The 50,242-nt window shown below is 64.9% G+C and carries 31 protein-coding genes (1 of these 31 running past the window's edge); 9 read left to right on the top strand and 22 right to left on the bottom strand.

Features of this window, described 5'->3' with window-relative positions; genetic code table 11:
* Window positions 1–317 precede the first annotated feature (317 nt).
* From FHP91_RS19510 to FHP91_RS19475, 8 genes are all read right to left on the bottom strand, one after another.
* A complete protein-coding gene (locus FHP91_RS19510) occupies window positions 318–794 on the bottom strand; it encodes a hypothetical protein (protein ID WP_144311170.1) in 477 nt (158 codons plus the stop codon).
* An 89-nt stretch (window positions 795–883) separates the two neighbouring features.
* Window positions 884–1,312: a hypothetical protein gene (locus FHP91_RS19505; protein WP_144311169.1), complete on the bottom strand. Its 429-nt coding sequence runs from the start codon at window positions 1,310–1,312 to the stop codon at window positions 884–886.
* Between the two features lie 57 nt (window positions 1,313–1,369).
* Window positions 1,370–2,296 carry a hypothetical protein gene (locus FHP91_RS19500; protein WP_144311168.1) on the bottom strand — a complete coding sequence of 309 codons (927 nt, stop codon included), beginning with the start codon at window positions 2,294–2,296 and terminating at the stop codon, window positions 1,370–1,372.
* A 96-nt stretch (window positions 2,297–2,392) separates the two neighbouring features.
* Complete coding sequence (locus tag FHP91_RS19495; protein WP_222105261.1) at window positions 2,393–3,250, bottom strand: hypothetical protein; 858 nt, start codon at window positions 3,248–3,250, stop codon at window positions 2,393–2,395.
* 443 nt (window positions 3,251–3,693) lie between these two features.
* Entirely contained in the window at window positions 3,694–5,373 is a 1,680-nt protein-coding gene (locus FHP91_RS19490; protein WP_186301647.1) for a ShlB/FhaC/HecB family hemolysin secretion/activation protein, read from the bottom strand.
* A 17-nt stretch (window positions 5,374–5,390) separates the two neighbouring features.
* On the bottom strand, window positions 5,391–19,946 hold the full coding sequence (locus tag FHP91_RS19485; RefSeq protein ID WP_186301646.1) for a leukotoxin LktA family filamentous adhesin: 14,556 nt from the start codon (window positions 19,944–19,946) through the stop codon (window positions 5,391–5,393).
* A gap of 492 nt (window positions 19,947–20,438) precedes the next feature.
* On the bottom strand, window positions 20,439–21,512 hold the full coding sequence (locus FHP91_RS19480) for a calcium/sodium antiporter (protein ID WP_144311165.1): 1,074 nt from the start codon (window positions 21,510–21,512) through the stop codon (window positions 20,439–20,441).
* 75 nt (window positions 21,513–21,587) lie between these two features.
* Window positions 21,588–22,700 carry a branched-chain amino acid ABC transporter substrate-binding protein gene (locus tag FHP91_RS19475; RefSeq protein WP_144311164.1) on the bottom strand — a complete coding sequence of 371 codons (1,113 nt, stop codon included), beginning with the start codon at window positions 22,698–22,700 and terminating at the stop codon, window positions 21,588–21,590.
* A 179-nt stretch (window positions 22,701–22,879) separates the two neighbouring features.
* Between FHP91_RS19475 and bamE the strand changes: the two genes are divergently transcribed.
* Both bamE and FHP91_RS19465 read left to right on the top strand, forming a co-directional pair.
* Window positions 22,880–23,368 carry an outer membrane protein assembly factor BamE domain-containing protein gene (gene bamE / locus FHP91_RS19470; RefSeq protein ID WP_144311163.1) on the top strand — a complete coding sequence of 163 codons (489 nt, stop codon included), beginning with the start codon at window positions 22,880–22,882 and terminating at the stop codon, window positions 23,366–23,368.
* Between the two features lie 2 nt (window positions 23,369–23,370).
* Window positions 23,371–23,922, top strand: coding sequence for a hypothetical protein (locus tag FHP91_RS19465; protein ID WP_144311162.1), 552 nt, complete (start codon window positions 23,371–23,373; stop codon window positions 23,920–23,922).
* A 160-nt stretch (window positions 23,923–24,082) separates the two neighbouring features.
* Here the strand turns inward: FHP91_RS19465 and FHP91_RS19460 are convergent, their stop codons facing one another.
* Entirely contained in the window at window positions 24,083–27,118 is a 3,036-nt protein-coding gene (locus tag FHP91_RS19460) for a PAS domain S-box protein (RefSeq protein WP_144311161.1), read from the bottom strand.
* Window positions 27,105–28,202 carry a response regulator gene (locus tag FHP91_RS19455; RefSeq protein ID WP_144311160.1) on the bottom strand — a complete coding sequence of 366 codons (1,098 nt, stop codon included), beginning with the start codon at window positions 28,200–28,202 and terminating at the stop codon, window positions 27,105–27,107. Before FHP91_RS19455 ends, FHP91_RS19460 begins: the two co-directional genes overlap by 14 nt.
* Window positions 28,203–28,530: 328 nt before the next feature.
* Here FHP91_RS19455 and FHP91_RS19450 point away from each other — a divergent pair, with 328 nt between their 5' ends.
* The 4 genes from FHP91_RS19450 to FHP91_RS19435 all read left to right on the top strand — a co-directional run bounded on the left by FHP91_RS19450 (window position 28,531) and on the right by FHP91_RS19435 (window position 34,959).
* Entirely contained in the window at window positions 28,531–29,481 is a 951-nt protein-coding gene (locus FHP91_RS19450; protein ID WP_144311159.1) for a TAXI family TRAP transporter solute-binding subunit, read from the top strand.
* 154 nt (window positions 29,482–29,635) lie between these two features.
* Window positions 29,636–31,675: a TRAP transporter permease gene (locus tag FHP91_RS19445; protein ID WP_222105260.1), complete on the top strand. Its 2,040-nt coding sequence runs from the start codon at window positions 29,636–29,638 to the stop codon at window positions 31,673–31,675.
* A 13-nt stretch (window positions 31,676–31,688) separates the two neighbouring features.
* Window positions 31,689–33,623, top strand: a complete 1,935-nt coding sequence (locus tag FHP91_RS19440) for a sensor histidine kinase (RefSeq protein ID WP_144311157.1) — start codon at window positions 31,689–31,691, stop codon at window positions 33,621–33,623.
* Between the two features lie 4 nt (window positions 33,624–33,627).
* The gene (locus FHP91_RS19435) at window positions 33,628–34,959 is read left to right on the top strand and encodes a sigma-54-dependent transcriptional regulator (protein WP_144311156.1); all 1,332 of its coding nucleotides are present in this window, start codon (window positions 33,628–33,630) and stop codon (window positions 34,957–34,959) included.
* A 129-nt stretch (window positions 34,960–35,088) separates the two neighbouring features.
* On the opposite strand, the gene FHP91_RS19430 is transcribed toward FHP91_RS19435, so the two are convergent.
* From FHP91_RS19430 to FHP91_RS19420, 3 genes are read right to left on the bottom strand one after another with little or no spacing between them, the layout of a single operon-like run.
* The gene (locus FHP91_RS19430) at window positions 35,089–35,646 is read right to left on the bottom strand and encodes a hypoxanthine-guanine phosphoribosyltransferase (protein WP_144311155.1); all 558 of its coding nucleotides are present in this window, start codon (window positions 35,644–35,646) and stop codon (window positions 35,089–35,091) included.
* 20 nt (window positions 35,647–35,666) lie between these two features.
* Window positions 35,667–36,209, bottom strand: a complete 543-nt coding sequence (locus FHP91_RS19425) for an adenine phosphoribosyltransferase (RefSeq protein WP_144311154.1) — start codon at window positions 36,207–36,209, stop codon at window positions 35,667–35,669.
* Between the two features lie 8 nt (window positions 36,210–36,217).
* Window positions 36,218–37,555, bottom strand: coding sequence for an NCS2 family permease (locus FHP91_RS19420; RefSeq protein ID WP_281281810.1), 1,338 nt, complete (start codon window positions 37,553–37,555; stop codon window positions 36,218–36,220).
* Window positions 37,556–37,673: 118 nt separating this feature from the next.
* Here FHP91_RS19420 and upp point away from each other — a divergent pair, with 118 nt between their 5' ends.
* A complete protein-coding gene (gene upp, locus FHP91_RS19415) occupies window positions 37,674–38,306 on the top strand; it encodes a uracil phosphoribosyltransferase (protein WP_144311153.1) in 633 nt (210 codons plus the stop codon).
* Between the two features lie 30 nt (window positions 38,307–38,336).
* On the top strand, window positions 38,337–38,771 hold the full coding sequence (locus FHP91_RS19410) for a hypothetical protein (protein ID WP_144311152.1): 435 nt from the start codon (window positions 38,337–38,339) through the stop codon (window positions 38,769–38,771).
* Window positions 38,772–38,797: 26 nt separating this feature from the next.
* Here FHP91_RS19410 and FHP91_RS19405 read toward each other — a convergent pair whose 3' ends face one another.
* The 9 genes from FHP91_RS19405 to FHP91_RS19365 are packed head-to-tail and all read right to left on the bottom strand — an operon-like array spanning window position 38,798 to window position 49,958.
* On the bottom strand, window positions 38,798–39,505 hold the full coding sequence (locus FHP91_RS19405; RefSeq protein ID WP_144311151.1) for a phospholipase D-like domain-containing protein: 708 nt from the start codon (window positions 39,503–39,505) through the stop codon (window positions 38,798–38,800).
* 37 nt (window positions 39,506–39,542) lie between these two features.
* Entirely contained in the window at window positions 39,543–44,807 is a 5,265-nt protein-coding gene (locus tag FHP91_RS19400; protein WP_222105259.1) for a DNA repair ATPase, read from the bottom strand.
* A gap of 37 nt (window positions 44,808–44,844) precedes the next feature.
* A complete protein-coding gene (locus FHP91_RS19395) occupies window positions 44,845–45,393 on the bottom strand; it encodes a hypothetical protein (RefSeq protein ID WP_144311149.1) in 549 nt (182 codons plus the stop codon).
* Window positions 45,394–45,397: 4 nt separating this feature from the next.
* The gene (locus FHP91_RS19390) at window positions 45,398–45,637 is read right to left on the bottom strand and encodes a hypothetical protein (RefSeq protein WP_144311148.1); all 240 of its coding nucleotides are present in this window, start codon (window positions 45,635–45,637) and stop codon (window positions 45,398–45,400) included.
* Between the two features lie 11 nt (window positions 45,638–45,648).
* Entirely contained in the window at window positions 45,649–47,754 is a 2,106-nt protein-coding gene (locus tag FHP91_RS19385) for a flotillin family protein (protein WP_144311147.1), read from the bottom strand.
* Between the two features lie 55 nt (window positions 47,755–47,809).
* Entirely contained in the window at window positions 47,810–48,427 is a 618-nt protein-coding gene (locus FHP91_RS19380) for a ubiquinone biosynthesis protein (protein ID WP_144311146.1), read from the bottom strand.
* A 46-nt stretch (window positions 48,428–48,473) separates the two neighbouring features.
* On the bottom strand, window positions 48,474–48,803 hold the full coding sequence (locus FHP91_RS19375; RefSeq protein WP_144311145.1) for a hypothetical protein: 330 nt from the start codon (window positions 48,801–48,803) through the stop codon (window positions 48,474–48,476).
* Complete coding sequence (locus FHP91_RS19370; protein ID WP_144311144.1) at window positions 48,800–49,528, bottom strand: PspA/IM30 family protein; 729 nt, start codon at window positions 49,526–49,528, stop codon at window positions 48,800–48,802. Before FHP91_RS19370 ends, FHP91_RS19375 begins: the two co-directional genes overlap by 4 nt.
* Before the next feature lie 13 nt (window positions 49,529–49,541).
* Entirely contained in the window at window positions 49,542–49,958 is a 417-nt protein-coding gene (locus FHP91_RS19365) for a YjfI family protein (protein ID WP_144311143.1), read from the bottom strand.
* Between the two features lie 231 nt (window positions 49,959–50,189).
* On the opposite strand from FHP91_RS19365, the gene FHP91_RS19360 reads away from it, so the two are divergent.
* A protein-coding gene (locus FHP91_RS19360; RefSeq protein WP_144311142.1) for a uracil-xanthine permease family protein crosses the window boundary here: on the top strand, window positions 50,190–50,242 show its beginning. It continues 1,192 nt past the right edge of the window; only the first 53 of its 1,245 coding nucleotides appear in the window; the start codon lies at window positions 50,190–50,192; the stop codon falls past the right edge of the window.

Here is a 50,242-nt window from a genome sequence, read left to right as displayed (position 1 = left end):
GGAAAGCAGGAGCGGAAAGCAGGAGCGGAAAGCAGGAGCGGAAAGCAGGAGCGGAAAGCAGGAGCGGAAAGCAGGAGCGGAAAGCAGGAGCGGAAAGCAGGAGCGGAAAGCAGGAGCGGAAAGCAGGAGCGGAAAGGGTCAGGTCTAGCTTAATAGCATCAATGCGCGCCACGCCCTCTGGCTGCGCGCACTGTCCGGCCAACGGTAGTGAAGTGCACGCCGAAGTGCTCGGCGATCGGTTGGTAGCTGTACGCGCCGGTCGCCGCTGGGCCTTTGGAATGCTACTAATCTAGACCTGACCCCGGAGCTGCGAGGCTTTATCGCGCAGCGTCCGGTTGGTTGCCGGGTTGGGCCTCATGGAAGTAACCGAAATACACTTCATAAATTGGCCAAAAAAGGTCTCGAATCTCTCGCCCGTCAACCATGAAGTGCGTTACTCCAAGAGAGTCGCCGACTCTACCCAGGCCGGCACGGAAGCCTTCTAATACATCGGTTCTGTCGGAAAGCGTCTCAGCGTTGTAATGTTTGACGGCATTGCAAAGGGAGCGGACGACTTCGTATTCGGGCATTGCATGGAGATGTGCGTGGAGAAGTTCTTCCTTGGTTCGGGCATCCTCTGGTTTGTTCTTGTATGAGGCAAAGCCGCCAGGACATATCCATTCGCGCAGATGGTAAAGCGGAAAGATGACGTCCAAGATTCCATCTTCCGATGGCAATTCGCAAAATGCCGTGAAGCTGCGAACCAGCCTCTCAAACAACCGCCGCGGGCTGTTAATGGAATAGACACCGTTCATGAGACCCAACGAATTAGATCGGCCGCCTGCAAAATGCGCAGCGTTTTGACGGTCGGCTGCAAGCACTGGTTGGGCCAGAGTAGTTTCAACTAGGCTTCTCCTCGTACTACAGTATTGACCTGAATCAGAACGTTCTTCAAACCAGAAATCACGCTGCCAAGCGGGGGGAAAACCATTCCATTGAGGCCCATTGGGTATCGATAATAATACGGCTTGTCGTGAGCGCTGTTCAGCATGGAACACCAATGCGGAGGGTGTTCAGAGACGACAAGACCGGCTGATGCGGCCTGAGTCCACAGTTTTTCGAGATTGTGACCAATCGACTTGAGTTGACGCTGATCCATACCAGAATGCGAAAGAAAAGCCTTTAGGGTGCATTCCAAGGCCTGCGCTGAGAGAAATGCGCATGCGAGTGGCTGGCGAGAAGAAGGAGCTTCTAACGCTTCTGCTCCATCGAATAGACCTTGTGCAGCAAAGAGAAAACTCTCGGCCGCGGAAGGCGATACGATTCGAGGCATCAAAGAATCTCCTTGTCCGAATCTGTCCACTCGGCCTCCATTACCCAACGTTTGAAATCACCGGCGCTGTGCGGGCTTATCGCGCGACGTCCGGTCGATTGATGGGTTGGGCTCCACGTTTGACTTGATAAGAATAAGCTGCTTAGCTCCAAAGGAGCCGTTGCCCACTTCATTGCCATCCGGAGCAAGCAGTCCAAGTAGTTCTTGGGCCAGACCCGATGGAGCATTTTCTTGCTGAGCAGTTCTGATTCTTGCTCTTAGGTTTGCAGCAAGCCAGTTTCTGGTTGCGATGGCTTGACTGATCGAACTATCAATCGGAGTTCCGATTTCTAAGCGGAAGAGGCTTTCTGCAAAGGAACGGTTGCCGCATGCAGCATAACACTCGGGGTGTGTTGCAGTGGTACGGACATGGCAGGGCCCGGTGGCCCGAAGTTTTCCATACCGTTGAGAGTAGATTTTCGGTGGTGTTAAGAAGTTGGCTGCGGCATAGTAGGTCTGAAAGTCCCCGGCTAGATCTTTGTAAAAAAATGCGAACGAACCGATTGACGGAAGAAGTGCGCTAGCCAATAAATCTGGCGGAGGACTGAATTTGCCAACGCCAGTAATTTGAGGGCGTTTTCCAAGCAGAAACCACTGCTCTAGATTCGCTGAAAACTGCCGACCGCAAACAGAAGGCAAAGTAGCCCTTTCCGACTTTGCCTGTAGATAGGTTAGCCGAGCGGACTTCGTGACCGAGGAAAAAGTCACGATCATCAAATCGCTCAATTCACAGCGTGCGTTCGTCCTCGCAAATGAGCCATTGCCAATGAACTCTACTTGATGCGCTGTGCCGTGATATTCCTCGACATCAAATTTTCCACTTAGCCCGACTAAGGCTTTGTGCATCTCTTGAAACAGCGGAACCTCGGCATGAGAAAACCCTTTTGTGAGTGCTCTGAATTTAAGATCATAGGCAGATGCAAAAACTCCGGCAGGGTCAACCATGCTGCAATCCTTCTTGTAGGCCCCACCGTGCAGGTAACCGGCCTGCCCGGCTTTTCGCGCAGGTCCGGTTGACCGAAGGGTTGGGCATCAATCGGTTCATGAGAGTTGCATAGCGGAATTTGACTTGATCGTAGCCGTAACATCCGGGCGTCTCGGCGTAATGACTACGTCGAATACCTCTTGGATAAACGGAGCGACCCAATACTGTGAATCTTCTTCCGGCTGCATGCCGCACTCAAGTGAATCCATATGAGCACTGGACATCATGTAATGGTTGTTCAAGAAGAAGATGTATCCGAGGTGCAGGATGAATATGTCGCGCGCGTCGTCAGCAAAACGATTAAGCCACCACCCGCGATTCTCTGTGTGAACTTCGTTGTCATTTAGCATCGCATGGCGATAGAAGTTGTAATGCGTGTGATCGTTGCATCTGCCGCGAAGGCGCTTGTATCTGTCATCACCAGCGAACACATCATTGATCGGTTTGAGCGCTCCCGACGCTTTGATGTATTGCGACATCACTCGGTACTCTGGTAGCTTTTCCGTTCCCTGGAGCCAGTTGTTTATTTTCTCGACAAAGAAGTTTTCGATACTGAAATTGTCGTGGAGGTACAGATTCGAGTAGACATTGATTACCGCTGAGTCATGGTACTTTCGCAGCAACGCGTATGCGTCGTTGATGCGTCCCGCTAGTAGGATCGTTCTCATTGACTCAACCGTACCCTGCATTGAGGAGTATACGTAGGTGTCGATATTGCAGATGGCCTTGGTACCCATCGTGGCGAATGAGAATACGGACATGGCCAGTTGCTCATAGAACTTCATGTATTGCTGGAGTTCAGCGAATACGCGATGTTCCTGATATGCCTTGTCTGTTACTTGCACCGTCGATGCCCCGCGTAGATTGACGCCCAACAGCTGTAGTAGACGGAATGGTGAGTAGACGAATGCCAAATGGGGTTAGGTCTTCAAATCCAACACTGGAGAGTGTCGGATCACTTCGCATCAAGAAGATGCGTACCGGCCCAAGCCATGGCGAAGAATTATATGCCTGAAGAATCGCCGATGCACCTGTCTCATGAGGCACGGCCGACCCGCCCTCTGCCGCGCCAACCGCAGGACACGGCGGGCGGAAAAAGGGGCTTCGCTGTTTGAGCCCGAAGGGCGAGTTTGCGAAGCACCCCGCCCGGTGCGTCCGGAGGGCGGGGACCCCCGTAGGGGGCGCGAAAGCGGGCCGTGCTTCTTTGCCTAGCTTTCTTGCACGAGCAAGAAAGTAGGTCGCCCGCCGGGGCGAGACCCGGCCAACGAACCTGCGACAGGTGCACTGCCGGTTGAACCAGCACGGCGGTTCGAGGTGCCGGCGATCCGGGCTTTGCGGGCGGCGACCGCCGCCACGCTCAATTCAACGCAATATTGAGCGACACATGCGCCCGGGGCCTCTTGTCGTGCAACTCCGCCGGATTCCCCCGTAGCGGCTGGCCAATGACGATCCGCCCGGTGACGCGTTCGGAGAAGTCGAACAACACCCCGGCGCCGACGCTGGTGAGGTAGTCGTCGTGGGTACTTTCCTTGAGGTTGCCCGGCCGGTAAGGCAGCGCACCGCCGTGGTCGATGAAGACGATACCGTGCAGGGTCGGGCCGTCGGGGTCGGCGGCCTGGTATTCCTCGAGGGTGCGGCCGATGCGCAGTTCAGCGGAAACGAAGTAGCCGTTGCGACCGGAGAGCAGGCCTTCGGAGAAGCCGCGCACGGTGTAGGCGCCGCCGATCTGGAATAGTTCGCTGGCGGGCAGGAAGCGGGTGTCGGACAGTTGCAGGCCGCCGCGCAGCAGGAGCTGGAAGCGTTCGGAGAGGCGGTCGAAACGGGTGGCGCTGCCGCGGTAGTAGAGGAAGCCTTGCTCGCCGCCCAGCGCGGTGATGCCGGAGGCGAGCGAGTGGTCGACATACCAGGCGGTGTCGTCGCTCTGGTGTTCGCTGGAGATGCCGGCGGTGAACACGCGCAGGTTGAGTTTTTCTTGCTCCAGGCCGCCGAAGGCGCTGGACGATTCGCGGGCCGAGAGGCGGCCGTAGATCGACCACATGTCTTCGAGCGTGACGATGAGCGGGTAGGTGAGCCCGGCGGTGAAGTCGCTGGAGCTGCCGGTGATGTCGAGCGGCTCGAAGGGGCCGTCGACGATGCTGATGTTGCCCTTGCTGGCCGAGAGGTCGAGGCGCAGGTCGTGCCAGTCGAGCGGCACCGAGTAGGACAGCGCGTAGTTTTCGGAGCCTTCGGTGCGGGTGGCGAGGAACTGCAGGGTGTCGCTGCGGCCCATCAGGTTGGCGAAGCGGGCGTTGAAGCCGCCGCGGGTTTCGCCCACGGTGTCGCGGCCGGCGTTGTCGAAGAACACCGAGAACTTGGTGCGCGGCGGCTCCACGGCGGTGATTTCGACATCGGTGGTGCCGAACTTGCTGCCGGCCACCACACCGGCGCGCAGCTGGGTGCTGTGCAGGCGGTTGAAGCGCACCAGCGCGGATTCGAGCACGGGCACGGAGAGCAGTTCGTCGGCTTCGAGCGCGACGCGGTCGGTGATGAAGGCGGGGTCGATGGCTTCTGCGCCGCCCACGCGCACTTCGCCCACGCGGGCTTCGACCAGGCGGAAGCGCACCAGGCCGTCCTTGATGGTTTGCGGCGGCAGGATGGCGCGCGCGGTGGCCTGGCCGGCGGCAGTGTAGAGCGCGTTGAGCGCGTCGATGGCCTGCTGCAGGTCGGCGAGGCTGACGGTCTGGCCTTCGAGCGGGTTGATGATGGCGTCGATCTGGCCCTGGGTGAGGATCTCGGAGCGGTCGATGAGGATCTGTTCGACGCGGATGGTCTTGGCGGTGCTGGCCGGCGTCGCCGGCCCGCCTTGCGGCACCGAGATTTCGGGGGCCACGGGGCGTTGCTGGATGCGCTCGTCACGCAGTCGCCGCTCGATCTCCTGTTGCTGTTGCTGCTGGATGGCGCCCGGCGATTCTGCCGTGCCCGGCTGTTGCGCCATGGCCAGCGACGTGGCCAGCATCAGCCCCAGCCCAGCGGCTTGCCGCGTGATCGTTCCCTGCATTGATTGTCTCCCCATCCTCAAAGGTCTTCGCACGCGTTTGCCTCGCCCGGTTCGCCGCAGTCGAATAGATCCGGATCGACGAACACCAGGCCACCGGCGGCGGTGGCGTAGTTTTCGGCAGCGCCGGCGGCAACGCGGTTGCTCTTGTCGTTTTTCGATTGATGATCCAGCGCGTTGAGCTGGCCGCGGCTGCGCAGGTCGGCCACGCCGCCCGGATTGCTGAACACCACCTTACGCGGGTTCTTGGTGATGATGTAGGCGCCGATCAGGGCCGACTGCGGCGTGACCACCATGTCGTACAAGCCGCTCAGGGTAAAGGCGCGCACATCGAAGCCGGGCTGGAAGCGGCGGTCGTGATGATCGACGCGGATCGCGAAGGCCGGCGTGTAGAAGGCGGCATAGTCGCCCAGCTGGCCGTCGAGCACCGTGAACAAGGGCGTGGTGGCGGTGACGTTGCTGGTGGTGGCCTTGAGCGTGTCGATGGTGATGGCGGTGCCGCTGTCGAGCACCAGTTTGACGTCGCTGGCCGGCAGGCCGCGGTAGCCGAAGGCGCTGACGGTCAAGGGTGTGCTGGCGTCGGGGGCCGAGGCGGTTACGTCGATCTGGTCGGCGGACACGATGAGCTGCGGCGTGGTGACCGAGATCGGGGTCGGCCCGCCCACGCTGTCGGGCGCGGTCATGACGACCGAGGTGCCGGCCGAGATGGCCGGGGTGACGGCGGATTCGGACAGCACGCTGCCGGAGCCGTCGCTGCCGGCGTCGATGCGCACGGTGGTGGCGGCGGCAATGCTGGCGGCCGCGCCCAGGGTGACATCATCGTCGGCGCCGAGCGTGACCGAGCCGGCCTTGACCGTGCCTTCGACGTCCAGACTGCCGGCGTTGGCAAAGAAGGCGAAGGGGCCGTTGGTGGTGATGTCGCCGATGCGGCCCGGCACGCCGACGCTGGCCAGATAGATGCCCAGCGGGGCCATGGCGTTGAGCACGCCGTCGCGGGCGACATTGACCTCCAGCGCGCCGTTGGCGTCGGCCGGGATGCCGATGGTGGTGCCGGCGGACAGATTGACGTTGTGCCCCTGGATGTTGAGCTTGGTGTCGTGTCCGGCATCGAGGATGGCCCCCGGCGCGGACAGGGTGACGTCCTGCTGGCTATACACGGTGCCGACGTCCATGTCGCCGCTCAGCTCGGTGATGAAGATGTCACCGCGCGCGCGGGCATCGAACAAGGCGCCGTCGGCCAGATCGACCACGATTGGCGCCAGTGCGCTGCCGATGCCGCCCTGACCGCCCTCGAGAACCATGTCGGTGGCGACGATCGCCGCCGTGCCGGCCGGCGCGATGCTGCTGATGCCGTCGGACGACTTGATGCGCACATCGCCCGGCGAGCGCACCTGCGAGATGACCACCGGCGCTTCGCTGCCGAGCAGGATCTTGTCGCCGGCGATGGCGGTCAGGCCGGTGCTGGCGGTGATGTCGACATCGTCCTGGCGGCGGATGCGGATCTCGCTGTCGGTGAGCGTGAAGTCGCGCGCCTCGGCGGTGAGCAGGGCGAGCTTCTCTTCATCGGTCAGCGTGTCCGGGTTGGTGCCGCGGGCAATGACGAAGTCGCCGACGCTTTGACCAATGCTGCCGGCCACGTTGAGCGCCACGTTACGGCCGATCACGTTGGCTTGCTCGATCGTGATTTCGGTGTCGGTCACCGGGCGGAACAGGCCGGCGCTCAGCGCCGTCTTCAGTTGCTGGTCGGTCCACACCGCACCGTCGCGCAGGTCCGATTCTTCAGTGGTGCTGGCGGTGTAGGTGAAGCCCGGGTTGAACGGGCTGCCGCCAAAGCGGGCATGGCTGTCATGGTAGAAGGCGGTCTGCTCGGCTTCGTAGGTCTTGATGTCGGCGTCGTTCCAGCCGTTGGCGGTCTTGAGTGCGCTGGCGGTGCCGGTGTCGAGTTTGAAGGTGAAGCCGGGGTTGTAGGCGTCAGCCACCCAGGTGCCGTTCTCGTTGCGCACCTTGCGCATGTCCCAATAGGCGCGGTAGTCGTTCTTGACGCCGGCTTCGAAGTTGGCCACGGTCTCGTCGGCCGCGGCCTTGGCCGGGTCGCCACGCAGACGCATGCTGTCCCACAGCGAGAGCAGTTCGGCGGCGGTCTTGTCGTCCGCCTGTTCGATGGTGTTGGCGTCGACCAGGTTGCCGGTCGGCACATCCAGCGTCACGTCACCGGTTTGCGATTCGATCTTGCCGGCGCGCAGGTCGCCGGCCGTCTCGACCAGCACGATGTCGCCGTTGGCCAGTGCGGAGACCACGCCGTCACCGAGGTTGTCGATGCGGATCGGTGCGCCGCTGTTGGCGATGTCGCCGCTTTCGCTGACCAGATTGACGCCGTAGCCGCTGATGGTCACCGTCGGTGTGGTGGTCAGCAGGTGGCGGTCGGCGGACAGCGAGACGGCGCCGGTGGCCGAGCTGGCCGCGGCCACGCGCAGGTCGCCGCCGATTTCCATCACGTTGGCGCCGCTGTGGCCGTTGATCCAGATCTGGCCGTCGGTGCCGCCGAGCGCGGCGTCGGTGAGGTCGACCCGCACCGGCTGGGCAGCGGTGCCGACCGCGCCGTTGGCGCTGTTGAGGATGACGTTGCTGCCGACGATGTAGCCCGCGTCAGAGAGGCTGGCCATGCCGCCACCGGCGTTGATCAGCGTATCGCCGGCCACGCTGCGCACCAGGCCGTTGAACAGCACCTGCCCGGTGGTCGAATTGACCGTGACGTTGGAGGTGTCGTAGCCGGTGAAGTTGATGTCGATGCGGTTCGACGCGTTGAGGCTGTGGTTGAAGTACTCGTACACCGTCCACTTGTAGGTGGTGGTGAGGGTCACCTGCTCGTAGATGGCCACGTCGCAGAAGCCGATGCACACCCGGTTGCTTTCGGTCGGGCCGGCGGTCTTGACCTTGCCGGTGGTCGATTGGGTGTAGTTCATCTTGTACTGGTCGGAGCCACCGCCAATCGACAGCCAGTCGCCGGTCAGGCGGTCGGTATAGACGGGCGTCCCCGGGGTGATCTTGTCCGGGTCGTCGGTGTCGGCCCAGGCCCAGTCGGCACCGAGCAGGATCTTCTTGGTGTAGATCCGGTCTTCGGTCCATTGTTGCTTGCGGCCGTTGATCCAGTTGAAGCGGCGGTTGGCCACCGGGTCGTAGTAGCCGCTGCGGCCGGTGGTGCTCGACACCTGGTAGGTCGGGTTGCCGTCGGCATCGGTGGTTCGGCTGTCCTTGACCACCACGGCATCGCCGAGGCGGCTGATCAGGGTCACCAGTGGCACGCCGGCGTTGGTGGTGCCGCTCATGTCGGCGCTGCCCGGGATGATCACCCGCTTGGCCAGGTCGGTGATCTTGATCGTGCCTTCGACGCCGGGGCCGGTGTCGAGGCGGTTGAGCACCACGTCGTAGTTGCTGGTGTTGTTGACCGTGATGCGGCCGTAGCCGTCGAGCACCTTCAACTGCCCGTTGCCGGTGGAGAAGATGTTGCCGAACAGCTCCATGTGGCCGCCGCCCATGCGCACGTTGTTCAGTTCGAGGCGGTCGTTGGCCAGGTCGTAGCGCACCTTGATGTCGCTGCTCGCCGGGTCCGGGGCGTTGAGGTCGAGATACTGCGGCGCCGTGTCCGGGTTGGCCAGATACGCGGCCTTGGCGGTGGCGATGGCGCCGGCCTTGGCGCTGACCAGGCCGTTGGTGATGTTGATGCCGCGATCGGGCAGGCCGGCCTGGATCAGGCCGTTGATGTTGAGCTTCTCGCCGCTGATGTACACATTGTTGCCGGCGATCGTGGTGCTGCACCGGTCGCCGGTGCACAGATGCGGCGTGCTGTTGGTGCTGTAGTCGCCGGCGGCGCTGTCGGCGCTGTCCGAGCCGCCCAGGGCGATGGCGGCGTTCTCTCGGTTGTCCGGCAGGGTGCCCAGCTGGCTGATCGGGTTGCCGCCCTGGTGGGTGAAGCCCGGCGTGTAGGTCTGGATGAAGTCGCCGCCGGTGGCGATGTCCACCGTTTCGGCGTTGATCTTGGCCGAGGAGCGAATGGTGCCGTGGCTCTTGGCCTGGGCCAGCCCGCGCAGGTTGGTGATGTCGCCAAAGATCCACAGCTGGGCGGCGCCGTTCGGCGTCACGTCGGTGTCATTGGTGTTCTCGATCCGGATCACCGGCTTGGCGGTGTTGAGCGCGCTGGTGACCGCCACGCCGGTGGTCTTGCCCAGTGCGTTGCGGGCGTTGATGTCAGTGGCCGAGGACACGCTGCGGCCATTGAACAAGACCTTGCCGCCATCGTCGTCCGGAATGGTCAGGGCGCTGGTGGTCATGAAGCGCGTCGACCGGTTTTCGACGTCGATGCGTACGTCGCCCGGCGCGGTCAGACTGCCGCCGCCGGTCATCGCGTCGCCGGTGACAGCCACATTGCCGGTGGTGGCGAGGATGGGATTGACGTCCAGGAAGCCGACCCGCGTGTTTGCCCCCAGCGCGGCCAGCTGCGCCTCGAGGATGTCGGCGTCGTTGTCGAGCGCCAGCGCGTAATCGGCGGCGCTGACTTCGCCTTCGTAGTCGGTGGCTGCATTGCGCACCGCAATGGCGCGGTTGCGCAGCGCGGTGATCTCGGCCGACAGCAGATCCGACAGCAGCACGTTGTCGCGCAGGGTGTAGCTCACCTGCTCGGAGGTCACGGCCGTGTCGTCGGCATTGAAGGTGAGGAACTGGTGATGCCAGATGCCCGCCTCGACCACGCCATCGACATTCACCGCCGAGCCCGGGTTGAACGGATTGTTGCTGTTGTCGGCGGTGGTGCCGGCGCGGATCTTGAGCGAGGAGGTATCGGCGCCAAAGAACTCGCCGATGGCCGACAAGACCTCGCGGTAGGCGTCGGTGCCTTCACCAAAACCGCGAACGGTGTGGGTGCCTTCGCTGGCGGTCAGATGCACGCTGCGCACCGAGCGCACCTTGGCGCCGGTGGCGACATTGATGCTGTTGTGCTGGTTGATCTCGCCATGCGCCTGCGGGTCGTTTTCGATCGGCAGCGCGGTGCGGTTCCACAGGCGGGTGTCGGCATCGGCGTTGAGCTGGTTGCCGGTGCTGCGGTCGGTGCCGGCCATCAGGTGCACATCGTGCTCGGCCTGGATGTTGGCGCCGGTGGCGACATTCACCGTGTTGTCGGCCTTCACATAGGCGCGGCTGCGTCCCTCGGCGGCGCCGGCGACACCGTAGGTCTTGGAGCGGGTTTCGGCATTCACGTCGGCGTCGGTGCGGGCTGACACGTTGATCTCGCCGTCGCTCACAATCGTCGCGCTGCCGATGCGGACGGTGCCGTCGTTGAGCTCGTTGTTGATCGTCGACTCGCTGCGGGCGATGGCGATGGCACCGCCCGAGTCGAGGCGGACGGAGTCGTGCGCATTGACCGTGTTGAGCGCCGCCACATTGAGCACGCCGCCGGTGTCGGTGCCGTTTTCGATGGTGATCGTGGCGCCGTCGCTGATATCGACGCTGGCCCGGTTGCGGAGGGTGCTGCGGCTGCTGGCCGCCGAGCCGTTGAGCAGTCCGCCCGCACCGGCATCGACCTGATAGCCCGCGCTGGGCTTGGTGATGGTGTTGCTGGCGGTGACGCGCAGCGCCTCGGTCTGCACGTTGAGGTTGCGGCCGATGGTGGCGTTGGTGTGGGTGTCTGCCGTGTTGGTCGCTTTCGCGCCCGAGTAGCCGACCGCCGAGGCGTTGGTGGAGTCGGCCTCGGCATCGATCCGGGCCGTCTGGGTGGCGCTCACATCGACGCGCGTGGCCTTGATCTGGCCCGTGCCGCCCGCGGCCGTGCCAAGTGCTGCCGTGGTGTGAGTCGTGGTGTCGGTGGTGGCGTTGGCGGCCACCAGCGAACCCAGACCGCCGCTGCCGGCGACCGTGCTGGCGCGGTTGTCGTCGTTGCCGTTGGCGGTGACGTCGACGGCATCTGCGGCGGCGCCAGCGTGCGAGATGCTCACGCTGTCACCCACGATGGCGCGGGTGGTGTTGTTCGAGTGGGCCCAGGACGCCGTTCCGCCCGCAGCAATTGCCCCGCCGGTGATGCCGGTGGTGTCGGCGCGCTGGCGGGTTGATTGCGTGGCGCCGACATGCACGGTGTCGGCGATGTCGAGGGTGCTGCCGTCGCCAACCTGAGCGGTGGTGGTGCCGAGCGACTCGGCCTCGGCCTTGGTGACGGAGCCGGCAAACAGCAGGCCGCCCGCGGCGCCGGTGGCGTAGGCGGTGGTCCCCGGCCCCGAGGTGTTGCGCGTGGCGTCGAGACTCAGCGCGCGGGCGGTGATGACCGAGTTCGCGCCGACCAGGCTGGTCACATCGGAGTGGGTGGTGGCGGTGGCGAGGGAGGCGCCGATGCCGACGCCAGCCGAGACATTGACCCCGATCGCGTTGGCGTCGGTGCGGGTCGTGCCGGTGGCGCCGACGGTCACCGTGTCGGCCACGGTAATCCGGCCGTTGGTGCCCAGCGTCGCGCTGACGCTCGGCAGGTTGTTTGCCGTGGCCACCGAGCCGCTGGCCGCCAGGCCGATGCCGGCCTTGCCGGCGATGGTCTTGGCTTTCGCGGTGGTACTCGAATTGGCGGTGATGCTCAGGCTGTCGACCGTGCCGACCGACTGGCCGACCTGCAGGTTGTTGCCCGCACTGGCGGTGGTTGCGCCGTTGATGGTGGCGGTAGCGACCGAAGCGCCGACCGCAGCGGCGCCGCCGACGCTGACGCCGACCGCTTCGCTCTCGGCGCTGCGATCGTCGCTGGCCGAGACGCTGACGCCAGTGGCGTCCACAATCTGCACGCCGTCGCCAATGGCGGCGCGGGTGGTGCTGTTGTCGGTCACGAAGGCCAGTGCCGCATCGATGGCGATGCCGCCGTAGCTGCCGGCAAAGCCGGTCAGGTCGCTCACGGTTTTGGTGTGGGCGTGCGCCGAGATGGCGCCGCCGCTGTTGAGCGTGGCCAGCGCGGCCACATCGGCCGCCGTGCCGGCATTGACCGCCACCACGCCGACGCCGACGCCCAGGCCGACGCCGCCGACCGACGCACCGCCGGCCAGCACCTTGATGTTCACATCCTGACGCGCATCGACATCGATGGCGCCGGTGGTGGTGGTGACGTTGGCGTCGCCGATGGTGGCGGTGGTGCCGTCGGTGTTGGCACCGGCCAGATCGCCGGAGATGCTGACCCCGGCACGTGCCGCTTGCGATTGCGACCCGGCGTCGCGGATGCGCGCATCGTCCGAGCCGGCGAGCAGGCTGTTGATGCTGCCGTCGCTGGCCTGGTCGTCGGCGTAGCTGTTCACATCGGCGAAGTCGCCGCTGTCGGACTTGAGCTTCTTGCGCCCTTCGGCGTCCAGCCCGCTGCCCACCGAATACACCGAGATGCCACCGGCAATCGCGCCGATGCCGCCAGCCGCGCTGACGGTGATCGAGTCGATGTCGGCGCTGGTGAGTGCATTGACGTCCACATCACGCCTGGCCGAGACCTGCGCGTTGTTGTCGATCAGGGCGGTGGTGTCGTTCTTGACCGTGCCCACATCCACGCCGCCGGCCGCGCCGACCGCGCCGCCCGCGAGCGAGCCGGTGTAGGCGTCGAGTTTGGCGTGGTTCTTGGCGCTGACGTTCACATCCTGGGTGCTGCTGCCGTTGGTCACGCCCTGGTTGATGAGTGCGCCGTTGCCGATGACGGCGGTGGTGTCCGAATCGACGCTGGTGACGGTGACCGCGCCCGATACGCCGGCGTAGAAGCCGCCCGCGCCGCTGGCCGCGACCGAGAACAGGTCTTCGGACGAGTTGGCCTCGACCATCAGGCCGGTGATGGCGTCGCGGTCAGTCAGGTCGTTGCCCGACAGCGCCTGCATGCTGGCCGTGTTGTTGCCGCGCGCATTGACCGTGGCGCCTGCGCCGACACCGGCGGTGGTGTCTTTCTCGATACGGGTGACGCCCACCGCGCCGCCCACGCCGGCCGCGCCGAGGCCGACCGCGAGTGTGCCGTCGACCACATCGGTTTCGGTGTCGTCGGTGGCGATGATGCGCACATTGCCGTCGGCATCGACGACCGAACCCGTGCCGGTGGTGGCGCTGGTGACGTTGGTCAGCGACAGCACCGAGGTGGAGCCGGCCACGCCGACCGTGCCGCCCACGCCGAGGCCGGCGGCGATGGAGAGGATCTCTTCCTGGCCGTGGGCTTCGATGGACACGTCCTTGCGGGCACGGATATCGGCCGAGTCGCCCACTTTGGCCGTGGTGGTGTGCTTGGCCACCAGCACGTCGGCGGCGGCACCGATGCCGACCGCGCCGGCGCCCGAGGCCGAACCGGCGATGCCCATCTGGTAGTGGTCGTTGCCGGCGCCAACCAGCACCGACTGGCCGGCGGCGGCGCCGGTGTTCTGGTTGATCTGCGCGTTGTTGGCGATCTCGGCGGTGGTGGTCGTGGTGATCACGTTCACATCACCGGCCAGGGTGATCGCGGCGGAGCCGGCGGCGGCACCGGTGGCGGAGATGGTTTCGACGTCGTCCTTGTTGGTGGCGGTCACCGCCAGGCCCTGGAAGCCGGTGGTGGTGCCACGGCTGGCGACGCGCTGGCCGGTGAGGGCGGCGCTGTCGCTGCCGTCGGGGTTGTTGCCGGCCGGGGCGCTGATCTCGCCCTCGTCGGTGCCGTTGGCGGTGTAGGTGGCGGCGTTGAAGCTGCCGTTGGCGATGGTCACGCCGGCCTTGGTGCCCAGCGCATCGACCGTGGCGCCGGTGCCCACGCGCGCGGTGACGGTCTTGGTGAGCACTGCGACCGCGGCCGACGCACCCACGCCGGCGCTGCCGCCGAAGGCGCCGTTGCCGGCGATCATGTCGATCTCGTTGTCGTCATCGGCCGAGACGACGACGTTGCCATCGCTGTGCACTATGGCGCCGTCGGCGATCTCGCTCTTGGTGGTGACGTCGACCACATAGACTGAGGCCGAACCGGCGATGCCGGCCGAGCCGCCGGCCGACAGCGAGGCGGCGACCGAGGTGATGTCCTCTTCGCTGCGCGCCTCGACGGTGACGGTGTCGTTGGCTTTCACGTTGCCGGCCACGCTGGCGGTAGTGGTCTTGCCGATCAGGCCCACGTCGGCGCCCGCGCCCACGCCGCCGCTGCCGCCAAAGGCCACCGCGCCGGCCACGCCGAGCAAGGTGGTTTCGTCCGAGGCGCGCACGGTGACGTCCTGCGTGCTGCTGCCGTCGTCGAGCGGGTTGATGCTCGCGCCGCTGCCGATGGCGGCGGTGGTGGTTTCGGTCAGGTCGGTGACCGTGGCCGAGCCGGCCACACCAGCGCTGCCGCCGCCCGAGCCGCCGGCGGCGATGGTTTCGATGTCTTCATGCGAGGTGGCGGTGACCGCCACGCCGCGGGTGGATTCGGTCAGCAGTGCGCCGGCGCTGTTCTTGTCGCCGGTGGGCACATCGATGGCGGCGCGCTTGCCGCGACCGGTGGCGCTGCCGTCGATGCGCGCTTCCACGGTGTTGTCGGTGATCAGCACCGAGGCCGAGGCGCCGATGCCGGCCTTGCCGCCGCCGGCGACGTTGCCGGCGAGGCTGAAGAGGTCGACATCGTCGGCGGCGCCGACGTGGATGTTGCCGTCGGCGATCGCCGTCGAGCCGGCGTCGATGCTGGCTTTGACGGTGTTCTTCGCTTGCACCACCGTGCCCGCGCCGGCCACGCCGGCCTTGCCGGACACCCCGCCGGCGGCAGAGATGCCCTCGATGTGGGTGCTCGAATCGGCTTTGACGGTGACGTCGCCGGCCGTGGATTCGGCGTTGGCGTTGTTCTTGAGGCGGGCGTCGACAATGTTGTCGACATCGTTCCAGGCGAAGGTGACGCCCACGCCGGCCGAGCCGGTGGTGGCGCCGAGCGCGCCGGCCAGGCCGAAGATGCGCGAGCTGTCGGTCGATTGCAGCGCGATGTTGGCGGCGCTATCGACGCCGTCGCCGCCGCGGGTGCCGGCAATCCAGGTCTTGGTGCTGTTGTCGATGGTGTTGATGGTCACCGCCGCGGCGCCGGCCATGGGGCCTTTGCTGGCGCCGATGGCGGCGGAGATGGTGTCGATGCTGTTGTCGGTGGTGGCGGCCACGCTGACCAGGCCGGTGGCGTCGACGTCGCTGTTGGCGATCCAGCTCTCGGTGTCGTTATCGAGCTGGTTCCAGCTGAAGGACAGGCCGATGCCGGCCTTGCCGCCGAAGGCGATGGCGCCGGCGATGGCGCGGATGGTCGAATCATCCAGCGCGGTGAGGCCGACCGTGCTCACGCCGGTGAGCAGCACATTGCTGAGGTAGGTCTTGGTGCTGTTGTCGATGGCGTTGATCGACACCGAGCCGGCCACGCCGACCTTGCCCTTGGTGCCGGCGATCGATGCGGAGAGCGTCTCGATGGTGCCGGTGGTCTTGGCGTCGGCGGTGAGCGGGCCGCTGAGCGTGAGCGTGGCGTCGTCGGCATAGGCGGCGGTGGTGCCGGCGAGCGAGTTCTGCGCGTAGGAGCCGGCCAGCGCGTTGCCGCTTTGCTGGGTGGAGATGGTGACCGCGCCGGACAGGGCCGACAGGGCGAGGGTGTTGGTGGCGTCGAGGTCGAGCGCGGTGGCGGCGGCGATCGTCGCGCCATCGGAGACATAGGCCTGGGTGTCGGCGGTCACGTCGTTGATGGATACGTCGGCCGAGACCGCCACGCCGAACTTGCCCTTGCCGGACTTGCTCGCCGTGCCGCTGCCGCCGCCGTCCTGCGTATCGCTGGCGCCGGCGGGCATGTCGGTCTGGGCCTTGCTGTCGGTGGCCAGTGCGCCGGCCACCGAGTAGGCGCCTTGCGAGACTTCAGACGCCGCGACCAGATTCACCTTGCCGGTGGTGCTGATGTTGCCCAGTGCCGGCACGAGGTCGAGGCCGAGCGGGTCGAAATTGCCGATGTAGGCGGCCACGTCGGAGACGATGGTGTTCACCGACACCGAGAAGCCGATGCCGACCTGGCCCTTGGTGGCGACCACGCCGCCGGCCACGGAGATGTTCTCCAGATCGCCCTTGGCATTGACGGTGATGTCGTCGCCGGCGGCCACGGTGGCGTCGTCGTCGATGGCGGCCGTGGACGTGTTGGTGAGGGTGTTGATCGACACCGCGCCTTCCACTCCGACCGCGTCGGAGCTGCCGCCGGCCTCGGTGACGGTGATCACGCGCTGGATGTTGGTGGCGTCCACGTCGACCGCGTTGGCGCTGTTCACTTTGGCGTTGCCGCGAATGGTGGCGCTGGCGTTGGTGTCGATGCTGATCAGCCCGGCCGAGCCGCCAAGCGCGGCCTTGCCGCCGCTGGTGCCGAGGAATTTCTTGGACAGGATGCCGACCGCGCCGGTGAGGCTGATGTCGTTCTTGGCGCTGACCTTGACCGACTGCGTGGCCAGGCCGGGGATGGCGGTGTAGCGGGTGTTGATCTGCGCGCCTTCATCAATATAGGCGGTGGCGTTGTTGTCGAGGTCGAACAGGTTCACGCCCACGGCCAGGCCGATGCCGCTCTTGCCCTTGGCGGAGTTGATCGAATAGGTGGTGAGGAACATGTCCAGCACGCCGCCGGTCAGGAAGCTCAGGATCTCGTCGGGATCTTCCCAGTCGATCTGCCACGGGTAGGGCACATGAGTTTGTGCGTCGACCCGCAGCGCGCCCTTGGCGTCGACCGTGGCGCCCTTGCCGATGAAGGCATTGGCGGTGTTCACAAAGCTGCCATAGGCCACCGAGCCGCCCACGGCCGAGCCGGTGGAGCTGGTCTTGGCGCCGGCGCTGGAGCTGGGGTCGTCGGTGATCTTGGCGGTGACCGAGATGCCGCCCGCCGCTTTGACGTCGGCCAGCGGTGCGATGGAGGCGGTGGCGGTGTTGTTGCCGGTGCTCCACGCCACCGCGCCAGCGGCGTTGAACTTGCCTTCCTTGATGCCCGGGAAGAGGAAGCTGGTGAGGCGGTCGGCGGTGGCCGGGTTGATCTTGCCGGTGGCGGTGAGAATGCCGCCCACCACGTTGCGCTGGATGCCGGCCTTGAAGTTGGTGATCTTGGCCGAGATCGACGACGGGTTGCCCAGCGTGGCGGCGTTGGCCGAGTTGCCTTCTTCGATGTCGGCGTTGGCGGTGACGCTGACATCGCCGGTGGTGGCTTCGGCCGTGCCGCCGAGCGTGGCGGTGGTGGTCGAGGTGGTCTCGCTGATCGCCAGCGACAGGCCCACGCCGCTGCCGCCGGTGTTCTTGGCGTCGGCGGCGGCATTGATCTCGGCCTCGGTCTGCGCGTCGACGCTGATCGAACCGCCGGTGGTCGTGGTGCTGTCACCGACCTCGGCAATCGTGGTGATGCTCGTGTTGGCACGCACAAAGGTGGCGTCGACCGGCTTGTTGATCGAATTGACCGTGGCGGTGACATCGATCTCGGTGTTGGTGTGGGCTTGCACCGTCAGCGCGTTGGTGGCGGTGACGTTGGCTGTGCCGACCACGCGGGCGCGCGCTTCGGCGGTGGATTCGCCCCAGGCGGCCGAGAACAGGAAGGGGCTGCTGAAGGTCGGCTTGGCGGCCGAGTCGGCGTCGGCGCCGATGGTGACTGTGTCGGTGCCGATGATCAGCGTGGCGCCATCCACCAGTGTGGTCGCCTTGGCGGTGGACAGCGCCACCAGCGGCACCGAGTTGAAGTCGAACAGGTTGTCGTCCAGCGCGGTGATCAGCGGACCGTCGGGGTCGGGCAGCCAGCTTTGGTCGAGCAACTTGGTGGCGGTGCCGAGGATCTGGTAGACCAGCGAGGTGGTGGCGGTCGAGGTGATGTCGATCGTGTTGCCACGGATCTCGCTCTTGATCGCGCCGCTGTCGCCGATGGTGGTGGTGGCGGTGGCGGTTTTTTCGAAGCCCGAGCGCGCACCGGCGTGGCTGCTGATGGTCACCTTGCCGCTGCCAGTGACTTTGCTGCCGAGCACCGTGGTGGTGGCGGTGGCTTTGGTGGTGACGCTGAGGAAGGCGCCGCCGATGCCGTCGATGGGGTCGTCCAGCTCCTGGTCAATCTGGCGCTGGGCGTCGGCCACGGTCAGAGCCGGGTTGTTTTCGAGCAGCTCGTTCACCAGCGAGGTCTCGGCGGACGAACGGATGGTGATGTCCTTGCCGGTGACGGTCGCTTCGGTCAGCGACACGCTGGCGGTGACGTCGCGGTTGGCGCCGATGGCGTCCAGGCTGCGGCCTTCGACTTTGACGTCGCCGCCGGTTCTGCCGCTGTCGGCATGGGCGAGCAGGCGGCTGCCGGCTTTGAGCTCGACGTTGGCGGCGCGCAGGGTGAGATCGCCCGAGTCGCCTTGCGAGGCGTCAGTGGCGTGGTTGCCGGTGGTGGGGTTGGCGATGTCGCGGGTGGAGATGGTGATGTTGTTGCCGACGGTGATCTTGTCGTTGGCGATGAGGGTGAAGTCGGCGCCGTCGGTGTGCTGGTTGGCGCTGACCACCTCGATGTTGTTGGGGTCGATCAGCACCGCGCCGCGTTTGCCGGCGGTGGCATTGGCCTTGAGCGCGCCACCTTCGAGCTTGACGGTTTCGGTGGCCGAAAATTCGATATGGCCGCCGTCGCCGGAGACTTCGCCGCCGCGGGCCGACAGCTCGCCGCCGGTGGCCAGCGTGGCCGTCTCTTCGGCCCAGACGCGGATCTTGCCGCCGTCAGAATTGGCGCCACGGCCGTCGGCCGACACCCGGCCGCCGTCGGCCACGGTGATGTCGCCGCCGGCGTCGATGCGGATGCGGCCGGCAGCTTCGCCGCTGGCGCCATCGGCCGACACGGCACCGGCAATGTTCACGGCGTCGGCGGCAACGATGCGCACGGTGTCGCCGTCCTGCAGCATCTGCGCGCCGGCTTCGAGGCCGTCGATATTGACCAGTGCGCCAAAGCCGGCATGCGCTGCGGCGCCGGCTTCGATGCGCGCGCCACCGTCGATGCTGACATTGGCCGCGGCCAGTTGCACCGCGCGGGCGGCTTTGACCGAGCCCTTGACCGTGATCAGGCCCGATTCGGACAGCGGGATTTCGCCGCGCAGCGCCTGATCGACCGCCGCGTCGTCAATCGCCCCGCCGGGGCCGATCAGCCGTTCCATGTAGGCCGGTGTCGGTGTGGCGACGGTGAGGCTGCCCACGTTGATCTGGCCTTGCGCGCCCACGACCATGCCGTGCGGGTTGAAGAAGAACACGTTACCGCCGATGCGCCCGTCCTTGTAGGCATTCATCACCCCGTCGATCTGGCTGCGTTCGTTGCGCACCAGGTTGAGCAGGTTGGCGGTTTGCTGGGGCAGGTGCAGATTGACCGTCTGGCCCGAGCCGATGTTGAAGCGCGAGAAGGAGTTGAAGGCGTTGTTGCCTCTGACCGTGGCCGTGGTGATGTCGGTGACCGCCCCCGCCTGGGTCAGCGTGGTCGCCGTCCGCCCGTCGGTGACGATGCCGGGTTGCCCCGCCATGGCCATCGGGGCGGCGAGCAACAGCCAGCTCGAAAAGGCATTGAGGAAGGCACAGCGGCGCAATACGCACAGATATTGGCGACGCAGATAGGTCAGGGCCCCTTGGCTCACGGTACTTCTCCCGGTTGGCGCATCGTGGGGGCTGGGATGCAGGTGCATCGCCGGTGAGACAGAATGTGGACTTCAGCCCGCCGCGAAGTGAAAAGCAGAGGCAGTGCCGGTGGGCGCCGTGAAGGTGCGCGTCGGTCCATCAGTCATTGCCGCGGTCCCTGCCCGGTTCTTGAGTGCCGGGGTCGGGGGAGTTCGAATGCAGTGTTCTTCAGGCTTGGCAGACGGGGGTGTGTCGGCCAATTAGACACATGTCGATGGGTGTGGGGTCATGAAGCAAGACATGTACCGCATGTTGCAAACGATTGTTACACAAGCGATCCTTGTGGCCTGTGTCCTACGCGTTAGGCATGGAGTGTAAAAAAATTCGACGCTTTGTCGCCCGCCACAGCCATGCCTTGATGAGACATAGGCTGTGTGCGAGGCGCGTCAGTGCAGGCAGTTTGGGGGCGGTGCCGCCGGCGCGACAGGCATCGCCACGAGCGCAGCAGCCGATCAGCGGGGCTTGCCCCGACGCCGTTGGCGGAGGCTCACGGCAATCAGGGTGATGACCGAGAGCGGCAGGGCAAAGCCCAGCATGGCGATGGTGAAGGTCTTGAGCGCACCGCTGCCGGTGGCATCGAGCACCAGGTAGATCACGTAGGCAATGTAGTAGGCGATGAACACCCCGCCTTCCCAGCGGGCGATCTCGCGGCGCACGAGAAACACCGGCAGGCAGGCCACGGCCACTGCCAGCATGACCCACAGGTCAAAGTCGATGGCTGCGGCGGGCACCGGCAGGCCGGTGGGCGAGATCAGACCGGCCAGACCGAGGCAGCCGAGCAGATTGAAGACATTGCTGCCCACGGCGTTACCGATGGCCATGTCGCGTTCGCCGCGGATGGCGGCCATCACCGAGGTGGCGATCTCGGGCAGCGAGGTGCCGATGGCGACCACGGTGAGGCCGATGACCAGATCATCCACGCCCAGCCAGCGGGCGAAGAACACCGCGGCGTTGACCAGCCAGTCGGCGCCGAGCACCAGCAAGCCGAGGCCAGCGGCGACCTTGAGCAGATCCAGGCTCCAGTGGCCATCGGCGCCCGGCGCGGCCAGATCGCCAAAATGGGTCTGTTCGGCCTGCGAGGCGCGGCGCGACTGGCGCACCAGAAAAACCAGATAGGCGATCAGCAGCGCGAGCAACAGCGCGCCTTCGGCCTGGCCGATCTGGCCATTGGCGGCGAGGCCGACGACCAGCGCCGAGGCACCGATCATGACCGGCACCTCCTGGCGGATCACTTGGCCGGCAATCGACAGCGGCGTGACCAGCGCGCCGATGCCGAGAATCAATAACAGGTTGCAGATATTGCTGCCAACCACGTTGCCGATGGTCAGCGCCGACTGGCCGGCGATGGCGGCGTCGATGGCCACGGCGATTTCGGGTGCGCTGGTGCCAAAGGCGACGATGGTCAGGCCGACCACCAGCGGCGACAGGCCAAAGGACAGCGCCAGGCGCGAGGCGCCCCGCACCAGCACGTCGGCGCCGATGGTGAGGGCGATCAGGCCGGCAACGAAAAGGAAGAGTTGTGTCATGGATCGGGCGTGAAATGCCTTGACGAAAAAAGCCCGCCATCGCGGTGGCGGGCCTTTTGGGTCACTGAACGTGAATCAGTTCAGGGTGGCCCACTTGCCGTCCTTGAACTGGAACAGCGTGGTGCCGCCCGACTTGATGTCGCCGAACTTGTCGAAGGCGATCTGGCCGGTGACGCCTTCATACGAAATGCTCTGCAGCGCCGGCAGGTACTTGGCCGGTGCGGTCGAGCCGGCGACCTTCATGGCTTCGATCATCGCCATGGCGGCGTCGTAGCTGTAGGGCGCGTAGAGCTGCACGTCGGTGTTGAAGCGCTTCTTGAAGCGGGCCTTGAAGTCGGCGCCCTTGGGCATTTTCTCCATCGGGATGCCGGCTTGCGAGCAGTAGGTGTCTTCCTTGAGGGCCTCGCCGCCGAGCTTGAGCATTTCGCCGGTGCACACGCCGTCGCCGCCAAGGAACTTGCCTGCGTAGCCGAGCTGGCGCATCTGGCGCAGCATCGGTGCCGCCTGGGCGTCCATGCCGCCGTAGAAGATGGCGTCAGGCTGCTGGCCCTTGATCTTGGTGAGGATGGCCATGAAGTCGGTGGCCTTGTCGTTGGTGAATTCGCGGCCCACCACTTGCACGCCGTAGCCTTTGAGCGCGTCAGAGAAGGCGTCGGCCAGACCCTGGCCGTAAGCGGTGCGGTCGTCGATGATGGCGACCTTCTTGAGCTTGAGCGATTCGGCGGCGTACTGGGCCATCGCGGCGCCCTGCTGCAGGTCGTTGGCGATAACGCGGAAGGTGACCTTGTAGCCTTGGCGGGTCAGCTTGGGGTTGGTGGCCGAGGGCGTGATGACCGGAATGCCGGCCTGCTCATACACGCGCGAGGCGGGGATCGAGGCGCCGGAGGTGACGTGACCGACCACGCCGACGACTTCGGCATCGGCCAGGCGCTGGGCGGCGGTGGTGGCCATGCGCGGGTCGGCCTGGTCGTCTTCGCCCATCAGCTCGAAGGTGACCTTCTTGCCGGCAATCATGACGCCGGCAGCGTTGGCGTCTTCAACCGCCAGACGGGCACCGTTCTCGCCGTCCTTGCCAATGTGGGCGATCGGGCCGGTCAGCGGGCCGGCGTGGCCGATTTTGACGGCGTCAGCATGGGCAACACCGAGGCCGAGGCCGAACAGGGCCAGTGCGAGTACTGTTTTTTGCATTTTGCTAGCTCTCCTGGAAGCTATCGAGTGTCAAAATGGGACCAACGCTGGCCGGTGTGGTGCGAAACAAACTGCTCGCGCATCCCGCCGACATCGCGAAAACGCTGCGTCAAACCCCCGACATTCTAGCGCCGGGGGCCGTGCGGCGCACGGATCGGCCCATTTTCGACGGAGGCCTCATGAAGAAGTTGCTGTCCCTGCTGTGTGGTGTGTTGAGCCTGTTCGGGCTCAGCGCGTGTGATCAGTTCGTCATCGACGACCTCAAGCCCGGCGTGTCGACCGGCTTCGAGGTGCGCGACAAGCTCGGCCCGCCGGGGATCGAGTGGCGCAACGAGGATGGGTCGGTGACCTGGGAGTACACCCAGCAGCCGCAGGGCACCACCTGCTATCTGATCACGGTCGATAGCCGCAATATCGTGCAGAAGGTCGAGCAGGTGCTGACCGAAACGCAGTTCGCCCGCATCCAGCCCGGCTTGAATCAGGATCAGGTGCGCCGCCTGCTCGGCAAGCCGGCCAAGACGCAGTACTTTCAACTCAAGAACGAGACGGTCTGGGACTGGCTGATCGACAACAGTAACGGGGCCGAGCCGGTCTTCTTCAACGTCTATTTCAATCCCCAGGGCCAGGTCGTGCGCACGGGCCGAGACATCGAGTACAAGGGGCGCTGATCATGAAAATGTGGCTGGCGGTGTTGCTGGTGTTGGGTGTGTCGGCCTGCGCGACGCGGCCGCCGATCGCGCCGGGGCAGTCGGCGGTGCAGGTGCGCTCCGAGCATGGCGCGCCGACCCGGATCATCGTGCTGCCCGGTGGGGGTGAGTTGTGGCAGTACGCCACCCAGCCCTTCGGCACCACGTTTGTGCAGGTGAAGTTCGATGCGACCGGTCAGGTGGTCGAGACCTGGGATGGCCTCGCCGCCGACCGCCTGGCCCGCATCCGGCCGGGCATGACGGTGGTGCAGGTGATCGACCAGCTCGGTCCGCAGCGCAGCGTCGAGCATTTTTCGCTGTCGGGTGAGACGGTGTATGACTGGAATATCAGCAATATCGGCAACCCCGGCACCGCCACCTATTTCAACGTGCATTTTCGCGACGAGGTGGTGCTGCGCACCTCGACCACTTACGAGTATCCGCGCGACGGCCGGTTTTTTGGCGGCTTCGGGATCGGCGGCGGAAGTGGCTCCGGGGTGGGCATCGGCATCAATATCGGGATCGGGACGCGCTAGAAGACTGTCGGACTTGAGCGATCGTCGTGAGCCGCGTGGGAGAGCGAGGTCAGATTCGGTCGGTTTTGAGGCGCATGGTGGTGCTAGGCAACGAAAAATCGGCCGGATATGGACCGCTCTCCTACCGGCGCAGCAGATCAGCCTCAAGTCCGACAGGCTCCTAGGGTGTGTCGGGTGTTGATCGCAGTGCGTCGAGCGCCGCGACAGCCTCGGGGTAGTTGAAGCGGTTCACTTGCGAGACGAGGCCTTGGCCGGCCGGGCCAAAGCAGGCCTTGATCAGCGCCGCGTTGGATTGCAGCAAGGCGTTGGCGCGCATGTCGCTGGCCAGCAGCAGCGGGCGCAGTTCGGCCAGCAGGCGCGCGGCCGCCTCGGGGTCGGCGGCGATCGCCGGTGGGTTCGCCGGCGCCGGCGGGGCCGTGTCGACATCGACCGGCAGCCAGCGGGCCAGCATTTCGTAAAGCTGGGCGGGTTCGACCGGTTTGGGGATGAAGTCATTCATGCCGGCGGCGCGGCAGGCCGCCTGATCCTGCGAAAACACGTTGGCGGTCATGGCCAGGATCGGGGTGGCGGCGTAGCCCGGCAGTGCGCGGATGGCGCGCGTGGCGTCGAGTCCGTCCATGACCGGCATCTGCACGTCCATGAGGATCAATGCGTAGGGCTGGGCGCGGGCCATGCGCACCGCGACATCGCCGTTCTCGGCGCTGTCGACATGCCAGCCCTGGGCGTCGAGCAGGGCGAGGGCGACTTCGCGATTGACCTCGCTGTCTTCCGCCAGCAGCAGGCGCAGGTGTTGCGGGCTGCCGTGGGTTTCGGGTGCGGGTGGATGGGGCTGGGGCGCCGGGCGGCATCGTGCCTGGCCGCGCGGCAGGCGCACGGTGATCCAGAAGGTGCTGCCAAGGCCGGGGGTGCTGTCCACGCCGACGCGGCCATCCATCAATTCAGCCAGACGGCGGGTGATGGCCAGGCCGAGGCCGGAGCCCCCGTATTTGCGGGTGGTCGAGGCGTCGGCCTGTTCGAAGGCATTGAACAATTGCCGACGGGCGTCCGGCGTGATGCCGATGCCGGTATCGCTGACTTCGAAGCGGATGCTCAGGTGCGTGGGGGTCTCGCCCTCTAGCCGCGCGCGCAGTGTGATGGCGCCCGCATCGGTGAACTTGACGGCATTGCCGGCGTAGTTGAGCAAGGCCTGGCGCAAGCGGGTGGGGTCGCCGCGCACCCACAGGGGGTGACCGATACCGTCGACCTCGATGGTCAGCGATTTGTCCTGCGCCTGGGTCGCGATCAGGGAGTGGACCTGGTCGAGGACGGTGTCGATGGAGAAGTCGAGCTGCTCCAGTTGCAGCTTGCCGGCCTCGATCTTGGAGAGGTCGAGAATGTCGTTGAGCAGAGTCAGCAGATGGCGGGCCGAGATTTCGACCTTGGCCAGTCGCTCGGCCTGTTTCGGGGTGGGGTGGTCGCGGCTGAGCAGGTGCGACAGGCCGACGATGGCGTTCATCGGTGTGCGGATTTCATGGCTCATGTTGGCCAGGAAGGCGCTCTTCGCTCGGTTGGCCGACTCGGCTTCGAGCTGCGCCTCGACCAGTTGGGCGGTGCGCGCTTCGACCAGCTCTTCGAGGTGATGGCGATGGCGGGTCAGTTCGTCGGCGACGCGTTTCTTTTCGGTGATGTCTTCCTTGACCGCCAGATAGTGGGTGATGCGGCCGTCGGGCTGTCGGATCGGGCTGATGATCGCGAATTCGGTGTACTCGCTGCCATCCTTGCGCTTGTTGTATAGCTGGCCCCGCCAGACCTCGCCGCGGCCGAGCGCTGCCCACATCTCGCGATGGACCTCGGGCGAGGTTTTTCCCGAGTGCAGGACGCGCGGATTCTGGCCGAGCACTTCTTTGGCGGTATAGCCGCTGATCTGCGTAAAGGCCTCGTTTACATACTCGATATTGGCGTCCAGATCGGTGATGACGATGCTCTCCGGGCTTTGCGCGACCGCCAGGGACAGCTTGCGGATCTCGGTTTCTTCGCGGTTGCGGGCAATGGCGATGGCCGCCACATGGATGGCGTGGTCGATCAGCTCAAGATGCCAGCGCGAGGGCGCGGTCGGCTGGGCGTAGTACACCGCAAAGGTGCCCAGGACGGTGTTGTCTGGCGCGAGAATCGGCGTCGACCAGCATGCGCCCAGCCCGTGCTGGGCCGCCAGATCGGCGTAGTCGGCCCACAGGGGGTCGGTGGCGATGTTTTCGACAATGACTTGCGTGCCGCGAAAGGCCGCGGTGCCGCAGGAGCCGGCACTGTCGCCGATCGGGGCGCCGTCAATGGCGGCGACATAGTCGGGCGGCAGATTGGGCGAGGCGCCATTGAACAGGCGGCCCTGCGCCGCGTCGAGGAGCAGGATGGACACCAGCATGCCGCTGCCCTGCGCTTCGATGGCGCGGGCGAGGGCGTCCAGGGTGTCGGCCAGGGGGGCGCCGGTGGCCACCAGTTCGAGTGTCTGATTCTGGGTGGCCAGGGTCTTTTCCGCGCGGTGCAGTGGCGTGATGTCACGCGAGACGCCAAACAGGCCAATGATCCGGCCGTCGGCGTCTTGCAGGGGACCTTTCGTGGCCATGAACACCAGGTCGCCGTCGGTCGTGCCAAGGTGCTCCTCGAACGTGACGACGGCGTTGGACGCCATCACATGGCGGTCATTGGCCATGACCTGAGCCGCCGCTTCGGGGTCAAACACAGCGCAGTCGTTCTTGCCGATGATCGTCTCGGCCTCAGCGCCGGTGAGCCGCTCGGCTTCGCGGTTGAACAGCAGGTAGCGGCCGTCCAGGTCCTTGGCAAAAATGGCGTCTTTTGAACCCGTGACCACGGCATCAAGCAGGCTCAGCGCCTGCAGACCTTTGGCTTGTGCGGCGTAGGCGGTCTGAGCGGACTGAATGATCTGACGGATGAGCCGGCTGACGAGGCCGTACAGCAGCATGGTGGTGACGACGACAAAGGCGAGCCCCTTGAGGGTGTTCGCCATCGCCAGATGGGCGGGATCGCTCAGTAGATGTTCGACGATTCGGTCAGAAAAGACGATCCACAGGCCGGCGAACAGCGCGTAGATCAGCGCGATGCGCAGCACGCGCCCGCGTTGCTGTTCGGCGAGCGGCGGGGACGGTGTGTCATCCGCTGGCGGCAGGTCCAGTGCGGGCGCGGAGGGTTTATTGGGCGTCATTGTAGCGCTCGGCAATATCGACGAAGGTGGTGTAGTTGGCCTCGAAGGCGTCCACCACGGCTGGGTCGAAGTGGCTGCCGCGGCCGGCCAGGATGATGTCGCGGGCGCCGTCGGTGGGCATGGCGGGTTTGTAGCTTCGGGCGTGCACCAGCGCGTCGAAGACGTCGGCCAGCGCCATCAGTCGTGCCGAGACCGGAATCGCCTCGCCGGTCAGGCCGTCGGGGTAGCCGGAACCGTCCCAGTGCTCATGGTGGCTGCGCGCAATTTCCTTGGCCAGCGAGAGAAACGGCAGTGCTTCGCGCACATCTTGCTCGGCCTGTTCGATGGCGGCTGCGCCCAGGGCCGAGTGGGTTTTCATGACTTCCCATTCGGCCCCGTCGAGCTTGCCCGGCTTGAGCAGGATGTGGTCGGGAATGCCGACCTTGCCGATGTCGTGCAAAGGGGCCGAGCGGGCCAGCAGGTCGATGTATTGCGGGGTCAGTGTGGCGGTAAATCGCGGGTGAGTGCTCAGGCAGGTGGCCAGCCGGTGGACATAGGCCTGAGTGCGCAGCAGGTGGTTGCCGGTGTCGGTGTCGCGGATTTCGGCCAGGTGGGCGAGCGCCCGGATGCTGACCGCCTGGATGTGTTCGTTGTCGGCCATGCGCCGCGTAATCTCGGATTCGAGAAAGGTGTTGTGATCGCGCAATACATCGCGCGCGCGCTTGGCTTCGAGTTGGGTGCGCACGCGGGCGAGCACCAGTGCCGGGCGGATCGGCTTGGCGATGTAGTCGACCGCGCCGAGGGCCAGTCCGTGTTCTTCGTCCTGCGTGTCGGTGAGGGCGGTGAGGAAGACGACCGGGATCTCGCGGGTGGCGGGGTTCTGGCGCAGTCGGCCGAGCACGGCATAGCCGTCCATGCCGGGCATCATGATGTCGAGCAGGATCAGGTCGGGTGCGGGCTGCGTGGCGGCAATGATCAGCGCGCGCTCGCCGCTGGTGGTGGCCTGTACGGTGTAGTCGGGCTGCAGCACGTCGCCGAGCACCGCGAGGTTCTCAGGGGTGTCGTCGACGATCAGGATGCGGGCACTGGTGTTTATCGGGGACATGCGCTCTCCACCACGCGTTACGGGTACATCGCTGTTGTGAGGGCAGTGTAGCCATCAATGGAGATAACGGCACGACCGCCTGCAGCTTGTGCGGTTTATCGCCCGCGGCTGGCGTGGCGTGTGCGGATATCCGCACGGTCAGCGCTCGGTCGGGCGATGAGTGAATTACTAAGTGCATGATTTTTTAGAATGAATGTGGGTGTCTCAGGAACTGGCCCGACACTTGCAATAATGTGTCAGGTCGGGCGCGACCGGTGGTGAGTCTCCCTCCCTTTCTTTCCGCCGTGTCGTTTGCCCGCCGACATAACCATCCATGGAGGAGACCACCATGAAATTCATCCGTACCCTGGGGTTCGCAGCGGCAACCCTGATCGTGTCGACCGGCGTGCAAGCCGAGCAGAAGTTCATCAACGTGCTGACCGGCGGCACCAGTGGCGTGTATTACCCGATGGGCGTGGCCCTGTCCAAGCTGTATGGCGAGGCGCTGCCGAATGCCAAGATCAGCGTGCAATCGACCAAGGCCAGCGCCGAAAACGTGAATCTGCTGCAAGCGGGCCGGGGTGAAGTGGCCTTTGCGCTGGGCGATACGGTGTCCAACGCTTACAAGGGTGTGGAAGAAGCCGGCTTCAAGAAGCCGCTGACCAAGCTGCGTGCCCTCGGCGCGATCTACCCCAACTACATCCAGATCGTGGCCTCCAAGGAATCGGGCATCAAGACGCTGGCTGACCTGAAGGGCAAGCGCATCTCCGTGGGCGCCCCCAAGTCCGGCACCGAACTCAATGCCCGCGCGCTGTTCAAGGCGGCTGGCATGAGCTACGAGGACTTCGCCAAGACCGAGTACCTGCCCTTTGGCGAGTCGGTCGAACTGATGAAGAACCGTCAGCTCGACGCAACCCTGCAGTCGGCCGGCCTGGGCGTGGCCTCGCTGCGCGACCTGTCCTCGGCGATCGAGATCGTGGTGGTGTCCATCCCGGCCGACGTGGTCGAGAAAGTCGGTGACCCGGCCTACGCCGCAGAAGCCATTCCGGCCAACACCTACACCGGCCAGACCGAAGACGTACCGACCGCTGCCGTGCGCAACATCCTCGTGACCCACGAAGATGTCGACGCTGACGCCGTGTATGCCATGACCAAGGCCATGTTCACTCATATGGACCAGATGGTGGCGGCGCATGCGTCGGCCAAGGGCATCACCCTGGAAGGCGCCGCCAAGGCCCTGCCGTTGCCGCTGCACCCGGGTGCCGAGCGTTACTACCGCGAAGCGGGCGTGCTGAAGTAAGTCTGTGTGACCGCGGCGCGCCACGGGTGCGCCGCGGCTGTTTTCCAGTCGGGGTGGTGCGCGTGCACCGCCCCGGTTGCTCCCCGCTTCGCATCGCACGGGTCGGGGCTATCCAAACCAAAGGCATGCCGAGATGGCGTGTGAGGAGATCACCATGTCCGAAACTGCCGGACACACGGCGGTGCCCTACGGATGGAGCGAGGGGGGCGTTGCCCGCACCCTGTTCCTGATCGGCGTCGCTTTTTCCGCATTCCAGATCATCACGGCCTCGCTGAGTCCGTTGTCGTCGCAGATCGTGCGTGCCCTGCATGTGGGCTTCCTGCTGTTGATGACTTTCGGTATCGCCGCCGCCGTCCGCCCGCGCCTTGACGCGCAGGGCGTGGTGTTGTGGCTGATTGGCATCATCGCCTTTGGCATGGCCTTTTATCACTGGGTCTATGAAGGCGACTTGATCCTGCGGGCGGGTGACCCGACCGATATGGATCTGATCATCGGTGCGATCACCGTGGTGATGGTCTTCGAAGCCGCCCGCCGGGTCATCGGCCTGGCGCTGCCGCTGATCTGCCTGAGTTTTCTGGCCTACGCCTTGTTCGGCCAATACCTGCCGGGCGACTGGGCGCACCGTGGCTATGCCTGGTCGCAGGTGATTGACCAGCTCGGCTTCGGCACCGAGGGCATCTACGGCATCCCGACCTATGTGTCGTCGAGCTATATCTTCCTGTTCATCCTGTTCGGCACCTTCCTCGAACAGGCCGGCATGATCCGTTTGTTCACCGACTTCGCGCTCGGCACGGTGGGTCATACCCACGGCGGGCCAGCCAAGGTCTCGGTGGTGTCTTCGGGTCTGATGGGCACCATCAGCGGTTCGGGCGTGGCCAACGTGGTCACCACGGGTCAATTCACCATTCCACTGATGAAGCGCTTCGGTTACTCCAGCGAGTTTGCCGGCGGCGTCGAGGCGACCAGCTCCATGGGCGGGCAGATCATGCCGCCGGTGATGGGCGCGGTGGCCTTCATCATGGCCGAGACCATTGGCGTGCCCTATGTCGATATCTGCATCGCGGCGGCGATTCCGGCCGCGCTGTACTTCTTTACCGCCTTCCTGATGGTGCACCTTGAAGCCGGCCGCAAAGGACTGGTCGGCTTGCCCAAGAGCGAGTGCCCCAACGCGCTCGACGCGCTCAAGCGTGACTGGCATCTGCTGCTACCGCTGGCGGTGCTGGTGTATCTGCTGTTTTCGGGCTTCACGCCGCTGTTCTCGGGCACCGTCGGCCTGGCGCTGACCGCGATCCTGATTTTCGGCGGCGCGGTGGCGCTGCGGGTCAGGGGCACGGCGCTGCGCGTGGCCTTCTGGGTGGCGCTGGCGCTGGCCAGCTCGGCCTTCATCAAGGTCGGTATTGGCATCTTCTTTGCCATCATTGCCGTGCTGGTGGTCGGCTGCTTCCTGGTTCAGGGCGGGCGCGAGACCTTGCGCGTGGCCGTCAATGCACTGGCCGAAGGCGCACGCCATGCGCTGCCGGTGGGCGTGGCCTGTGCCCTGGTGGGGGTGATCATCGGCTGCCTCACGTTGACCGGCGCGGCCACCATGTTTGCCAACACCATCATCGACCTGGGCCGTGACAGCCTGATCCTGTCGCTGGTGCTGACCATGCTGGTGTGTCTGCTGCTGGGCATGGGCATCCCGACCATTCCCAACTACATCATCACCTCCTCGCTGGCCGCGCCGGCGCTGCTCGAACTGGGCGTGCCGCTGGTGGTCAGCCACATGTTCGTCTTCTACTTCGGCATCATGGCCGACCTGACCCCGCCGGTCGCACTGGCCGCCTTTGCGGCCGCGCCGATTGCCCGCACCTCGGGCATGAAGATCGGCATGCAGGCGCTGCGTATCGCGATCGCCGGCTTCGTGGTGCCCTACATGGCGGTGTATTCGCCCGCGCTGATGCTGCAGGGTGACTGGACGGTGCTGTCGGTGCTCTACATCGTTGGCAAGGCGGTGGCGGCCATCATTCTGTGGGGCGCGGCGAGCATCGGCTATCTGGGCGCGCCGCTGGGGTGGCCAATTCGCGTGATCGCCGGCGTCGGCGCCGTGTTGCTGGTTACCGCGCAACCGCTCACCGACGAGCTCGGTCTGGCCGTGGCGGCGGGCGTCATGGCCTTCGCCTGGTGGCGTCGCCGGACGGTGGTCGCCGCCTGAGGCGGTGTGCGCCATGTTGGCGGCCGGCGCGACACGCCGTAAGCTGGGTCGCTCCGACGCCGACATTGACGCCATGCCGCTGACCCGAACTGTCTATCGCCTCCTCCAGCCGCTGCTTGTGCTCGGCGCGCTGGCGGTGGTGCTCGGCGTGGGCAGTTATCACGCCTTTCTCAATCGCGAGGCGGCGCAGGTGGCCGAAGCCAGCCACCTGCGCCTTGACTTCTACCGCCGCACGCTGGAGCAGACGCTGGAGGAGTTCCGCCTGCTGCCCAATGTGCTCGGCCTCGATGGCCGGGTTCATCAGTTGCTCGCCAGAGGGCGAGGCAGCGAGCAGACCGCCGAAGTCAATCGCTACCTCGAAGAAGTCAGCCAGGACCCGGTCATCCATGTCATCTACCTGCTCGACGCAAGTGGCAAGGTGCTGGCGTCCAGCAACTGGCGTGAGCCCAACTCCTTTGTCGGCAACAATTACGGCTTTCGGCCGTATTTTCATGAGGCCATGTCGGGTCAGCCGGGGCGCTTCTTTGGTGTGGGCGTGACCACGCTAGAGGCCGGCTATTTTCTGTCGGCACCCGTGTATGTCGGTGGCACCATCACTGGCGTGGCGGTGGTCAAGATCCGGCTCGATGCGCTCGAAGACGCGTGGCGCCGCTCGGGGGACTTGCTGCTGGTGGCCGACCGCCTTGGCGTGGTGGTGCTGGCTTCGTCGCCGAGCTGGAAGTATCGCAGCCTGTTTCCGCTCTCCGGCGCCGACCGGGCGGCGTTGGCGCGCACCCGGCAGTATCTGAACGCTGAGCTGGAGCCGCTCAAAGCCACCGATGGCCAACCCATCCTCACGCCCGACGGCCGGGGCAGACGCCTCAATCTGGACAGCGCCTCGCTGCCCTTTGTGGCCGCGGGCGGTCAGGTACAGACGCTGCAGTCCGAATCTATTGAATTGCCCGACTACGGCTGGCGGCTGCTGATTCTCGCCGATCTGACGGATGCCCGAAAGCTCGCCACCGTGATGGCCACCGCGCTGACCTTGTTGGTGTTGCTGCTGTTGATGGGCGTTGGTTTGTGGCGTATGCGTCGGCGGCGCACCCAGGAGCGCCGTGCCGCGCGCGCGGCGCTGGAACGTGTGCAGGCCGACCTCGAAGCGCGCATTGCCGAGCGCACCGCCGAGCTGCTCACCGCCAACCGCACCCTGGAGGAACGGGTCAGCTCGCTCAAGGATGCCGAGCAGATCCTTACCCGCACCCGCGACACGGCGGTGCAGGCGGGCAAGCTGGCGGTGCTCGGCCAGATGGCTGCCGGCGTGACCCACGAACTCAATCAGCCGCTGGCAGCGCTGACCACGCTGGCCGACAATGCGCGTCGTTTCATCGAGCGCAACAAACTCGAGGCCGCGGCCGACAACCTCGATCACATCTCTCGCGTGGCGCAACGCATGGGGCGTATCGTTGCGCAGCTCAAGACCTTCTCGCGCAAGAGCGGCGACGCGCTGACCCCGGTGGATGTGGCTGACGCCATCGACAATGCGCTGTTACTGGTCGAATCCAAGCGTCAGGGCGCCGACGTGACGGTTTCGGTGCGCCACGGCGCGCCGGGGCTGACGGTGAAGGCCGACATCACGCGGCTGGAGCAGGTCATCGTCAATCTGGCGGTCAATGCCATCGACGCGATGGAAGGCGCCGCCGCGCGCGAGTTGTCGATCGACACCCGCATCGAGGGCGCAGAGGGCATCATCTGCCTGCGCGACACCGGCGGTGGCATTGACCCGCAGGTGTGGCCGCATCTGTTTGAACCGTTTTTCACCACCAAGCCGATCGGCAAGGGCCTGGGCCTGGGCCTGGCGATTTCGCGACTGATCGCCGAGAGCCTGCATGGCTCGCTGAGCGCCGCCAACGACGATGGCGGTGGGGCCTGTTTTGAACTGCGCCTGCCACTGGCGCGAGGGGAGTTGTAAACGCATGGCCGAGCATCGACCGCATGTGATCGTGATCGAAGATGACCCGCAGGTGCGCCTCGGCATCGAGCAGGCGCTCGAGCTGGACGACCTGCCGGTGCGCGGCTTCGATGCCGCCGAGCCGGCGTTGGCACGTATTGGCCCCGATTTTGGCGGCACCGTGGTCTGCGATGTGCGCCTGCCCGGCATGGACGGCCTCGCCCTGCTGCGTGCGGTGATGGCCATCGACCGCGAGATTCCGGTGGTGCTGATCACCGGCCACGGCGGCATCACCATGGCCGTGGCGGCCATGCGCGAGGGCGCCTACGATTTCATCGAAAAGCCCTTCTCCTCCGACCGCCTGGTCGAGGTGGTGCGCCGCGCCCACGACCGCCGCGCGCTGGTCATCGAAAACCGCCGCCTCAAGGCCAGCCTGTCGGCCCGCGAGGCCGTGCCGCTGATCGGCGATGCGCCGCCCATGCAGCGGGTGCGCCACACCATCGCCGCCATCGGGCCGACCGAGGCCGACGTGCTCATCTATGGCGAAACCGGCACCGGCAAGGAAGTGGCCGCACGTGCCATCCATGCCGCCAGCGGGCGGTCCGGCGAGTTCGTGGCGATCAACTGCGGGGCGCTGCCCGAGACGGTGTTCGAGAGCGAAATCTTCGGCCACGAGGCCGGCGCCTTCACCGGCGCACTCAAACGGCGCATCGGCAAGATCGAGCATGCGCGGGGTGGCACCCTGTTTCTCGACGAGATCGAGACCATGCCCGCCATCTTGCAGGTCAAGCTGCTGCGGGTGCTGCAGGAGCGCGTCGTCGAACGCCTCGGCAGCAATGCCGCCATCCCGGTCGATTGCCGCCTGATCGCGGCCAGCAAGGCCGATCTGAAAGCCCTGTCCGACGCCGGGCAGTTCCGCAGCGATCTGTACTACCGGCTTAATGTGGTTGGCCTGGAGTTGCCGCCGCTGCGCGAGCGCAAGGCCGACATCCCCTTGCTGGCTGGCCATTTCCTGCGCGAAGCTGCCGCGCGCTACCGTTGCGACCCACCGATGTGGGGCGAGGACGATATGGCGGCGTGGATGGCGCAGGACTGGCCCGGCAATGTGCGCGAACTGCGCAATGCGGTCGACCGCTTCTGCCTCGGTGTCGCCGTGCGCCGACCGGCGGCCGATGCCGGCGGCGGTTCGCTGGCCCGGCGGGTCGAAGGGTTTGAGCGCCAGGTCATCGAATCTGCCCTGCGCCAGACCCACGGCAACGTCACCTCCGCCGCCGAGCTGCTCGACACCCCGCGCAAGACGCTCTACGACAAGCTCAACCGCCACCACCTGTTTCCCGAAGATTTTCGGGGGGGGTGAGTCGGAGCAGGGAATGTACGCCGACCCCGCGAGAGCGTAGGTTGGGTTGAGCGTAGCGAAGCCCAACATGCGATGTGCCAAGCTGGGCGGATCTGCGCAGCGCATCCGCCGTCGTCGACACCTGCGCGCTCAATGTCCTTTCAGCGCGTAAATCCCCGGCGCATTCCGCCAGTAACCCTTGTAGTCCATGCCACAGCCGAACAGGAAGCGGTCGGCGATGTCCATGCCGGTGAAGTCGGCGCGCATGCCGGGGGTGGCCTTCCGGTCGTGGTCTTTGTGTACCAGCACTGCGGTGTGCACGGCCACGGCGCCTTCGGCCTGCAGGTGGTCGACGATGGCGGCCAGGGTGTGGCCTTCGTCGAGAATGTCGTCGAGCACCAGCACGGTGCGGCCGCGCAGGTCTTGGGTGGGGCGGACGCGCCAGTCGAGCAGGTTGCCCTGCAGCGCGTGGCCGTAGCGGGTGGCGTGCAGGTAGGCCACTTCGAGCGGGAAGACCAGCCGCGGCAGCAGGCGGCCGGCGAGGATCAGGCCGCCGTTCATGACCACGAAGACCAGCGGGTTGGTGTTGCGCAGCGGCTCGGTGATCTCGGCGGCCATGCGGTCCAGCGCGGTTTCGACGGCGGCGTTGTCGGCGAGGCAGTCGGCCTCTTCCATGGCGCGGCGGATTTCTTTCATATCAACAGACATGGCAATTCCAGATTCGGTGTTTAGTGGCCGGCGTAGTCGACCAGGGTGAAGAGTTCGAGGCCGGCGGCGCGCAGCAGGGCCGAGCCGCCCAGCTCGGGCAGATCGACGATGGCCGCGCCTTCGACGATGGCGCCGCCGAGGCGCTCAATGAGTTTCTTGGCGGCCATCATGGTGCCGCCGGTGGCGATCAGGTCGTCGATCAGCAGCACCCGGTCGCCGGGCTTGACGGCGTCGGTATGCAGTTCGACGGTGGCCGAGCCGTATTCGAGTTCGTATTCTTCCGACACGGTCGTGAAGGGCAGCTTGCCCTTCTTGCGCACCGGCACGAAGCCGACGTTCAGCTCGTGCGCCACCACCGCGCCGAGGATGAAGCCGCGCGCGTCGATGCCGGCAACCACGTCGATGTGCTGCGGCATGTAGCGCACCACCAGGGTCTGAACCATCAGCCGGAAGCTGACCGGATCTTGCAGCACCGGGGTGATGTCACGGAACTGCACGCCCGCCTGCGGCCAGTCGGCCACGGTGCGGATGCGCTGGCGGAGGATGTCTGCGGCGCTTTGCATGGGCTCGCTCACAGGAAGATGAACTTGACGAGGAACACGCCGGCGATGACGACCACCGCCATCGACAGATCACGCGCGCGGCCGGCCAGCAGCTTGATCACCACATAGCTGAGGAAGCCAAAGGCGATGCCGTGGGCGACCGAGAAGGTGAAGGGCATGGTGATGGCGGTGATCACGGCGGGGGCGGTTTCGGTCATGTCGTCCCAGTCGATCTCGGCCAGGCCGCGGGTCATCAGGATGGCGACATAGATCAGTGCCGGCGCGGTGGCGAAGGCCGGCACGCTGCCGGCCAGCGGGGCGAGCACCAGTGCGGCCAGAAAGCACAGCGCGACTACTACGGCGGTCAGGCCGGTGCGCCCGCCCACCGCGGTGCCGGCGGCCGATTCGATGTAGGCGGTGGTGGACGAGGTGCCCATGGCGGCGCCAGCGGCAATGGCGGTGGAGTCGGACAGCAGGGCGCGCGATAGGCGCGGTAGCTTGCCGTCCTTGTCGAGCAGGCCGGCGCGGTGCGCTACGCCGATGAGGGTGCCCGAGGCGTCGAACAGCTCGACCAGGAAGAAGGTCATGATGACGGTGAGCAGGCCGGCATTGAGCGCGCCGGCGATATCCATCTGCATCAGGGTGGGCATCAGCGAGGGCGGCGCGGCAAACACGCCGCCGAAGGTGCTCTGGCCGGTGAGGATGCCGGCGACGGTGACCACCAGGATGCCGATGATGATCGCGCCCGGCACCTTGCGGTAGGCCAGCGCGGCGATGATCACGAAGCCGATGGCGGCGAAGATCGGGCCCGGCGCATGCAGATCGCCGAGCGTGACCAGCGTGGCCGGGTGGCCCGTGATGATGCCGGCGTTCTTGAGGCCGATGATGGCCAGAAACAGGCCGATACCAGCCGAGATCGACAGTTTGAGCGAATGCGGAATGGCGTTGACGATCCATTCACGGATGCGGAACAGACTGATGATGATGAACAGGCAGCCGGAGATGAACACTGCGCCCAGTGCGGCCTGCCAGGTAAAGCCCATGCCCTGCACGACGGCAAAGGCGAAGTAGGCGTTGAGCCCCATGCCCGGCGCCAGCGCGATTGGATAGTTGGCCCACAGGCCCATGATCAGCGAGCCGAGCGCGGCGGCCAGGCAGGTGGCCACGAACACCGCGTCTTTCGGCATGCCCGCGGCCGACAGGATGTCGGGGTTCACGAAGATGATGTAGGCCATGGTCAGAAAGGTGGTCAGACCGGCCAGTATCTCGGTGCGCACGGTGGTGCCGTGGGACCGGAGCTGGAAGTAGTTTTCGAGCATGGAGTAGGGTAGCTTGCGCGAGAAAACACCGGATTCTATTGGAAGCACGACCGTTCGCCCACCGGCGGGATCAAGTGCGGGACGGACGGCGCTTGGCAGAGTAAACTAGCGCGATTTGCTGCGACGCACCCTGCGCCCGGCAGCTATTTCGATTTTGCCCGCCGCCATGTCCATTACCGAAATCTCCCATCCGCTCGTCAAGCACAAGATCGGCCTGATGCGCGAAGCCGATATCAGCACCAAGAAATTTCGTGAGCTGACGTCCGAAATCGCGCGATTGCTAGCTTACGAGGCCTGTCAGGATTTTCCGCTCGAGACCGTGACGATTGCCGGCTGGGCGGGGCCGGTCGAGGTCGAGCAGATCAAGGGCAAGAAAGTGACGGTGGTACCGATTCTGCGCGCCGGTCTGGGCATGCTCGACGGTGTGCTCGACATGATTCCCAGTGCCAAGGTCAGCGTGGCGGGCATCGCGCGCAACGAAGAGACGCTGCGCCCCGAGCCTTACTTTGAGAAATTTGTCGGCCATCTGGCCGAGCGCATGGCAATCATCATCGACCCGATGCTGGCCACCGGCGGCTCGATGGCGGCGACGGTCGAGATGCTCAAGCGCAAGGGCTGCACCCATATCAAGGCACTGGTGCTGGTCGCCGCGCCAGAAGGCATCGCGCTGATGGCCGAGCAGCACCCGGACGTGGACATCTACACCGCCAGCATCGACAGCCATCTGAACGAAGTCGGCTACATCATCCCCGGTCTTGGTGATGCCGGCGACAAGATTTTCGGGACCAAGCACGGGTGAGACTGGCACGTGCGGAATCGACTGGGGTTGATGCTGGTGGTCGCGTATTTGGCGCATGCCATCGCGAGCGTGGTCCACGCGGCAACCATGCCGAACCCCAAGAGTCAGGCGGTCTGGCTTCTGATGCCGTTGATATTGACGCCGGACTGGCTATTCGACTGGCTGCCACCGATTGCGGCGGGCGCATCTGGCGAACACTTTCTTTTCCAGACCGTGATCCGGTATCCGGTTGGCATCGCCTTTTCCATCACCGTGCTTTATGCGCTGGGGGGAGGCCTCGAGCGGATCTGGCTGGCGACGTTCTGGTCGGGGGTGCTGGTGAGCGTGTTGCTTGGTCTGGCCTTTGGCCTGCTCTGGTTCTGGGTGACGGGCGCCAACGCGTCAGGATGGATTGTGTCCGGCGTGCTTGCGGGGGGGCTGGCTTGCCTACTGCACCCCAGGCGTCCGTCGCGCGTCACCGTGTGACGTTGCCCGGATGACGCGCTGGTCGTTCAGGACGAAAAACGCGCCCACAGGTGTTCAAAGCGCGCCGTGAACGGCGTGCACATGGCCGGGTCATTACTCAAGACCAGATTCTCTTCATTGGCCTGGCTTGCGCTGCGAGTCCAGTTGAAGCTGCCGTTGAGCAGCCATAGATCGTCGAAAATGGCGAACTTGTGGTGCATGTGGGCGTTGCTGCGGTCTTCGACGACCGGGATGCCGGCGGCGCGCAGCTGGGCAATGTCGCTGCCGGCGTCGAAGCGTTTGTCGTTGTCGGTGAGGATCCGGATTTCGACACCGCGTTGATGCGCGGCCAGGATGGCTTCGCTGATGCGGTTGTCGGCGATGGTGAACACGCAGATCCGCACGGTTTGCCGGGCCAGTTGGAATCGGGTGAGAACCATGTTCAGGCAGTCGTCGCCGGGGCTGAAGCTCACCTCGGTACGCCCTTCGATCAGCGGCGTCCGCGCCATGTCGAGCGCGCGCGCGACGCCGTCGAGCCAGCGCAGCAGATCCAGTGCTTCGCGCCCTTCGCCGAGCCGCGTGCGCACCAGATCGAAGGCTCGGTTGCGCACACGGCGCAGACCGTCCTCCGGCGTGACGGCGTCGCGGAGCAGGGTGGTCAGTGTGCGCCGCTCTTCATCGCTGAGGCGAACGTCCTCAATGGATGCGTTCAGGTGGGCCAGGACGTCGTCGATGGTGGGGGTGTCGTTTGGCATGGTGTTTCCCGCTCAGGCGCTTTGGCCGCCACGCGTGTCAGCGCTTGCGCTTGTGATTGTCGGCAGGTTTGTCGGCCGCATAGGTGTCGGTGACGCTTCTGTCTTGCAACTGCTCGATGAAACCCGAGATCCGTTTCACTTCGTCCCACATCGTGTGGTCCAGGCGCATCTTGAGATACGTGGCATTGACCAGGGGGAGCAGCACTTTCTCGTAGGCCTCGCTCATCGAACGGACCGCCTGCTCGACACCGGCAAGGTCGGGGGCGCCGGCCTTGACGTTGATGCTTGGCTTCAGCGATTGAAGGCTCCGGGCAAGATCTCCGAGGCCGGTGCGCAGGGTGGCGTTCAGGTCTTCGCCCGGCCTGAGTCCATCGACGGCCCGGGCAACATCCAGCAGGCTGTTGGCGATGCGCATGCTGCCGTCGGTGTCGTCGCCGCCGAGCTTGCGTCGCCGCACGAACTCGCTTTTGATCTCGCGCCAACGCTCGATCTCGGTCGGGTTTTGACTGTCGAGCAGCTCAGTGAGCTTGAGCAGGTTCTCTTCGGCGCCGGTGGTGAGCGTCTGCGCTTCGCCGCGATAGTGATCGCGCAGCAGGGCGTCGAGCTCGGCGTCGCTGATCAGGGGCGTGATGCGGGCCGCGAGTTTGGCCATGTTGCGATAGCTGCCCTGCAGCTTGAACGGCGGCTCGGTGCGGTACGCGTCCTGCTGTGCGGCGGACTCGATATAGGCGAGATTGACCTTGAGCAGAAGATCGCGCGCGCGGAACAGGCGGCGCATCAGCGCGGTGAGTTCGTTGAGCTCGGCCGTGCTGTAGGCATGACTGAACGCACTGCCCGCGACCTCTTCGCCTTCGGCCATACGAACCAGCAAGTGCACATCCTTGGGGTCGCGCGAGGCCAGGGGTAGCAAGGTGGGATTGGCGGTCAGCGCGTTTTCGATGTACGACAGCGAGAACAGGGCTTCGCGGCCGGAGAGTACATCGCCCAGATTGTAGATGTCGGCCCGGTTGGCCAGCATGTCGGGAATCTTGAAGACGTCGCCGGATTCAGTGTAGGGGTTGCCGGCCATGACCACGGCGAAGCGTTTGCCGCGCAGATCGCAGGTAAAGGGTTCGCCATCGCGCACCGCCTCGATCCGTCGCGTCCCATCGGCCAGTGCGATGAACTTCTGCAGGAACTCCGGATTGGTGTGCTGGATATCGTCCAGATAGAGCATGACGTTGTTGCCCATCGCCAGCCCCAGGTTGAGTTTCTCCAGCTCCTGTCGGGCGGCGCTGTGCTTGGCGCCGGCGGGGTCGAGCGCCGTGATGTCGTGGCCGAGCGCCGGGCAGTTGATGCGCACGAAGATCAGGCCGAGCCGGTCGGCAACATATTCCATCAGCGTGGTCTTGCCGTACCCCGGCGGGGAGATCAGCAGCAACAGACCCATGCGGTCGCTGCGATTGGCTTCGCCCGCCACGCCGATCTGCTTGGCGAGGTTGTCGCCAATGATCGGCAGATAGACTTCGTCGATCAGCCGGTTGCGGACAAAGGACGAGAGCGGTTTGGCCTGGAACTGATTGAGCCGCAGGCGCCGTTTCTCGCTGGCGACCAGATCCATGCGCAGCGCCTGCAGCGTTTCGAAGGCGGGTACCACGACTTGTCGGTGGTGTAGCCAGCGCTGCCAGAAATTGTTCAGGTTCAGTGACAGCTGGCCATCGGTGATGCGCGGATGTTCGCCCAGCAAACCTGTGATCTGGCGATCGAGCGTTGCATTGATGCGTTCGCGTTCGACCGGTGTGGCGATCAGGGTGGCGGCGTCGTGCACCCAGGTGCGCGCATCGGCATGCGCCGTTTCGCCCGCGAGCGCGACGACCCACTCCAGCGCCATCCGCCAGCGCGCCTCGGGGGAGGCGTTAGCGAGATCCGCCTGCCAGGCTGTCAGCAGACCGGCCTGATCGAGCTGGCGTCGCAAGGCGTCGGCCAGATCGGCGCCGCGGCCCGAGATGACCCACTGCTCGCCGCCATGTGGCGCCGCCAGTTGTCGCACCAGATAGCGCGCGGCCTGATGGGCGAGAGCGTTGTCCTGTGCGTCGAAATCGAACCGGGGCGCGAAAGCCGACAGGGTGGTCGCCAGTTCGTTCACCAGGCGGGCGATGCCGTCCTGGGCGCCAAACACCGTCATCATCTGCACGGCGGATCGCGCCATGCGCAGCAGCGCCTGACGCTCCGCGTCGAAGCCGCCGTGCAACCAGTAAAGCAGTGCCAGCGCACGGGCGTGCGGGCTGTCGGCAAGCAGGCCGGCATCTGCCTGCATGCTTAGCGCTGCGGACAGAATGAGCGCGGCGTCGTGATCGTGCACCCCCTTCAGATAGCCTTCCTGATAGCGCGCCGCGCTGAACTGGCGCACCAGTTCCAGCAGGCGAGGCTGGGCCTCCGGGCCTTCGAGGCAAAGCGTTTGGAGTGCTTGCCAGGAGCACGTGGCTCGGCCGGCGAGTGCGCTGTCGAGCAGGGTGCCGGCGAGGTACTCCGCGCGGTAGAGTGCGGTGCTCTCCGAGATCAGGGCTTGATCCCAGTGGTTCTTGAGGGCGGAAAGCCGTGTATCCGCGACGTTACCGAAGTAGTCGGTGCCGTTCAGGTGAAAGGCCAGGTCGCCGTCCCGGGGCACCAGCGTGAGATCCAGCGGCTGTCGGTTGATGGTGAAGGCATGGCGGCCGAAACGCAGCGTGTTGCCATCGTCGGCGACCAGTTCGTGACGGTCGCGTACCGTGCGGATGGCTTGATCGCGCGCGGTCTTGAGGCGTGTCTCGACATCATCGGCGAGAACGGCGGCGCCCAGGGTGCGCAACTCGTCGATCTGCTTGCGTAACTTGGCGATCAACGCATCGGCGGCGAAGTAGGTGTGGACTTGCTCGATATCGGAGAGCTGGCCGACCCGGCGCGCAATGCCGTCGAGAATGCGTGCAGCCGCGTCGGCGAGGGCCTGGTTGCGGCGCTGTCGGGCTTCGAGCAGGGTTTGGCGGCGCGCCGAGAGGGCTTCGTAGACGGCTTCGCGTTTGGCCGCGATATCGCCGATGAAGGCCTCCTGATCGGCGAACCGTCCTTCGAGCTCTTCGAGCTGGGCCAGCAGGCGGGTGAGCGCGTCGTCGCATTTTTCGGGCGTATCCGCCAGTTCGAGCGCATTCTCCACCGCCTGGCCAAAGAGCTTGAACTGGGCGCCGAACTCTGCCGCGGCTTCGGTCGCGCCAAGCGATCTGCGCTGTTTTCGGGCCTTGGCGCGCAAGCGGTTGATGTCGGCGTAGATGGCCGAGATGTTGTCTAGGATGCGCGTACGCACCACGGCGTCGCCACCGGGCAGGTTGCCCAGTTGCTCGGTCAGCAGGTCGAGACCGGCCGCGCTGCAGTCCAGTTCGGCCAGTAGTGTGGCGATGTCCTCGCTGGTGGCGGCGTCGGGCAACTGCTTGCCGATGCGTTCGAGTGCGCTCCGGTGCGTGTCGAAAGCGCGTTCGTCGGCAAGAAAGCCGATCACGCGCTCGCCTACCCGCTGTTGTTCCTCCACCAGAGCGGCGTCCATGGCGTCGATGCGCGGCAGATCGGTGTAGCGCAACTCCTTCAGCGTCTGTAGCCGGCCGCGTTGCTCGCGCACCCAGCCCAGCGCGCGAACGAAGTCGTCGGGGTATTGCCACAGCATGCTGGCGATGTCGGTCATCAAGGCGCGCTGACGCCCTTCGGCCTCGGCCAGTGCGTGCGCGGTGTCGCGACGGATGCCTTCGACTTTCTCGAACTCGTCGAGCGTGGCGCGGGCGCCATCGGCGATGGCGCGAACGTCGGTCGCAAGGCTGCCAGCGGCCGCGTCGTCGAGCCAGAAATAGGCATCAAGGCTGCGCACGCACTGGCTGATCAGGGCGTCATAGGCGGTTCGAGTGGGCGCCTGCTCTTCGACCGCGCGGGCGATGCCGTTCAGCTCGGAGATGCCGCGGACCAGCTCGGCATTGCCGATGCGGCCAAAGAACCCCTGTGCCACCGGCGCCTGTGCCGCGTGCTCGTCGCTGACGAAGGGGGTTTGCCACAGTTGCATCGGATGGTTGCGGGTCGGTTCGATGCTTTCGGCCTGAAAGACCAGAATCCGGCCGTCGTCGAAGTGGGCATAGCCGTTGGAAATGATCGGCGTGCCCAGCGTCTTGTTGATCAGGTTGTAGGAGAACAGGGCGTAGTAGCCCTTGCCCGGCTGGTAGAACACGTAGAGCACGTCTTCACCGTTGGGCGAGCGCAGCATCCGCTTGAAGCGCAGTTGGGTGGCCAGGTCGTGCGGCAGATCGAAGCGCTTGTGGTCGCCCGACTGCAGGTAGTAACCGCCCGGAAAGATGATGCCGTGATCTTCGGGCAGCTGGACGCAGGAGCGGCCGATGGCGTCGATGCGCAGTACCTTCCGGGTGCGTGTGTTGAAGACCAGGAAGCGCTCATCCTTTTCCCGGTAGGGGCGGATCTTGAGCAGGACGAGCGACCCGATGCGCGCGTAGGCAATCTCGGCGTCGGCAAGCGCCTGGTTGCGGTCTTCAACCGGTTCGCTATAGATGCCCAGCCCGGATTCGGTGTTGTTCTCCAGTTTGACCGTGAGGTCGCCACCCACGGTTTCGACAAAAAGCAGATCGAGGATGTTCACGTGGGGGTGTTTGCCGCCGACGTGGTTGTCTCGCGTAGCCAGCGTCCATTCGAAGTCGTGGGTCGGTGGCAGGGCGATGTCGCGTTCGCCGCGATTGTCGATATAGCGGAGTGCGCCTCCGGGTTCGATTGACCAGCGGAAAACACGCACATCGTGAAGTTGCTGGCCGATCTGGAATGCGGCTAGCAGCTTTTGTTGATTGATCCGTAGCTGAATCAGGCTGGCTTGCTTGTAGTAGGCGTAGAGCTCGCGGAAATCCGCGCAAAAACGGGGGTCGCCCAGAAACGTGTTGTCCAGGGGTACGGGCTCGAGCTCTTCGCTACCGTCGGCCGCGGCAAACCGGTATAGCGAAAACACGTCGGCCACCCGTGTCTCCTTGCGCAGGCCGATGAACACGTTGTAGCCCAGCAGGAGCAGATTGCCGATGCGGACGATGTCGCGGGCGGTGCAGTTGTTCTCGGTGCGGGCGCGGGTGCGCATGACCAGCGCACTGTCGGAGCGGCCGAACTCCGCAATGCGCGCGTCGTTCAGTGCGCGGGTCTTTTCCTTCAGGCGAGCGCCCTGGTCGGCAAGGCGTTTCTTCAGCAGCTCATAGCTGCCGCTGTCGGTCACCGTGGTGTCGATGTCGTCAGCGACGGGCTCGGAGGGAGTGTCGGCCATCATGATTCCGTGTTTGCGTTCAGCAGTGGGCGGAGGTTCAGTCGGCGCTCAGCAGACCGATCAATTCCACACGATTGGGCTGTGTCGCCAGCCATTGGCGGATGCGTTGCAGTTCTTCATAGGTGTCGTCGCCGAGGCGTTTGCGGATCTCGGCCTCGCGTCGCGCCCGGTTTTCCTGTGCGACCAGTGCCTGCTGCCATGCGTCGGTCAGGATGTGATCCAGTGCCTGGGCGAGCCGGGCGTGACTGAGTCGTGTCCACTCGCCGTCGTCGCACCAGACCAGCTGGCACGGGCTGCAGCGGTCGAGCCGAAAGTCGGGCAAGAGTCCGACGCGGTGACGGCTCATCGGCCGGCCGCAGGCCGGGCACGGTCGAGCGAACGCCGGTTCATTCGTTGCGGCGACCGTGGCGGCGGCCGGCGGCGCTGGCACATCGGGGTGGTGTTCGCGCCAGCGGCGGTAGTCGTCCAGCGCAATCAGCACGCCCTGGCAACCGGAGCATTGCAACGCGCCCAAGCCTTCGCTCAATGACGTTGATGCGAATCCGGTGCCCGTGTCGCACGGGCAGGTGAGGTGGCGTTGTCGCATCGGCCTAGATTCCGGTTTGGGTCCGTACGGACTCGATCCGGGCAAGCATCTCCGGCGTCAGCTCGGCGGTCGTCAGACGACGCAGAATGCTGCGCAGGACGCGCTTCTCGTTGTCGTCAACGAGGCCATCGCGCAGAACGATATCGACGAGTTTCTGCAGTTCTCCGACATCGAGCTTGCCGTCGTTGGAAAAGCATTCGATCGAGCGGAAAGCGAGCTCAAGATAGTCTCGATTCTCTTGCATGTTCATGCGCCTCAAGTCTTGCGGAATGTGTCCAGAAGCGATTTGAGCGCGTCCTTCTGCTGCTCGTCCCCGTCGCGCAGTACCCGCGTCAGCAGCGCGGCGACGCTGAGATTCTGCAGCTCGCCCGAGGCGCCGCCGAGTGCGCCGACCACATCGCGCACATCGCCGATCATGTCGCGCTCACCGCTCAGATGGTCCTTGAGTGCGACCTGCAGGGTATTGCTCTTGGCGATCGCGCCGTCCAGCCCCTTGCCGATCGCCAGCGCATTGACGAAGCGGTCGAAGTAGTCGCCCTGGCCACCGACGATGTCGATCTTGGCGTTGGCCAGCGCGGTGCCGAGGACTTCCGCCTGCTCGCGGGCGATGCCGGTTTGCGCATCGATGGCCTTGAGCGTTTCGATGTGGGCATTTTCCAGCTGCATGCGGAATTCCTCGTGTGCGCGGGTGTCTGCGGTCATGGCGCTCATGGCATCGAACTTTTCGCGCAAACCCTTGGCTTCGGCTTCGAAGCGCGCTCCGATGACCTTGGCTTCCGCTTGGCCCGTGAGCACCGTCGCTTCGGCATCGGCGGTGCGCACATTGACATCCGCCAGGCCAAGCTTTTCCTTGCCCTGTGCTTCGGCGTCCATGCGCGCGCGCAGCGCCACCGCTTCTGCGAGGCCGTACTTTTCTACCGCTTCGGCTTCGGCAATCTTTACCTTCGCATCGGCCAGGCCCTGTTTCTCCTTGGCGTCGGCACTGACCATCATGACCCTGGCTTCGGCCAGACCCGGCGCGGCCGCCAGCGCTTCCATGCCTTCGGCCTCGCGTTTTTTTGCGTCGGCGTCTTTCTCCGCGACTTTCAGCTTGGCCTCGGCCAGGGTCAGCTCTTCGGCCGCCTTGTGGTGCGCGCGGCGCTCCTGTGCTTCGGCTGCCTTGACCTCCAGCACCAGCTTCTCTTCGGCCGATCCTTCGGCGATGATGATCGTCGACTTCTTGGTGCGGTCGGCCTCGGCCACCACGCGCAGTTCCTTGATCGCCTCTTCCTGCTCGGCGACCGTGCGTTCGACGACGATGCGTTCCCGGATCACGTCGGCAATGGCCTTCTTTTGCACCTCGACAGCCTTGTCCTTCTCGATGCGCTGCAGCGTGACTTCCTTTTCGCGATCAACGATCTCGAGATCGCGGGCTCGGGTGACCTTTTCCTCTTCGATGGCGACCGCGCGCTTGCGGTTGTTCTCGGCAACCTCCTTTTCACGCAGAACGTTTTCCTGCTGAACGGTGATGGCCTGTTCGGCATCGAGGCGGGCGAGCTCGGCCTTGGCGCGTTCCTCGGCCTGGATGCGGGCGGTTTCGGCTTCCTCGCGCGCCCGGACCGAGGCGATCTCGCGCTGCTGACGCGCCTCGGCGTCGGTCTGCTGGCGCACCAGTTCGAGCAGGGTTTCCTGGGTTTCGACGTCCTTCTTCTTGATCTGCATTTCTTCATCGCGACGCAGATCGTTGGTGCGGACATGTTCGACCGCGGTCAGTTCGGTGATCTTCTTGATGCCCTGCGCATCCAGGATGTTGTTCGGATCGAGCTTGGAGAGCGGGGTTTGTTCGAGGTAGTCGATCGCGGCGTCTTCGAGGACGTAGCCCGACAGGTCATCGCCGATCTGACGGATGATCTCGTCACGGAAACGGTCGCGCGCCTGGTACAGATCGACAAAGTCCATGGCCTTGCCGACGGTCTTGAGCGCCTCGGAGAACTTGGCGGAAAAGAGCTCTTCGAGTGTTTCATGGTTGGAGGCGCGGTCGCAGCCGATGCCCTGCGCAACCTTCAGAACGTCTTCGGCGGTCTTGTTAACCCGAACGAAAAATTTCACCTTGATGTCGGCGCGGATGTTGTCCTTGCAGATCAGGCCTTCATGCCCGGTGCGGTCGATCTCGATGGTCTTGAGAGCGATATCCATCAACTCGGCCTTGTGGATGATCGGATAGACCATCCGGCCGGTGAATGTGACATCGGGTTCGGCGCGCAAGGTATTGACGATCATTGCATAGCCCTGCTCGACCTTGCGGTAGAACTTGGCGAACAGTGCGAACAAGACCAGCACCAGCAGGGCGACAATGCCCACGGCGACATAGATCGGCTCCATGAAATCCCCTTGTTGAACGTTTGATTGTGGTGAAAGTTGCTTGAGTCGGGCGCGCTCAGTGGCTCGCGTCTTCGACGATCTGATAGCGCTCGCCGGCCGGGTCGTAGTCGACGATGCGGGCAGTGGCGCCGCGGTGCAGCGTGTTCGGTTGCTCCGCCCAGACCTTGATGTTCAGGCTGGCGCCCCGGGTGTGGACCTCGGCCCGTCCAAAGTGCGCGTCAACGGTCTGGCTGAGTACCTTGCAGTGTTCTCCAACCAGCGCGGCGTTGGAGCGTGCCGAGTGCGTGACGAACAAGCCCCGCAGGGGGCGGAGCAACCATGCCGTGACGGGTAGTGACAGCGCAAAGCTCACGATGAGCGTGCCGATGCCCGCGAGTGCCCCCAGGGTTGCCGTTGGGAGCAATGGCAGAACCCACATACCGGCGAGGCAGCTGAGTGTCCAGGAGATCAGGATGATCAGACTGACGACGATCGAAAACGGCACCCCATTGAGGCCAAAGGCCACGAGGTAGCTGGCCACTACGCCGATGTCGTCGATGCCGCCATCCAGGCTGCCGGCGTCGAGATCGAACAGCCCGACCAGTGCCAGGAGCCAGTAGAAGATCACCACGCACAGTAGCGCCGTGAAGATCGCGGTCGGGAAACGGGTTGCGGCATCCAGGAACTCGATCATGGTGCGCGTGACACTCCTCGATTGAAATCAGGGCAAGACAATAGCATCAAGATTTATGCATTTGTGCGAACGTTACCAACTCCGACGTGACGCGCTCCTTGATGCCCAACCGGTCGTCGGCGGACAGGTCGTAGCGCGCACCCAGCTCCTCGTAGTCCGATGGTGATAGCGACACGGTGAGGCGGGGGCGTTTGGGTCGGCTGGAAATCGGCAGGCCCAGCAGATTGCGGATCTCGTCCGACGTGGAACGATTGTGCTCGAAGGCGGAGCGACGCACCGCTTCCAGCACTTCCTGTTCCACGTCGAACGCGACCTGGACGGCGCGAATGGCCTGATCCGAACTTTGCCAGCGAGTCGGTTTGCGCGGCGCGTTCATGCTGCGGGTTCATCTCCAGCCCGTGGCGTTGTCCCGCCTTCGGCGCGTGTGCGGATGCGTGCCATGATCTTGCGTTGGCGGTCGGCGTTATCGCCGATGCCGGCGGCGTTGAGCTTTTCTTCCAGCGCGCGGTGTCCGAACTCCTTGTCCAGACTGTCGGCCGCTGTCATGCGGTCGGCGAGATCCTCGTGGCGCTTCTTGATGCGCTCGAGCGACTCGCGCGCAGTGCTCAGGCGAGAGCCGGTGCTGGCGATATTGTCGGAAATCGAACTGGTCGCGCGATAGACGCTTTCGGTGGTGCGGGCGACTGAAATTTCGCGCTCGTGCTCGCGGATCTTGGCCTCGGCGTTCTTGATCAGCGCCTTCAGCTTGCCAACCTGAACGGCAAAGGCTGCGTGCGCGTTGGTTTGCTCGGTATGCTCCTGATCAAGTTCGGCGACCTTTCCGGCCACTTCCTCGGCCAGCGATTCTTGACCCTTGTTCAACGCCTCCACGGCCAGTGATTCGTAACGCAGGATCTCGGCCTGCAAGCGCTCCATCGCGCGAGCTGTCTGGATTTCCTTGGCCATGACGCCGGCCAGCTCGCGCTTGGCCTGATCGATGCTGCTCTTGGCGTCCAGAATCTCTTGTTCGTAGATTCGCGTTGCATTGGCATCGACCACACTTTCGCCGATTTCCCTGACCGAGCCACGCAGCAGGCTTACCAGTTTTTTGATCACGGACATGTTCTGTCTCCTGTCAATTCAAGAATTCTGAAAGGGCATCCAGCGCGTCGAGTGCGTTGTCGCTCAGTGCCGCGACATCGGCCGCGATGTCTTCGACGCGCGAGTCCCTCGATAGCGCGCCGAAGAGGACGAAGCGATCGCCGACTCTGCCAAAGGATGACAAGGGGACCGATGGATTCAGGTCCAACAGGGTCTCCAGAAGTCGGGTGCGGCCCTCCGGGCGGATCTCGGCTTCGGTCCAAAGGAAGCACATGCAGAGAATCTGGGCGTCGGAGCAGGTGATGAAGATCGGCAGCTCATCCCGCTCCGCGATGCTGACCTGAATGACGGGCACCTCGCCGGGAATGGGCTGGAGTTGAACGGCCAGGCCGCCAAGTGTGGAGGAAATGACGTGGTCGATCCCTCGGAGTTGCTGCTGCAGCGTTTTCATTGACGCTCCTTGACCGGATATGAACGCGGGATAAGTGCCGTCAGCCTAGGCGCAGCGACATAAGATGTCAAGACATTTTATGTCGTGATGTAAAACTCATCCCCAATGAAAGATGTGCATGCTTTCGCCGCCGCATAAACCCAAAAGGGGTCTGCCGCTGTAGGTAGAATGCGAGGTATTGTTTATCAAAGGCCCAATGTGGCGCCAAAGTACTTGGAGGTCGTTGCTCCCATGGAAAATCCGATTGGCGAGAGCCGGGACCCCCTCTGGCGCCAGGCTATTGC

This window comes from Denitromonas halophila (genome assembly GCF_007625155.1).
Lineage (GTDB): Bacteria > Pseudomonadota > Gammaproteobacteria > Burkholderiales > Rhodocyclaceae > Nitrogeniibacter > Nitrogeniibacter halophilus.
This window is presented reverse-complemented; position numbering and strand designations above follow the sequence as displayed.

Coding starts and splice junctions, on each gene's coding strand:
- FHP91_RS19510 (WP_144311170.1), bottom strand. CDS start 794: ATGAACGGTGTCTATTCCATTAACAGCCCGCGGCGGTTGTTTGAGAGG.
- FHP91_RS19505 (WP_144311169.1), bottom strand. CDS start 1,312: ATGCCTCGAATCGTATCGCCTTCCGCGGCCGAGAGTTTTCTCTTTGCT.
- FHP91_RS19500 (WP_144311168.1), bottom strand. CDS start 2,296: ATGGTTGACCCTGCCGGAGTTTTTGCATCTGCCTATGATCTTAAATTC.
- FHP91_RS19490 (WP_186301647.1), bottom strand. CDS start 5,373: ATGCAGGGAACGATCACGCGGCAAGCCGCTGGGCTGGGGCTGATGCTG.
- FHP91_RS19480 (WP_144311165.1), bottom strand. CDS start 21,512: ATGACACAACTCTTCCTTTTCGTTGCCGGCCTGATCGCCCTCACCATC.
- FHP91_RS19475 (WP_144311164.1), bottom strand. CDS start 22,700: ATGCAAAAAACAGTACTCGCACTGGCCCTGTTCGGCCTCGGCCTCGGT.
- bamE (WP_144311163.1), top strand. CDS start 22,880: ATGAAGAAGTTGCTGTCCCTGCTGTGTGGTGTGTTGAGCCTGTTCGGG.
- FHP91_RS19465 (WP_144311162.1), top strand. CDS start 23,371: ATGAAAATGTGGCTGGCGGTGTTGCTGGTGTTGGGTGTGTCGGCCTGC.
- FHP91_RS19460 (WP_144311161.1), bottom strand. CDS start 27,118: ATGACGCCCAATAAACCCTCCGCGCCCGCACTGGACCTGCCGCCAGCG.
- FHP91_RS19455 (WP_144311160.1), bottom strand. CDS start 28,202: ATGTCCCCGATAAACACCAGTGCCCGCATCCTGATCGTCGACGACACC.
- FHP91_RS19450 (WP_144311159.1), top strand. CDS start 28,531: ATGAAATTCATCCGTACCCTGGGGTTCGCAGCGGCAACCCTGATCGTG.
- FHP91_RS19445 (WP_222105260.1), top strand. CDS start 29,636: ATGTCCGAAACTGCCGGACACACGGCGGTGCCCTACGGATGGAGCGAG.
- FHP91_RS19440 (WP_144311157.1), top strand. CDS start 31,689: ATGTTGGCGGCCGGCGCGACACGCCGTAAGCTGGGTCGCTCCGACGCC.
- FHP91_RS19435 (WP_144311156.1), top strand. CDS start 33,628: ATGGCCGAGCATCGACCGCATGTGATCGTGATCGAAGATGACCCGCAG.
- FHP91_RS19430 (WP_144311155.1), bottom strand. CDS start 35,646: ATGTCTGTTGATATGAAAGAAATCCGCCGCGCCATGGAAGAGGCCGAC.
- FHP91_RS19425 (WP_144311154.1), bottom strand. CDS start 36,209: ATGCAAAGCGCCGCAGACATCCTCCGCCAGCGCATCCGCACCGTGGCC.
- upp (WP_144311153.1), top strand. CDS start 37,674: ATGTCCATTACCGAAATCTCCCATCCGCTCGTCAAGCACAAGATCGGC.
- FHP91_RS19410 (WP_144311152.1), top strand. CDS start 38,337: ATGCTGGTGGTCGCGTATTTGGCGCATGCCATCGCGAGCGTGGTCCAC.
- FHP91_RS19405 (WP_144311151.1), bottom strand. CDS start 39,505: ATGCCAAACGACACCCCCACCATCGACGACGTCCTGGCCCACCTGAAC.
- FHP91_RS19400 (WP_222105259.1), bottom strand. CDS start 44,807: ATGGCCGACACTCCCTCCGAGCCCGTCGCTGACGACATCGACACCACG.
- FHP91_RS19395 (WP_144311149.1), bottom strand. CDS start 45,393: ATGCGACAACGCCACCTCACCTGCCCGTGCGACACGGGCACCGGATTC.
- FHP91_RS19390 (WP_144311148.1), bottom strand. CDS start 45,637: ATGCAAGAGAATCGAGACTATCTTGAGCTCGCTTTCCGCTCGATCGAA.
- FHP91_RS19385 (WP_144311147.1), bottom strand. CDS start 47,754: ATGGAGCCGATCTATGTCGCCGTGGGCATTGTCGCCCTGCTGGTGCTG.
- FHP91_RS19380 (WP_144311146.1), bottom strand. CDS start 48,427: ATGATCGAGTTCCTGGATGCCGCAACCCGTTTCCCGACCGCGATCTTC.
- FHP91_RS19375 (WP_144311145.1), bottom strand. CDS start 48,803: ATGAACGCGCCGCGCAAACCGACTCGCTGGCAAAGTTCGGATCAGGCC.
- FHP91_RS19370 (WP_144311144.1), bottom strand. CDS start 49,528: ATGTCCGTGATCAAAAAACTGGTAAGCCTGCTGCGTGGCTCGGTCAGG.
- FHP91_RS19365 (WP_144311143.1), bottom strand. CDS start 49,958: ATGAAAACGCTGCAGCAGCAACTCCGAGGGATCGACCACGTCATTTCC.